Annotated in this window: 58 protein-coding genes (2 of these 58 running past the window's edge); 32 read left to right on the top strand and 26 right to left on the bottom strand. The window is 34.4% G+C overall.

Annotated features, from left to right (window positions below; genetic code table 11):
* Window positions 1-1,064, bottom strand: partial view of an NAD(P)H-hydrate dehydratase gene (locus HM983_RS09440; RefSeq protein ID WP_179345161.1) — the 5' portion only. Its footprint begins 514 nt before the window's first position; the window shows 1,064 of its 1,578 coding nt (coding positions 1-1,064); the start codon lies at window positions 1,062-1,064; its stop codon lies off the left edge, out of view.
* A gap of 103 nt (window positions 1,065-1,167) precedes the next feature.
* Between HM983_RS09440 and HM983_RS09445 the strand changes: the two genes are divergently transcribed.
* The gene (locus HM983_RS09445; protein ID WP_179345162.1) at window positions 1,168-2,256 is read left to right on the top strand and encodes a T9SS type A sorting domain-containing protein; all 1,089 of its coding nucleotides are present in this window, start codon (window positions 1,168-1,170) and stop codon (window positions 2,254-2,256) included.
* Window positions 2,257-2,343: 87 nt separating this feature from the next.
* Here the strand turns inward: HM983_RS09445 and holA are convergent, their stop codons facing one another.
* On the bottom strand, window positions 2,344-3,357 hold the full coding sequence (holA, locus tag HM983_RS09450; RefSeq protein WP_179345163.1) for a DNA polymerase III subunit delta: 1,014 nt from the start codon (window positions 3,355-3,357) through the stop codon (window positions 2,344-2,346).
* Window positions 3,358-3,489: 132 nt separating this feature from the next.
* On the opposite strand from holA, the gene HM983_RS09455 reads away from it, so the two are divergent.
* From HM983_RS09455 to HM983_RS09465, 3 genes are all read left to right on the top strand, one after another.
* Entirely contained in the window at window positions 3,490-3,939 is a 450-nt protein-coding gene (locus tag HM983_RS09455) for a type I restriction enzyme HsdR N-terminal domain-containing protein (protein ID WP_179345164.1), read from the top strand.
* Window positions 3,940-4,932, top strand: coding sequence for a glycosyltransferase family 2 protein (locus tag HM983_RS09460; protein ID WP_179345165.1), 993 nt, complete (start codon window positions 3,940-3,942; stop codon window positions 4,930-4,932).
* Between the two features lie 104 nt (window positions 4,933-5,036).
* Window positions 5,037-5,894, top strand: coding sequence for an OmpA/MotB family protein (locus HM983_RS09465; protein ID WP_179345166.1), 858 nt, complete (start codon window positions 5,037-5,039; stop codon window positions 5,892-5,894).
* Between the two features lie 75 nt (window positions 5,895-5,969).
* Here HM983_RS09465 and HM983_RS09470 read toward each other — a convergent pair whose 3' ends face one another.
* The 5 genes from HM983_RS09470 to HM983_RS09490 form a co-directional block, all read right to left on the bottom strand.
* The gene (locus HM983_RS09470; protein WP_179345167.1) at window positions 5,970-8,024 is read right to left on the bottom strand and encodes a vWA domain-containing protein; all 2,055 of its coding nucleotides are present in this window, start codon (window positions 8,022-8,024) and stop codon (window positions 5,970-5,972) included.
* Window positions 8,025-8,046: 22 nt separating this feature from the next.
* The gene (locus tag HM983_RS09475) at window positions 8,047-8,643 is read right to left on the bottom strand and encodes a vWA domain-containing protein (protein ID WP_179345168.1); all 597 of its coding nucleotides are present in this window, start codon (window positions 8,641-8,643) and stop codon (window positions 8,047-8,049) included.
* 90 nt (window positions 8,644-8,733) lie between these two features.
* Window positions 8,734-9,816, bottom strand: coding sequence for an AMP-binding protein (locus tag HM983_RS09480; protein WP_179345169.1), 1,083 nt, complete (start codon window positions 9,814-9,816; stop codon window positions 8,734-8,736).
* 2 nt (window positions 9,817-9,818) lie between these two features.
* Complete coding sequence (locus HM983_RS09485) at window positions 9,819-10,784, bottom strand: CPBP family intramembrane glutamic endopeptidase (RefSeq protein WP_179345170.1); 966 nt, start codon at window positions 10,782-10,784, stop codon at window positions 9,819-9,821.
* Window positions 10,781-11,815 carry an o-succinylbenzoate synthase gene (locus HM983_RS09490; RefSeq protein ID WP_179345171.1) on the bottom strand — a complete coding sequence of 345 codons (1,035 nt, stop codon included), beginning with the start codon at window positions 11,813-11,815 and terminating at the stop codon, window positions 10,781-10,783. The genes HM983_RS09485 and HM983_RS09490 overlap by 4 nt, the downstream gene beginning before the upstream one ends.
* Before the next feature lie 58 nt (window positions 11,816-11,873).
* On the opposite strand from HM983_RS09490, the gene HM983_RS09495 reads away from it, so the two are divergent.
* Window positions 11,874-12,782, top strand: a complete 909-nt coding sequence (locus HM983_RS09495; protein WP_179345172.1) for a sterol desaturase family protein — start codon at window positions 11,874-11,876, stop codon at window positions 12,780-12,782.
* Window positions 12,783-12,809: 27 nt separating this feature from the next.
* Complete coding sequence (locus tag HM983_RS09500) at window positions 12,810-13,601, top strand: SDR family oxidoreductase (RefSeq protein WP_179345173.1); 792 nt, start codon at window positions 12,810-12,812, stop codon at window positions 13,599-13,601.
* 111 nt (window positions 13,602-13,712) lie between these two features.
* On the opposite strand, the gene HM983_RS09505 is transcribed toward HM983_RS09500, so the two are convergent.
* From HM983_RS09505 to HM983_RS09515, 3 genes are read right to left on the bottom strand one after another with little or no spacing between them, the layout of a single operon-like run.
* Window positions 13,713-14,390, bottom strand: coding sequence for a metal-dependent hydrolase (locus HM983_RS09505; RefSeq protein WP_179345174.1), 678 nt, complete (start codon window positions 14,388-14,390; stop codon window positions 13,713-13,715).
* Between the two features lie 33 nt (window positions 14,391-14,423).
* Window positions 14,424-15,329 carry a 1,4-dihydroxy-2-naphthoate octaprenyltransferase gene (gene menA / locus HM983_RS09510; protein ID WP_179345175.1) on the bottom strand — a complete coding sequence of 302 codons (906 nt, stop codon included), beginning with the start codon at window positions 15,327-15,329 and terminating at the stop codon, window positions 14,424-14,426.
* A 12-nt stretch (window positions 15,330-15,341) separates the two neighbouring features.
* Window positions 15,342-16,181 (bottom strand): 1,4-dihydroxy-2-naphthoyl-CoA synthase, encoded by an 840-nt coding sequence (locus tag HM983_RS09515; RefSeq protein ID WP_179345176.1) that lies wholly within the window; start codon window positions 16,179-16,181, stop codon window positions 15,342-15,344.
* Between the two features lie 256 nt (window positions 16,182-16,437).
* On the opposite strand from HM983_RS09515, the gene HM983_RS09520 reads away from it, so the two are divergent.
* Window positions 16,438-16,866, top strand: a complete 429-nt coding sequence (locus HM983_RS09520) for a hypothetical protein (protein WP_179345177.1) — start codon at window positions 16,438-16,440, stop codon at window positions 16,864-16,866.
* On the opposite strand, the gene HM983_RS09525 is transcribed toward HM983_RS09520, so the two are convergent.
* From HM983_RS09525 to HM983_RS09545, 5 genes are all read right to left on the bottom strand, one after another.
* Window positions 16,858-17,688 carry a CvfB family protein gene (locus HM983_RS09525; RefSeq protein WP_179345178.1) on the bottom strand — a complete coding sequence of 277 codons (831 nt, stop codon included), beginning with the start codon at window positions 17,686-17,688 and terminating at the stop codon, window positions 16,858-16,860. The two genes, HM983_RS09520 and HM983_RS09525, sit on opposite strands and share 9 nt — an antisense overlap.
* 127 nt (window positions 17,689-17,815) lie before the next feature.
* Window positions 17,816-18,157, bottom strand: a complete 342-nt coding sequence (locus tag HM983_RS09530) for a DUF2853 family protein (protein WP_179345179.1) — start codon at window positions 18,155-18,157, stop codon at window positions 17,816-17,818.
* A 92-nt stretch (window positions 18,158-18,249) separates the two neighbouring features.
* Window positions 18,250-19,950, bottom strand: a complete 1,701-nt coding sequence (gene menD / locus HM983_RS09535) for a 2-succinyl-5-enolpyruvyl-6-hydroxy-3-cyclohexene-1-carboxylic-acid synthase (protein ID WP_179345180.1) — start codon at window positions 19,948-19,950, stop codon at window positions 18,250-18,252.
* Between the two features lie 30 nt (window positions 19,951-19,980).
* Entirely contained in the window at window positions 19,981-21,096 is a 1,116-nt protein-coding gene (locus HM983_RS09540) for a chorismate-binding protein (RefSeq protein WP_179345181.1), read from the bottom strand.
* A 3-nt stretch (window positions 21,097-21,099) separates the two neighbouring features.
* Window positions 21,100-21,525 (bottom strand): PaaI family thioesterase, encoded by a 426-nt coding sequence (locus HM983_RS09545; RefSeq protein WP_179345182.1) that lies wholly within the window; start codon window positions 21,523-21,525, stop codon window positions 21,100-21,102.
* 62 nt (window positions 21,526-21,587) lie between these two features.
* On the opposite strand from HM983_RS09545, the gene HM983_RS09550 reads away from it, so the two are divergent.
* Together HM983_RS09550 and HM983_RS09555 are read left to right on the top strand one after the other, a co-directional pair.
* Window positions 21,588-22,226, top strand: a complete 639-nt coding sequence (locus HM983_RS09550; protein ID WP_179345183.1) for an alpha/beta hydrolase — start codon at window positions 21,588-21,590, stop codon at window positions 22,224-22,226.
* A gap of 110 nt (window positions 22,227-22,336) precedes the next feature.
* The gene (locus tag HM983_RS09555) at window positions 22,337-22,921 is read left to right on the top strand and encodes a GNAT family N-acetyltransferase (RefSeq protein ID WP_179345184.1); all 585 of its coding nucleotides are present in this window, start codon (window positions 22,337-22,339) and stop codon (window positions 22,919-22,921) included.
* 100 nt (window positions 22,922-23,021) lie between these two features.
* Here HM983_RS09555 and HM983_RS09560 read toward each other — a convergent pair whose 3' ends face one another.
* The 4 genes from HM983_RS09560 to HM983_RS09575 form a co-directional block, all read right to left on the bottom strand.
* On the bottom strand, window positions 23,022-23,333 hold the full coding sequence (locus HM983_RS09560) for a YtxH domain-containing protein (RefSeq protein ID WP_179345185.1): 312 nt from the start codon (window positions 23,331-23,333) through the stop codon (window positions 23,022-23,024).
* Between the two features lie 97 nt (window positions 23,334-23,430).
* Complete coding sequence (locus HM983_RS09565; protein ID WP_218841847.1) at window positions 23,431-24,705, bottom strand: hypothetical protein; 1,275 nt, start codon at window positions 24,703-24,705, stop codon at window positions 23,431-23,433.
* Between the two features lie 156 nt (window positions 24,706-24,861).
* On the bottom strand, window positions 24,862-25,809 hold the full coding sequence (locus HM983_RS09570; RefSeq protein WP_179345186.1) for an NAD(P)H-dependent flavin oxidoreductase: 948 nt from the start codon (window positions 25,807-25,809) through the stop codon (window positions 24,862-24,864).
* Window positions 25,810-25,875: 66 nt separating this feature from the next.
* Window positions 25,876-27,108, bottom strand: coding sequence for an NAD(P)/FAD-dependent oxidoreductase (locus HM983_RS09575; protein WP_179345187.1), 1,233 nt, complete (start codon window positions 27,106-27,108; stop codon window positions 25,876-25,878).
* Between the two features lie 106 nt (window positions 27,109-27,214).
* Here HM983_RS09575 and HM983_RS09580 point away from each other — a divergent pair, with 106 nt between their 5' ends.
* The 19 genes from HM983_RS09580 (at window position 27,215) to HM983_RS09670 (ending at window position 46,230) form a co-directional block, all read left to right on the top strand.
* A complete protein-coding gene (locus HM983_RS09580; RefSeq protein WP_179345188.1) occupies window positions 27,215-28,750 on the top strand; it encodes an HAL/PAL/TAL family ammonia-lyase in 1,536 nt (511 codons plus the stop codon).
* The gene (gene fabG, locus HM983_RS09585; protein ID WP_179345189.1) at window positions 28,750-29,487 is read left to right on the top strand and encodes a 3-oxoacyl-ACP reductase FabG; all 738 of its coding nucleotides are present in this window, start codon (window positions 28,750-28,752) and stop codon (window positions 29,485-29,487) included. Before HM983_RS09580 ends, fabG begins: the two co-directional genes overlap by 1 nt.
* An 18-nt stretch (window positions 29,488-29,505) precedes the next feature.
* A complete protein-coding gene (locus tag HM983_RS09590) occupies window positions 29,506-30,387 on the top strand; it encodes an LpxL/LpxP family acyltransferase (RefSeq protein ID WP_179345190.1) in 882 nt (293 codons plus the stop codon).
* Window positions 30,384-30,836, top strand: a complete 453-nt coding sequence (locus HM983_RS09595; RefSeq protein WP_179345191.1) for a hypothetical protein — start codon at window positions 30,384-30,386, stop codon at window positions 30,834-30,836. Before HM983_RS09590 ends, HM983_RS09595 begins: the two co-directional genes overlap by 4 nt.
* Before the next feature lie 170 nt (window positions 30,837-31,006).
* Window positions 31,007-31,444 (top strand): acyl-CoA thioesterase, encoded by a 438-nt coding sequence (locus tag HM983_RS09600; protein WP_179345192.1) that lies wholly within the window; start codon window positions 31,007-31,009, stop codon window positions 31,442-31,444.
* Window positions 31,437-32,585, top strand: a complete 1,149-nt coding sequence (locus HM983_RS09605; protein WP_179345193.1) for a beta-ketoacyl synthase N-terminal-like domain-containing protein — start codon at window positions 31,437-31,439, stop codon at window positions 32,583-32,585. Before HM983_RS09600 ends, HM983_RS09605 begins: the two co-directional genes overlap by 8 nt.
* 10 nt (window positions 32,586-32,595) lie before the next feature.
* A complete protein-coding gene (locus HM983_RS09610) occupies window positions 32,596-33,660 on the top strand; it encodes a methyltransferase (RefSeq protein WP_179345194.1) in 1,065 nt (354 codons plus the stop codon).
* A gap of 51 nt (window positions 33,661-33,711) precedes the next feature.
* A complete protein-coding gene (locus tag HM983_RS09615; protein ID WP_246277496.1) occupies window positions 33,712-34,275 on the top strand; it encodes a 3-oxoacyl-ACP synthase in 564 nt (187 codons plus the stop codon).
* Window positions 34,272-34,529: a phosphopantetheine-binding protein gene (locus tag HM983_RS09620; protein WP_179345196.1), complete on the top strand. Its 258-nt coding sequence runs from the start codon at window positions 34,272-34,274 to the stop codon at window positions 34,527-34,529. The genes HM983_RS09615 and HM983_RS09620 overlap by 4 nt, the downstream gene beginning before the upstream one ends.
* Window positions 34,507-35,730, top strand: a complete 1,224-nt coding sequence (locus HM983_RS09625; RefSeq protein WP_262886484.1) for a beta-ketoacyl-[acyl-carrier-protein] synthase family protein — start codon at window positions 34,507-34,509, stop codon at window positions 35,728-35,730. Before HM983_RS09620 ends, HM983_RS09625 begins: the two co-directional genes overlap by 23 nt.
* A complete protein-coding gene (locus HM983_RS09630; protein ID WP_179345197.1) occupies window positions 35,727-36,749 on the top strand; it encodes a beta-ketoacyl synthase chain length factor in 1,023 nt (340 codons plus the stop codon). The genes HM983_RS09625 and HM983_RS09630 overlap by 4 nt, the downstream gene beginning before the upstream one ends.
* Complete coding sequence (locus HM983_RS09635; protein ID WP_179345198.1) at window positions 36,746-37,513, top strand: polysaccharide deacetylase family protein; 768 nt, start codon at window positions 36,746-36,748, stop codon at window positions 37,511-37,513. Before HM983_RS09630 ends, HM983_RS09635 begins: the two co-directional genes overlap by 4 nt.
* Window positions 37,503-38,138: a LolA family protein gene (locus HM983_RS09640; protein WP_179345199.1), complete on the top strand. Its 636-nt coding sequence runs from the start codon at window positions 37,503-37,505 to the stop codon at window positions 38,136-38,138. Before HM983_RS09635 ends, HM983_RS09640 begins: the two co-directional genes overlap by 11 nt.
* 198 nt (window positions 38,139-38,336) lie before the next feature.
* Window positions 38,337-38,711 carry a 3-hydroxyacyl-ACP dehydratase gene (locus tag HM983_RS09645; RefSeq protein ID WP_179345200.1) on the top strand — a complete coding sequence of 125 codons (375 nt, stop codon included), beginning with the start codon at window positions 38,337-38,339 and terminating at the stop codon, window positions 38,709-38,711.
* 19 nt (window positions 38,712-38,730) lie between these two features.
* Entirely contained in the window at window positions 38,731-39,930 is a 1,200-nt protein-coding gene (locus tag HM983_RS09650; protein WP_179345201.1) for a DUF2062 domain-containing protein, read from the top strand.
* Window positions 39,923-42,373 carry an MMPL family transporter gene (locus HM983_RS09655; RefSeq protein WP_179345202.1) on the top strand — a complete coding sequence of 817 codons (2,451 nt, stop codon included), beginning with the start codon at window positions 39,923-39,925 and terminating at the stop codon, window positions 42,371-42,373. Before HM983_RS09650 ends, HM983_RS09655 begins: the two co-directional genes overlap by 8 nt.
* Complete coding sequence (locus tag HM983_RS09660) at window positions 42,360-43,238, top strand: cupin-like domain-containing protein (protein WP_179345203.1); 879 nt, start codon at window positions 42,360-42,362, stop codon at window positions 43,236-43,238. Before HM983_RS09655 ends, HM983_RS09660 begins: the two co-directional genes overlap by 14 nt.
* A gap of 41 nt (window positions 43,239-43,279) precedes the next feature.
* Window positions 43,280-44,947, top strand: a complete 1,668-nt coding sequence (locus tag HM983_RS09665) for a C45 family autoproteolytic acyltransferase/hydolase (RefSeq protein ID WP_179345204.1) — start codon at window positions 43,280-43,282, stop codon at window positions 44,945-44,947.
* On the top strand, window positions 44,944-46,230 hold the full coding sequence (locus HM983_RS09670) for a phenylacetate--CoA ligase family protein (RefSeq protein ID WP_179345205.1): 1,287 nt from the start codon (window positions 44,944-44,946) through the stop codon (window positions 46,228-46,230). The genes HM983_RS09665 and HM983_RS09670 overlap by 4 nt, the downstream gene beginning before the upstream one ends.
* Window positions 46,231-46,237: 7 nt before the next feature.
* Here the strand turns inward: HM983_RS09670 and HM983_RS09675 are convergent, their stop codons facing one another.
* Entirely contained in the window at window positions 46,238-47,476 is a 1,239-nt protein-coding gene (locus HM983_RS09675) for a class I SAM-dependent rRNA methyltransferase (protein ID WP_179345359.1), read from the bottom strand.
* Window positions 47,477-47,691: 215 nt separating this feature from the next.
* Here HM983_RS09675 and HM983_RS09680 point away from each other — a divergent pair, with 215 nt between their 5' ends.
* Complete coding sequence (locus tag HM983_RS09680; RefSeq protein ID WP_179345206.1) at window positions 47,692-49,005, top strand: phenylacetate--CoA ligase family protein; 1,314 nt, start codon at window positions 47,692-47,694, stop codon at window positions 49,003-49,005.
* On the opposite strand, the gene HM983_RS09685 is transcribed toward HM983_RS09680, so the two are convergent.
* The 5 genes from HM983_RS09685 to dnaK all read right to left on the bottom strand — a co-directional run bounded on the left by HM983_RS09685 (window position 49,002) and on the right by dnaK (window position 54,470).
* Window positions 49,002-50,021, bottom strand: a complete 1,020-nt coding sequence (locus HM983_RS09685) for a sugar-transfer associated ATP-grasp domain-containing protein (RefSeq protein WP_179345207.1) — start codon at window positions 50,019-50,021, stop codon at window positions 49,002-49,004. The two genes, HM983_RS09680 and HM983_RS09685, sit on opposite strands and share 4 nt — an antisense overlap.
* 99 nt (window positions 50,022-50,120) lie before the next feature.
* The gene (locus tag HM983_RS09690; protein ID WP_179345208.1) at window positions 50,121-50,762 is read right to left on the bottom strand and encodes a GNAT family N-acetyltransferase; all 642 of its coding nucleotides are present in this window, start codon (window positions 50,760-50,762) and stop codon (window positions 50,121-50,123) included.
* Window positions 50,763-50,786: 24 nt separating this feature from the next.
* Window positions 50,787-51,431 carry a GNAT family N-acetyltransferase gene (locus HM983_RS09695; protein WP_179345209.1) on the bottom strand — a complete coding sequence of 215 codons (645 nt, stop codon included), beginning with the start codon at window positions 51,429-51,431 and terminating at the stop codon, window positions 50,787-50,789.
* Window positions 51,432-51,438: 7 nt separating this feature from the next.
* Window positions 51,439-52,305, bottom strand: a complete 867-nt coding sequence (locus HM983_RS09700; protein WP_179345210.1) for a BKACE family enzyme — start codon at window positions 52,303-52,305, stop codon at window positions 51,439-51,441.
* A 245-nt stretch (window positions 52,306-52,550) separates the two neighbouring features.
* Window positions 52,551-54,470 carry a molecular chaperone DnaK gene (gene dnaK, locus HM983_RS09705; protein WP_179345211.1) on the bottom strand — a complete coding sequence of 640 codons (1,920 nt, stop codon included), beginning with the start codon at window positions 54,468-54,470 and terminating at the stop codon, window positions 52,551-52,553.
* Window positions 54,471-54,706: 236 nt separating this feature from the next.
* Here dnaK and HM983_RS09710 point away from each other — a divergent pair, with 236 nt between their 5' ends.
* Together HM983_RS09710 and HM983_RS09715 are read left to right on the top strand one after the other, a co-directional pair.
* Window positions 54,707-55,213, top strand: a complete 507-nt coding sequence (locus HM983_RS09710; RefSeq protein ID WP_179345212.1) for a hypothetical protein — start codon at window positions 54,707-54,709, stop codon at window positions 55,211-55,213.
* 128 nt (window positions 55,214-55,341) lie between these two features.
* Complete coding sequence (locus HM983_RS09715) at window positions 55,342-56,766, top strand: L-serine ammonia-lyase (protein WP_179345213.1); 1,425 nt, start codon at window positions 55,342-55,344, stop codon at window positions 56,764-56,766.
* Between the two features lie 64 nt (window positions 56,767-56,830).
* Here HM983_RS09715 and HM983_RS09720 read toward each other — a convergent pair whose 3' ends face one another.
* A complete protein-coding gene (locus tag HM983_RS09720) occupies window positions 56,831-57,289 on the bottom strand; it encodes a nuclear transport factor 2 family protein (RefSeq protein WP_179345214.1) in 459 nt (152 codons plus the stop codon).
* Window positions 57,290-57,394: 105 nt separating this feature from the next.
* Here HM983_RS09720 and panB point away from each other — a divergent pair, with 105 nt between their 5' ends.
* A protein-coding gene (panB, locus tag HM983_RS09725) for a 3-methyl-2-oxobutanoate hydroxymethyltransferase (protein ID WP_179345215.1) crosses the window boundary here: on the top strand, window positions 57,395-57,671 show its 5' end (the start). 542 nt of this gene lie beyond the right edge of the window; 277 of the gene's 819 nt are visible here — the first part of the coding sequence; it begins with the start codon at window positions 57,395-57,397; the stop codon falls past the right edge of the window.

Genomic DNA, 57,671 nt, shown 5'->3' on the forward strand with positions numbered 1-57,671 from the left:
TCTGCATCAACCACCAGAGGTGTTTTGTTAGATTTTAGAAACTCTTGAAATGCATTTGCTGTAGCATCGGAAGTGCCCATGCCCATACCTACTCCAATTACGGTTGGCTCAATATCATAATTAATATTTGTAATTTCTTTTTCATTTTCATCTGTTAACACCATAAGTTCTGGCGTGGACGTTTGCAGAATTTGATAACCACATTTTGGTACGAAAGCGGTTACCAGACCAGAACCAGCACTCAATGCTGCTCTACTTGCCAAAGTTACGGCACCTATTTTGCCGTAGCTTCCACCTGCAATCATGGTATGACCGTACATACCTTTATGTGAGAATTTTTCTCTCGACTTGTAAAATGGCAAGACTTCCATTTTTCCAATTAGTTCAACTTCAGTTTCTGTTTCAATCAAATAGTCACGGTCAATTCCTATATCCAAAACTTCCCATTGAGTCGTGAATTTTGCCGTAGTCGGTAAAAAGAAAACCAATTTTGGCGACTGGAAACTCAATGTATAGTTGGCATGCACCACATGATTATCATTTTCAACCGGTTGGTCCGTGTACAATCCTGACGGAATGTCAATGGCCAAAGTAAATGCTTTGGATTTTCTAAACCATTGAAACAATTTCTGAACCCACTCGTTTGGTGGTCGGTTAAGACCTATACCAAAAACAGCATCGACGATTATATCCTTTTCGTCAATTACAATTTCAGAAAAATCCTCTTTGCAGCTCAACATAATGGGCCACTCTTTAGATGCATTTTTTATGCGGTCATAATTCACCAAAAAGTCCTTTGTTCGCTTGTCACTGCAATTCACAATATAAGTTACCACGTTATAACCATGATTAATTAAATGTCTGGCCAGCACCAATCCATCGCCACCATTGTTACCAATACCACAAAATACATGAATAGGTACTTGGGCACCTTGCATGCGCAAATGCATCCAGTTAAAAATCTGAGTCGCTGCACGCTCCATCAATTCTGTTGAGGATATATTTTGTCTTTCGACCGTTAATTTGTCACCTTCGTAAATCTGTTCTTTGGAAAATACTTTCATGTATTGTAGTTGTAGTTTCTAGTTGAATTTAAATTAAGTAAAAATAATATATTTAAAATATTACGATTAGAATACATAACTTTAAGGTAATAATTAATTTGAGATGAAAACAAAATACACAATTCTTATATTCTTGATGATGTTTGGTACATTGTCAGCTCAACAATATACCCTGCATACAGATCTCGACGCAACTGTGAGCGAAACTTCTGGGTTATTAATAATAGACAACACCATTATTACCCATAACGACTCAGGAAATAGTGCACAACTTTTTGAAATTGATACTTCAACGGGAAACATCACACGAACTGTAACGGTAAGTAATGCCACCAACATAGACTGGGAAGACATTACCAAAGACGATACTTATATTTACATCGGTGATTTTGGAAATAACAGTGGCAACAGAACAGACCTGAAAATTTATCGCATTTTGATTTCAGATTATCTCAATAATACAAGCGTCAACGCAGATATTATTGAATTTAGCTACGAAGATCAAACGGATTTTACATCAAATCCGATGAATACAAATTTTGATGCCGAAGCCCTTATTCATTACAATAACCAACTGTATATTTTCACTAAGAATTGGGAAAATTTTGAAACTCACGTTTATCAATTGCCAAAGAGCATCGGTACACAAAATGCTCTAAGAATTGATGAATTTAATAGTGATGGTCTAGTCACAGGTGCTACTACTAATTCTGCCGACAATAGTATTGTGCTTTGTGGATACGGTGAAAATGGACCTTTTTTAATTAAGCTAGAGGGTTTTAACGGTGGTCTTTTTTCCAATGGAACCATAAATATAATTTCTATGACTGCTCCATCCGGCTATTCGTCTCAAACAGAGGGAATCGTAGCCCTTACTGTTTCAGAATACTACGTGTCTACTGAGGCGCTTTTTTCTAATTTACAGGGTTTATATCAATTTGATTTTAACACCTTGAATATTGAAGATGAAACCAATCAAGGATTAACCTTTTATCCAAATCCAGCAAAGACTGAAATCACTGTGGAGTGTGATAATTGCACAACGACAATCTATTCAAATTCTGGCCAACTGATACTAAGTTCTAATAAAAAGAAAATTGACATTTCTAATTTGGCTAGTGGGATTTATCAAGTTGAAATGAAAAACAAATCGACTAAAAAATCATCGGTTAAAAAGTTGATTATAAAGTGATGATCGACCAATAGCTTTTAGCCTGTAAAAGTTCTCGATACATTACTTCAAAAACGTCGGTACACTCAAACTGACGCTCCTCAAGAATCAATTCAAAATTCTAACCATTAATTCTTTAAGTAAATCGCCTTGAGGTACTGCATTTGAGCCAACACCTTTTCCTTTTACATCAAATTCTCTTAAAAGACTAATTACAGCACTAACTTTTTTCATTGGGTAATTCCGAGCCGCAGTTAAATATTCGTTCACAAAATAGGGATTTACTCTAAGTGCAGATGCTACACTGCGTGGTGTTTTGTCGGACATACCATGAAGGTGCAACAACTGCGAAAAGAAACTAAACAATAACGAAATGGTTACCACCATTGGGTTGTCCTTTGGATTATCGGCAAAATATTTCACGATACGCTGTGCTTTTAATATATCTCGATCACCAATGGCTTTCCGTAATTCAAAATTATTAAAATCCTTACTTATTCCAATGTTTTCCTCAATATGCTCTGGTGTGATTTGTGTACCCTTTGGTAGTACAATCTGAAGTTTATTGAGTTCGTTATTTACCTTGCCCAAATCCGTTCCTAAAAATTCAACCAGCATTTGCGCAGCTTTTGGAGAAATATCGTAACCTTGATTTTTCAGTTCTCGTCTAATCCAATCTGGCACTTGGTTATCATATAGTTTTTTGCTTTCAAAAACAACTCCTGATTTTTTGATGGCTTTATAAACAGCTTTTCTTTTATCCAGTTTTTTGTATTTATAATTTAGTACTAAAACTGTGGAAGGTTGAGGACTTTCAGCATAGGAAAGTAGTTTGTCGATGTGTCTGCTCAAATCTTGTGCCTCTTTGACAATTACCACTTGCCGTTCTGCCATCATAGGATAGCGTTTGGCTTGGCTTACAATATCATCGATGGAAACATCACGACCGTAAAACGTCATTTGATTGAAACCTTTTTCAGATTCATCCAAAACATTGTCTTCAATAAAATCGGAGATTTTATCTATGTAATATGCCTCTTCACCCATTAGTAAATAAATGGGTTTCAGTTGGCCTTTTTTAATGTCTGTGGCTATTTGTTTTGCTTCGTCTAAAACTTTCAAAATTCAAAATACAAGGTTTGCAATTACCAATTGGATGAAACATTTTTCAGAAATGGTATCTGAAGTTTCTATTTAAAAATTGTGATTTGCGGTATTCTGCTTTAACTTTGGCGAAATTACAGTTTAACATTAGTGCAAGAGCTCAACTTTCCTCAGTTTGAATACCGATTCAAAAGTACAGAAAATAAAGTTTCTATTTTTGATGTGATTCGGAAAAAATTCGTCATTCTTCAACCCGAAGAATGGGTGCGACAGCATTGTATCCATTACCTTCTACATGAAAAAAAATTCCCTATTTCGTTAATAAATATTGAAAAAGAGCTCACTATTAACGGACTTAAAAAACGTTATGACATTGTAATTTTTAACCCAGACGGAAGCATTCACTTAATGGTAGAATGTAAGTCTCACCACATACCAATTAACCAAACTACTTTTGACCAAATTGCGCGTTATAATTTAGTGCTAAATGCTACATATTTAATGGTTACCAACGGTTTAAATCATTATTATTGCCAAATGGATACGGAAGCGCAGCGCTATACTTTCTTAAGGGATATTCCAAATTACAAATCAAAATAAATGTTGGAAACCAAAGACATAGCAATTGTAATTTTAAATTGGAATGGAAAAAACTTGCTCAAACAGTTTTTGCCATCGGTGATTTCGTATTCCCAAAATGCAATGATATATGTGGCAGATAATGCTTCTACTGATGATTCCGTTGCTTTTGTATCAGCTACTTATCCTTCTATTAAAATCATTAAAAATTCTGAAAATGGTGGTTATGCGAAAGGATATAATGATGCTTTAAAATATGTTGCAGAGCCTATTTTTTGTTTATTGAATAGCGATGTGGAAGTCACTGAAAATTGGCTTCAACCAATTGTAAATCAATTTAATGAAGATTCCGGAACAGCTATAATTCAGCCGAAGATATTAGATTATAACAACAAAGATTATTTTGAATATGCTGGTGCTGCTGGTGGTTTCGTTGATCATTACGGCTATCCATATTGTCGTGGTCGTATTTTTAACACCATTGAAAAGGATGAAGGACAATACAATGATATTTCACCAATTTTTTGGGCTTCCGGTGCTTGCTTATTTACTCGCAAATCTATTTTTGAGGAGTTAAAAGGGTTTGATGAATCCTTTTTTGCCCATATGGAAGAAATAGATTTATGTTGGCGTGCCTATAATAAAAATTACAAAACGGTATATGTTGGTACCACATCCATTTATCATGTTGGCGGAGCTACGTTAAAAAACACCAACCCAAGAAAGACGTTTCTCAATTTTAGGAACAGCCTCAGCACATTGGTAAAAAATGCTCACGGCTCTATCTATTGGAAAGCCTTGGCAAGAATGATTCTGGATGCTGTGGCATTCTTTATGTTTCTATTTCAATTAAAACCTATGCACGCTTTTTCGATTTTAAAAGCACACATTTCATTTTACGCACAACTACCTATAATTTTAAAAAAGCGTAATAATTCGTCTCAACGCGCTCATTACTCCGATTCTAAATCTATTGTTTGGTCATATTTTATTAGTAAAAGACGTAGATTCTAATTGTTTATAAAACTGTTAAAATTTATGTTAATCCATGTGTTAAGCGCTATTCTTTTCTATAATTTTGGTACGTTATAATTAACTATTAAAACTAAAATTCGATTATGAAAAAAATAATGTTGTTGAGTATTTGCTCAATGTTTGTTTTATCTTCTTGTGTATCTAAAAAAGAATATGCCGCACTTGAAGCCAAACATCAAGAAACCCAAGATTTATTGAACAGCGCAACTGTAAAGCTTAACAAATGTCTTTCTGATGCTTCTGCTGCCAATGCTAGAGTGGAAACCATGAAAGAACAGTTGGCTGATATGCGAAAGAGTAACGAAGCACTTATTAAGAGTTCACAAGATTTAACAGAACTTACAAGTAAAGGAGCTTCTAATTTAGAAAAGTCGTTAGAAAGTTTACAAGAGCGCGATTTAAAAATCACAAGATTACAAGATGCTTTGTCTAGAAAAGATAGTGTAACCTTAGCAATCGTAACAAGCCTTAAAAAGGAAGTAGGTATCAACGATCCAGATATTGAAATTAATGTTGAAAAAGGTGTGGTTTTTATCTCTATTGCTGATAAATTATTATTCCAGAGTGGTAGTTATACCGTTACAAATCGTGCAAAGGAAATTTTAGGAAAAGTTGCTAAAGTTATCAATAGCAAGCCTAATTTTGAAGCGATGGTAGAAGCGCATACTGATAATGTACCTTACAACAAACCACCATTACAAGATAACTGGGATTTGAGTGTGAAGCGTGCAACTTCGGTTGTAAGAGTTTTGGAGGATCTTAAAGTTAATCCACAACAACTTATTGCTGCTGGACGTAGTTATCACGTACCTTTAGTAGAAAATGACACTGCTGAAAATAGAGCTAAAAACAGACGTACAAGAATTGTTGTACTTCCAAAAATTGATCAGTTCTATGAAATGGTAGAAGAAGAAATGAAAAACCTTTCTGAGGGTAATTAATTCTTAGTTATTTTATATAAAATTTAAAAACCCAATGTTTTTGCATTGGGTTTTTTGTTTTACAATTAATAGATCTTAATTCAAATTTCCATAAGATTTTACCAGTCTTACAAATTCTGCTCTATATCCATCATTGTCCTCACCTCTTCCATTTTCGGCAAGTTCAATCACTTTTGATACTTCGGCTTGGTTAAAATATTTTGAATTACGTAATTGCATCCCGAATAAAGCTACTGCCGATGCAAAATTCATATCCTCAGAAACCTTAACTGTTTCTGTGTTTTGGACTTTCACCATTTCAATACTTTTAGAACCGTCTGGTAGTTTATATCTTAATTTAACTGTAAAAAATTCATCTTCAAAATTCTTTTTGTCTGGATACTGCGTATATTTTAATTCTGGAACTTCTTTAATGTAGTCACTTGTTATTCCAACCGGAATAATTTCATATAAGGCCGTCACAGTATGTCCGCTACCCAATTCGCCTGCGTCCTTCGTATCATCCACAAAATCCTCATCTGCAAGCAATCTATTTTCATAACCAATTAAACGATAAGCTCGAACTTTCTCTGGATTAAATTCCACTTGAATCTTAACATCCTTTGCAATAGTAAACAATGTACCACCAAACTCTTTACCGAATACTTTTTGTGCTTCCTGCATGTTATCGATATAAGCATGATTTCCATTGCCTTTATCTGCCAAAGTTTCTAATTTTGAATCTTTGTAATTACCATAGCCAAATCCTAAAACAGATAAAAAGACTCCTGTTTTACGCTTTTCTTCAATCAGTTTTTTCATTGCGTTATCGCTGGACGACCCAACGTTAAAATCGCCATCAGTAGCCAAAATGACTCTATTATTTCCTTTTATCTTGAAATTCTCTTCTGCCAATTTATAAGCCAATTCAATTCCTGCACCACCTGCAGTTGAACCACCAGAATTCAGGTTATCCAAAGCTGCCAATATTTTTTCTTTGTTGTTTCCTGAAGTCGGTTTCAATACTACACCTGCTGCACCAGCATAAACTACGATGGATACTTTGTCTTTAGCACGCAATTGATTCACTAATAACCTGAAAGCAGATTTTAACAATGGTAATTTATTCTGACTGCCCATAGAACCAGAGACATCTATCAAAAAGGTTAAGTTAGATGCTGGCAGTTCATCATTTTCATAAGTTTTTCCCTGAAGACCAATTCTAACTAATTGCGTATCATTATGCCATGGTGTTTGTACTACTTCTGTATTAATAGAAAACGGATGCTCATCGGTTGGTTGCGGATAGTTATAATTAAAATAATTAACCATTTCTTCAATTTTAACCGCATCAAAAGGGATGTTTTCGCCGTTGTTAATCATGCGTCTTATGTTGCTGTAACCTGCTTTATCGACATCTATTGAGAATGTTGAGAGTGGTGATAATGTGGTACGTTCAAAATTGTTCTCATTGATATTGGCATAGTTTTCATCGTTTTGAATGCGATAGTTTCCAGATTTGGTTGTAATTACTATACAACCGTGTTTTGCTGAAATACCGAAAAGCTGAACAGCTTTTACACCTTTATGAACATTGACATGCTCAATCTCCTCAGGTTTGATATTTTTAATTAAAGTGTTATGGCCCTTTTGAACAGGAATACCGTCAACAATATAAAGAACCTGATTGGCTTGGGTTTCTCTAGTACCTTTTATCATAACATCCGAAACTTGTCTTTGAAGCTGTTTTGAAATGCTATTATGATAGTTTTTTTGTTTTTGCCATTTTAATTGAGCTTTTGATGGACTTCTAAAATCTGAACTTGCACCATAACCGACAATAATTACTTCTTCTAATGCTTCCGATTCTTTTAAAGCAACATTGTAAATGTTTGAACTTTCAACTTTTATCACCTTTGTATCAAATCCAATATAGCTAAAGACTAATTTTTTTCCCTCTTTAACTTTGATTACGTAATTACCGTTAAAATCAGTTTGTACACCATTTGATGTGTCTTCGATTTGGATATTAACACCTGGTAACGGTAATCCATCTGATGCAGAAGTCACCATTCCCGTAACTGTCTTTTCCTGTGCGCCGATTTGTATTGATATTAACATCACAAAAATTAGTTGTAATAAATTCTTCATAATACTTAATTTTAGATAATTATTAATTTTTAATAACTGCAATGATTTCTGGGAGCAAAGCGATGGCAGTCAATACAACACTATTGCTCTTCTTTTTTGTTTTGGTGTTTTGTACATTGGTTGTAGTGACAGGTTCTGAACTGCGATTGGGAATGCGTACCATAACAACAGAATTTTCGGCCTCTTCCACAAAATTCTCTTTGGTAAATTCATAGGCCAACTCAATACCATCTTTTTCAATGGTTTTTATGCTTTGTTTTGGATGCTCAATTACATAAAGCATTTTTTTAATATCAATTCCTTCAGCTTGTTTTAGGGCAATACCATTCATGTTAGAATAACTCACAATACTCACTCGGTCATTTTCTGAAACCCGCTTTGAGAATAGCTTAAAAGCTTGCTTTAAAATTACTTTGTCTTCTGTGTTAAATTGCTCACCGTAAGTTTCTATTAAAAACGTGATATTTTTTGTGGCTGTGGTATCGTCATCAACAGAATAATTTTCGACGATAAACGTGATGAGATTGTCTAAAGTAACCGATTCGGTTTCAATGTTTTTTTCTTGGCTCTGGCCTTTTACTGACAACAGTAAAAAGCTGAATATTAATAACGTCTTCATTGGTTTGGCTTTTAAAGTTTACATAAAACTATAAGCTAAACAACTGAAATAAAACCAGGAATGAGTAAAGTATATGTTTGGGTGAGTTAACTACCTTTTGGCAGTTTTAATAGATTTTGTGCGCTGAATTTTACCACTAGCAGTTTCTTCAAATTTATTAATAGAGTAAATGGCTTTAGGGATTTCAAACTTATCCAATTCCTCTAGATTATCGATTTGACTTTTGATTTCTGCTATAGATTTTGAAGGATTTTCAACAATAAGGATGAGTCGTTCGCCAAGTTCTGAATCTTCTTCACCAGCAACAATAAAACGTTGGTTGAGGATGGATTGTAGCTTTTTTTCAATCTGCTCAGGATACAATTTGACTCCACCAGAATTTACCACATTGTCATGACGACCCAATAATTCAAATTTCTGATCTGAAAATAGCTCTACTACATCGTTAGTTACCAAATTTTCAACCTTCAATTTCGGAGCGTCTATGATGAGGCAATTTCTATTGTCTATTTGAAATTTTACATTAGGTAATGCACTAAAATATGGTTCGCCATTTGAAGCTTTTGATTCTAACTGTTTAACAGCTACATGCGTTATTGTTTCGGTCATACCATAGGTTTCGTAGTATTTGGACTTACCGGATTCTAACCGTTCCAACACCTTCATAGGAATTCGAGAACCTCCTATGATTATGGTTTTTATGTTTTCAGTCTTGTCTAAAATATTTCCGACTTGAAGAGGCACCATAGCACAAAAATCGTATGGCTTATCTTCATCAAATACAGGTTGAGATGTTGGTTTAACCATATCGATTTCAAGACCTAAAACAATGGCTCTAACCAACATCATTTTTCCAGCAATGTATTTAATTGGCAAACAGCCTAGCGCAGTATCTCCAGATACTAGATTAAAATAATCACCTGTAGCTATGGCAGAATTTACCATGCTCTGTTTTTGAAGTTTGATGGTTTTAGGAAAACCTGTAGAACCCGAAGTTTTTACAGAAATATGACTTTTTTTATTGAGCCAATCTGTCAGGAAATTGCCAATCTCTTTCTCATAAGACTCTCCTTCTTTGATTAAACTATAAGCAAGATCCTTGAGTTCGTTGTATTTATAATGAATTCCGTTATATTTAAACTTATTATGAACCTTATTGAATTTTGGCGCCATGGTTATTCAATAATCTTGTAGTCTTCTTTTGGCGGTTCTTCTACCCTACCGAATAAACGCTCTTTCCAGTTATTCCAGCCATAAACTTTCGAAAGAATTAAAAGTATAATTGGAAACATTACAAAAACAGGAATAATAATATCCATCATCGTTGCACTAGTTGGGTCTGAGGTGTCCTTCAAAATAGAATGTGTCTGAAATGCTGTCCAGTCGGCAGTAACCAATAATGCTGTAAATAGATTGTTGGCTGCGTGAAAGCCTAAAGCTAGCTCTAAACCATCGTCCATTAGGGTCATAATGCCTAAGAATAACCCAGTTCCTATATAATATATCATGATGATATTGCCCAATTTATCAACTTCAGGATTTGCAATGTGCAACATCCCAAATACAACAGATGTTAACAATAATGGCACCCATCTGTTTTTGACAACCACACCAATGCCCTGCATTAAATAACCTCTAAATAAATATTCTTCACAACTCGTTTGTAATGGCACAAGGGCAATAGCAATTATAGCCAAAATCAGAAATTTTTCCAGATTAAAATTCAAAACATAATTTTCTGGTGTCATAAAATAATCTACTAATACAAGTCCAGAAGATAGAATTCCCCAACTAATAAATATGACCCAAAAACGTTTCCAGTCAATTTTTTTTCGTGCTGTAGTCAATTGCGTAATGGTCATATTATGCAACCATTTGTTCACTAGAAAAATTCCCAATAGACCTACAGCAAAGGATAAGAGCATTAAAAACAAATTTAAATTTGGCTCAAGAACGGTCATAATGGCTGTCTCATCTAAAGCGAATAAACTCATGCCTTGCTGCTGCGCTTCAAAAATTGCGGCGATTGTGAATGGTACTTGACCAATTACCACAAAAATGACTATTATAACAAATCCCACTATATATCTCCAACCATCGTGAAGTCCTTTATATGCCTGTTGTATGTAATCTAATTTCATAAGTTAAATTTCCAATCTTTATTAATATCGTATTGCAAAGTACCATTTTTTACAGTTAATGGCGAAGAAAAATTATTGGTAAACAAACTACCAGTGCCAAGGCCTTGTGGCATCGAATTATTGAGTGTATAAGTCCATTGTGCAATGGCATTTAAACCAACATTACTCTCCAGCGCACTTGTAATCCACCATTTTATATTTAGTTTTTCCGCTAAATCAATCCATTGTTCGCTGCCTCGAAAACCACCTACCAAGCTTGGTTTTAAAATGATGTAATGAGGTTGAATTAATTCTAAAACCTTCATTTTATCTTGAACTGAAAACACACCAATCAACTCTTCGTCTAATGCAATCGGTATTGGTGTAGTTTCGCACAACTTACCCATTGCCTCATATTGACCTGCCTTAATGGGCTGTTCTATGGAGTGTATATCGTATTCCGATAATCGTTTTAATTTTTCCAGCGCATCTTCTGGGCTAAATGCCCCATTGGCATCCACTCTTAATTCTATATCGGATTTTGAAAATTGGTTTCTAATGGATTTAAGAATGTCCAGTTCCGTCTGAAAATCAATGGCACCTATTTTTAATTTTATACAATCAAATCCAGCTTCAATTTTTTCATTGATTTGCTCTCTCATATAGTTGGCGTCGCCCATCCATACCAAACCATTAATCGGTATATTATCAAACCCTTTTGTAAAAGCTGAAGGAAATAACAAAAATCTATCGTCACTATCTAATGATTTATGTGCAGTTTCCAATCCAATTTGGATGCTTGGGAATTTAATAAGCTCAATTAATAACTCGTCTAATTTAAGATGGATATTGTCGCAAGCCCATTTGAGCTTTTCTTCAAAATCAGGTCGATCATCTACTGATAAACCTCTCAGAATTCCACATTCACCGATTCCCTTTTTACCATTTTTTTCAATAATAATGAACCAAGTTTCCTTTGTGTTCATAACGCCACGGGATGTGCCGCTTGGACGTTTAAAATTCAGGATATATTTGTGATAAGAGGCTTTCATAAGTGGGATCAAAAATACTTAAATAATTTCGTAATTTAGAAGCTGAAATTTTATCAAAATGCCTGATTTCCCAAATATCATCCTTTATGCAATTCCCTTTTTTATATTGGCAATGCTCTTAGAGTTATATGTAACAACAAAACATCAAATTAAAAGCTACGAGGGCAAGGATGCATTTTCATCTATTGCTATGGGATTAGGCAATGTAGTTTTGGGTTTTGCCAGTAAAGCCTTGGTGCTGTTGCTATTTTTTTTGGTTTACGATAATTTTAGGTTGTTTACGCTGCCAATAACTTGGTGGTCTTTTGCCTTACTCTTTTTTGCTGATGATTTCTCATACTATTGGTTTCACAGAATTTCTCACGAGTGTAGAATATTCTGGGCCTCTCACGTTGTACATCATTCTTCACAACATTACAATTTAAGTACGGCATTGAGACAAACATGGTCTGGTGGGTTTTACACATTTATATTTTGGTTGTGGTTGCCGTTGCTAGGCTTTCATCCTGCGATGATTTTATTGCAAATGTCAATTAGTTTATTGTATCAATTCTGGATTCATACGGAAGCGATTGATAAAATGCCCAAATGGTTTGAAGCCATTTTCAACACACCTTCTCACCATCGTGTTCACCATGGAAGTAACCCTATTTATTTAGATCGTAACCACGCAGGAATTCTGATTATTTGGGATAAGCTCTTTGGCACTTTTCAGCCTGAATTAAAAGAGGAAAAAGTGAAATATGGTTTGGTAAAAAATATTGAAACTTACAATCCAGTAAAAATTGCTTTTTTGGAATGGTGGAATATGGGAAAAGATGCTTTAGGTGGAAAAAAATCCTTTAAACATAGAATAAATTATTTCTTTAAACCTCCTGGTTGGAAACATGATGGCAGTGGTAAAATCAGTGATGATTTACGTAAGGAATGGATGAATTCAGTTAGCGATGAACGATCGCAGTCTTAGCAAAAAGTTTAAAGAATAGAACTAAATATGGTTTTCAAAAATAAAGTTATTTGGATTACAGGAGCTTCTAGTGGGATCGGCAAATCTCTTGCACTGCATCTATCCAATCTAGATTGCAAACTCATTTTATCATCAAGACGGGAAGCCGCTCTAAATGAGGTAAGGGATTTATGCGCTAGGCCAGAACATATAGCAGTTTTGCCTCTTGATTTAGCGGAATACCACAGTATGAAGCCTATAGCGGAACGAGCGATTTCGTTATTTGGCACAATTGATATGTTGATTAATAACGGTGGTATCAGTCAACGGTCTTTAATAATCGATACTGATATTTCGGTAGATAAAAAATTAATGGAAGTGGATTATCTCGGTACAGTGGCTTTAACTAAAGCCTTATTACCTCATTTTATTTCCAATCAATCTGGACATTTTGTAACCGTTACCAGTTTAATGGGAAAATTTGGTTCACCCTATCGCTCTGGTTATTGTGGCGCCAAACATGCTTTGCACGGGTTTTTTGATGTGCTGCGTATGGAACATGAAAAAGACCAAATTAAAGTGACCATGATTTGCCCTGGATTTGTAAACACAAACATTGCTCGGAATGCTTTAACAGGTGAAGGGAATGCTCAAAATCAACAAGATGAAGCAACTGAAAAAGGCTTAGACGTAAATGTTTTTACAAAACACATGATTACGGCCATTAAAAAGGAAAAGTTAGAAGCATATATTGGTCAAGGGGAAACAAAAGGTGTTTATTTAAAAAGGTTCTTTCCTCGTTTATTGCATAAGGTGGTGATGCGAAGTCGAGTTCGCTGATCCTTTACAAGGATTGAACTTGGCGTATCTTGGTTGGACTATATAATATCCAATTTTCAATTTTCAATTTAAATTGGTACTATTATTTTTAATGTTGAAGATAAAACACAATCAAATCTCTACACTCTCTCCAATTTCTAACAACATTAAGTCTTTATCTTTTTCAAAGAATTTGCGTTTGGCAACTTCGTGATCTATCTCTATATAACCAAAAGTATCGTAGTGACAACCTAACACTTTATCGCATTGTATAAAATCACTGGCTATAATGGCATCATCGATTCCCATTGTAAAATTATCTCCAATTGGTAGTATGGCTAAATCCAATTTTGTTTGCATCGGGATTAATTTCATATCCATAGTCAACGCTGTATCACCTGCTATGTAAATATTCTTATGTTCACCCTCAATAATAAATCCTCCTGGTTGGCCACCATATTTACCATCTGGAAATGAGGATGTATGTATGGCATTGACATATTTAACCATCCCAAACTCAAAATCCCACGAACCACCATGATTCATTGGGTGTGTTTCCAAATCCATTTCTTGATAATGATTGGAGATTTCGTAATTTGTAATTATGACGGCTCCAGTTCGTTTTGCAATAGCTTCTACATCTAAAATATGGTCCTCATGAGCATGCGTAACTAAAATATAATCTGCCTTAAGACTGTTTATATCAATGTCTTTGGCGTTGTCATTCCCAGTAATAAAAGGATCGACCAAAATATGGGCATTGTTTACTTCAATACCAAAAGCGGCATGGCCATAAAATGTAATTTTCATATTAAAAAATTTAAAAGTTTAACACTTATAAAATTAATATAAAATATAACCAATACCTAAAAGGAGAGAAAACAGAAATGTACTCAAAGCTAAAACCTTTAGTTGACTGTCAAAATCAGAGGCAGTCTTGGCATTTCTTATTTTTTTTATATGAATGATTAACGGAATAAAAGATATTATGTATAGGAAATTATATGGCTCCACGTAATATAAGATTGAAAACACCACGGTAATAATCATGGCTCCTACAATTAGAAATAGATGATATTGTTTTGCTTTTGTTAATCCTAATTTTACCGCAAGTGTTATTTTACCTACGTTGGCATCAGATTGTATATCACGCATGTTATTGAGATTAAGGACACCGACACTTAATAAACCTAATGCAATGGCTGGTAGAACCACTACGTGGTCTAGCGTATGCACATACAATAGATAACTACCCAAAGAACTAACTAAACCGAAAAATATAAAAACAAAAACATCTCCTAAAGCCCTATAACCGTATGGAGAATCACCCATCGTATAATTTAAGGCGGCATATATTGAAATGCCTCCAAGAAACAGAAAAAGCAACAAAAACAAAAAATTAGTTGGGCCAAAAGCTACCCAAATTAAACCCAGCGTGAGAAATATAACAATAAGAATATTAATTTTAATTGCCTCAAACATCTCATCAGGAGTAATGATCCCACTTTGTACTGCTCGTTGTGGACCTACTCTTTCATCGTTGTCCGCACCACTAACACTATCACCGTAATCATTGGCCAAATTTGAAAGCACTTGTAAACTGATGGTAGTTAAAATGGCAAAAATCAATACCAAAATATCAAATTTACCATTATAAAAGGCAAAGCAAGTACCGAGTACAATTCCTGAAACAGAAAGAGGTAACGTTCTTAAGCGCATGGCAGATAGCCACGGTTTAATTTTGTTCATGTGTAGGTTAAATTATGGAATCCATTTTTTAGGGAAGTCAGGTTTTCTCTTTTCTAAAAATGCATCCCTTCCCTCTTTTGCTTCGTCTGTCATATATGCCAATCTAGTTGCTTCACCTGCAAACACTTGTTGCCCTACCATACCGTCGTCAGTTAAATTCATGGCAAATTTTAGCATTTTAATGGATGTAGGTGATTTAGCCAATATTTCCTGAGCCCATTCAAAGGCCGTGACTTCTAGGTCTGCATGAGGAATTACGGCATTTACCATACCCATTTCATAAGCTTCCTGAGCAGAATAATTTCGTCCTAAAAAGAAAATTTCGCGCGCTCTTTTTTGTCCTACCATTTTCGCTAAATAAGCAGAACCATAACCTCCATCAAAACTGGTGACGTCGGCATCTGTTTGTTTAAAAATCGCATGTTCTTTACTAGCTAGTGTCAAATCACAAACCACGTGCAAACTGTGACCGCCACCAACAGCCCAACCAGGAACTACAGCAATTACAGCTTTTGGCATAAACCTAATTAAACGTTGTACCTCCAATATGTTAAGACGATGGTAGCCATCTTCTCCGACATAGCCTTGATGTCCTCTAGCTTTTTGATCACCGCCAGAACAAAAGCTCCAAATACCATCTTTGCTCGATGGACCTTCCGCACTTAATAATACAACACCAATATCTACATCTTCATTGGCATCGTAAAATGCATCGTAAAGTTCTGAGGTAGTTTTTGGTCTAAATGCATTTCTCACATCCGGTCTGTTAAAGGCAATCCTTGCAACACCTTTACTTTTATGATAAGTGATATCTTCATAATCCTTCACCTTGACCCATTCGGCTTTAATCATATCTGTTTTTGTTTGAGAACAAAAGTAAAGATTTCAGTCCTTTTAAGGGTGTCTATACAATGTATTTTTTTTATGAGAATTATCATGAACAAAATTTTAAAATATGTGACTTATTCAAAAATCAAATCACAGTTTTTATACTAAATGTTCATTTTCAATATTTTGTGACCTATATTAAATATTTGTGTCTCAAAAATAGTATCTAAATAGAATACCCATCAAAATAATCATCAGCTTAACAAATTTCACAATAAAAATGAGTATTACAGAGTCTAATGTTGCACCAATAGTTATTAAACAAACTTCAACTAAAGTTGGTAACCTTTATTTTCTCAATCACCTTGTTGTAGCAGAATTTAACGAGGGTGCCCATTTGGATCTTGAATCTTTTAGAGCACCTCTAAAAGATATAATTAGACATTTTGGAAGTTTACAACCTTTTGGACTTATAGCCAATAGGGTGAATTCGTATTCAATTTCTCTTTTGGATATGCCAGAAGTTACAGCTAGTCTACCTAATTTAGCCGCTTATGGAATTGTTACTCATAATGAAGCTGGAAGAATGAATGCTATTATTGAAACCAAATTCTGTGAATCTACAGACTTCTGTTTTGATAATTTATATGAGGGCCTAGATACTGTATATAGAAGAGTTAAAAACAAAATCCAGATAGCCCTAAACTAATCTGATGCCCTCATCTTCAATGGTTATTTGACGCTCTTTATAGAGTGAACCAATGGCTTTTTTAAAGCTTTTTTTGCTCATTTGAAGTATTTCCTTTATATCTTCTGGACTCGATTTATCGTGAAGTGGTAAAAATCCACCATTGTCGTGAAGTTCATTGAGAATATGCTCGGCATTAGGTTCTATATTTCTATAACCTATTTGATTAAGTGAAATGTCTAACTTATTATCCTGACGAACTTTTTTTACAATTCCTTTTAATCGATCACCAACACTTATGTCTTTATAAATATCGTCCTGAAATACTAATCCTAAATGAGTTTTATTTACGATAACATTCATACCCAATTCCGAAGGATGAGAAACAATTATATCTACCTCTTCAAACTGTTCTACTGTTAATTCTTTATTATCTAAAAAACTATTAGTCTTGCTCGATGCGACAAGTCTTTCGGTTTCATCGTCCAAATAACAATGGACTAAATACCAACCTCCAGCTTTCATTTTAAAGGCTTGCTCTTTAAACGGGCAAAATAATTCCTTTACTAATCCCCAATCCAAAAAAGCACCAAAACTGGTCACTTGGTTACAGCGCAACATAGCAAAATCACCTTTTTTAATATAAGGTTCATCTGTGGTGGCAACTGGTCGTTCCTCATTATCTAAATAGACAAATACTTTTATTTTATCACCAATCTCAAATTCCTTTGGAACGTAACGGTTGGGTAGCAGTACTTCATTTTCGTCTCCATCTCCCAAAAAAAGACCTGGTTCAGTATCTCTTAGTATTTCGAGTGTATTATATTCACCTAAATGTATCATGTGGCAAAGGTATTGATATTTTAATGAGAAGTTAAATAAATTACTAGTCAGGTTTTATAGTATATCGCAAAAAAAAAGCGCTATCATTCCAACGGAATTATAACGCTTTAACATAATCGATCAAATTTTATTTATAAACTGATTCTTTTTTAAAATGCTTCGTAAGCAAATAATACACTACCACTCTGTATTTATTTCGGTTAGACCTACCGTATTTCTCCATAACTGCATCAATTGCCTTGTCTAATTCTGCACCTTCTTTTAATCCCAATTTTTTAATTAAAAAATTATTCTTTACTGTCGCCAATTCCTTTTCGTCTGAACCAGAAACCGTAGATGAATCTGCATTATATATGGATGGTCCAAGACCAACAGTTACTTTTGTCAATAAATCCATTTCTGGATTTACACCACATTTATCTTTTAAATCTGCCGCATACTTTGCGATTAGGTCGTCTCTTTTACTCATTTTTAATTTAGTTTTAGTTTTAATAATTTGCTTCCTTAAATATAAGAATTTTTCAACATATCGAAAATGAAGCGCAATTCTTAACGTTAGCTTTACTTTAGAAATTTAAAATAATTGAGAAGTACCTCATCATTTAATGTTGACGGTGTAAAAACTTCCAGTAATTTAGGCTGTTCTGAAGTGTTGTAAAAGGATTGAAACTCGACATCTAAGTCTGATGCATTCTCAGCTTTTGAATAGTCAAAACTGTACATTTTGCATAGTTCTCTTGCAGTTAAATGATGTTTAGTTTCAAAATATGTATCAAAATTATCGGTGTTTTTATGTCCAGGCAAAATCCTGAATATGCCACCACCACCATTATTCACTACAATTATCCTAAAGTCATTTGGTATATAGTTATTCCACATTGCATTACTGTCATAAAAGAAACTTAAATCCCCTGTAATAAAAGTAATTCTCATACGTGATGCAACTGCTGCACCAATAGCAGTACTAGTAGAGCCGTCAATACCACTTGTGCCTCTATTGCAAAAAACACTAATGCTTCTAGGAAACTGAAAAAGTTGGGTGTATCTAATAGCAGAACTGTTCCCTACTTGTAATTGACTGTTTTTTGGTAAATGCTTCAAAATAATATCAAAAGCCTTAAAATCTGAAAAGGGAATTGTTTCTAAATATTCTGAATGCTTTTTTCTTCTGTTAGAGCGTAGCTTTAGCCATGATGACTTATAATTACTTTCGGAAAAGTTTGAATTTTCGGGCAAAAAAGCACTTAAAAATGTATTTGGCAATAGTTTTATATGCTTTTCCAAACAGAAAAAAGTATCATTAGCTTTTTGCAAACCTACATGCCAATGGTGTTTGGGTTGGTATTTGCGTAAAAATGCTTTTATCTTTTTTGACACTATCAGGCCACCAAATGTTAAAAGAATAGTTGGTTGCAAGTCCTGAAATTCTTCATCGTTTAACGGTGCGATAATTTTATCTATTCCTGAGAGAAAATCTGGATGGTGTAAATTTGATGTCGTTTCTGTAAAAACTAAAACACTATTATCATCTGCAATTTTTTGAAGCCATTCTACTTCGATTGAATTTGGTTGTAGTACACCAACAAGAATCATTTTTCTTTTGGCTTCCTGCCATTTGTCGGATAAGGCTTTTATTTCTGTCTGATTAACTTCTTCAATTATTGTTTTATATTGAAATGGTTTCGGATTAATAGATAATTCGTCTACCGTTTCATATAATGGCTCATCAAATGGAACGTTGATATGAACAGGTCCTGATTTTAAAACAGCAGTTGTCAAAGCTTCATTAATTTCAGTTTCATTAAAGGATTGGACATCGTTATTAAAAGAAAATTTTGCTTCTTTTTTTTCATCCAATTTAAGGTTAGCGCTATAATACACGTGTTCTCCATAAATATTTTTTTGTTTTATGGTTTGTCCATCACCAATACCTATTAAATGTGGAGGTCGATCTGCAGAAAGAACTACTAATGGAATTTGGCTGTAAAATGCTTCAGCTATGGCAGGATAATAATTAAGTAAAGCACTACCAGAAGTGCATACTATGGCAACACACTCTTGAGTTTGTTGTGCGATACCTAATGCAAAAAATGCTGCACAGCGCTCATCTACAATACTATAACATTCAAAAAACTCATCATTGGTAAAACTAATAGTCAAGGGTGCGTTGCGACTTCCTGGTGAGATGACAATATGCTTGATATTATGTGCCTTACATAATGTCACTGTGGTTTGGGCTAAAGGAATTTTAGAGTAAATCATCAAATAACAAAAATAAGAAAATCCCTTAGCTCAATACAGTACTTTTAATATTGTTTTGGTCTTATTTACGGTTTCTTCCCATTCGTTTTCAGGATTGGAATCTTTGGTAATGCCGCCACCAACATAAATGAAAGCTTTATTGTCTTTTATCTCAGCACATCGCAGATTAACGTAGAAATTAGATTGGATTTTTACGGACGAGTAGGCATTATTCTCAACATTACGCCTGTTTGTATTTCGGGATTTTGACTCCTTAAGATTTAACTCTCCCAAAAAACCCGTGTAATAATTTCTATCGTAATTTTCATTTTCAATAATAAACTGTTTTGCTTTTTCCTTGGGAAATCCACAAACAGCTGGTGTTGGGTGCAGTACATCAATTATTGATTTCAAATCCGTATCATCCTTAATAGTACTAATGACACGTGTCTTAAGGTGAATTAAATTGCCTGCCCTGACTGTTTCAAGTTCAGAAATTGAAACTGAGTGGGTATAAGGTTCAATTTGTTTTGTTATATAATCCGTAACAATCTGCTGTTCTACGGTTTCCTTTGATGCCCAATTTGGAGCTTTATTTTCAATAAATGGTTTTGTTCCTGCCAATGATATTGTAGTCAATCTTTTGCCCTCTACTTTGAATAATAATTCTGGTGTTGCACCAATCCAAAGTCCTACCTTAGGATGGTACCAACAATACACCATAGCATTCTTATATGTATTGAATAATCTTTTGAATAATTTAACAGGATTAGCATTTTCTAAATCTTTTGTTTCAAATCTTGACAAAACGACTTTATCGAGATTACCAGACTCAATAATATCAATACCTTTAGAAACCAGATGAATGTGCTCAGATTTTTTTCCGTTAGAAGTTTGAACAGCTTGATTTTTGTTTTCAGTTTTAAGATTAGATACTTCCAATGTATGATGCTCACATTTCTCCTGTGGCAATAAAATGGTGTCATTGTTTAAATCGAAAGGCGCGAATACGAATCCACTTTCTGAGAAATTCTCTGTAGTGTACAAAGCATCATCTTTTTGCAACCAGCACTTTATGATAGAGTTGATAGGTCTGCTGTACACTACCAACGGCAACTTCTTTGCGTATTGAATTTCAAGTTGATTAAAAAATGAATTGCTATCCATTCTTTATTTGGCTTTTGGGAGTGATATGGTAGACAATCTACATATAGAAATCAAATTTTCTGATTCATCTGTAACCCTAATATCCAGCAACTGCGTAGTTCTACCTTTGTGCAAAAATGTAGCTTTCGCATACACATAACCTTCTTTTACGCTTTTGAGATGGTTAGCGGTAATTTCTATGCCACGTACAAAAAACTTATCGGTATCTATAAAAATATGCGAAGCAAAACTGCCAACACTTTCAGCCAAAGCTGCTGTCGCTCCACCATGCAGTACTCCATCGGGTTGATGTACTTTTGAGGTCACAGGCATTCTTGCTATCAAAAAATCATCGCCAAAATCCACAATCTCAATGCTTAGCGTTTCCATCAATGTATTTTTGCTGGCAGCATTGGCTTTGGCCAATAATTCTTCTTTAAATTGTTGCATAGAAAAGTGTATTTTTAAGTTTTATTGCATCCGAAACAAAAATACTGAAACTACCTATAATAATGAATTCACAAGAGAAAGAAATAAGCTATAAAACTACCACCACCTACTCGACTTTAAATAATCTATCATCCAAAACCAAAAATGTTTGGTTTGTGTGCCATGGTATGGGTTATTTAAGTCGCTATTTTCTAAAATATTTTAAAAGTTTAAATGTTGAAGAAAACTACATTATTGCACCACAGGCTCCGAGCAAGTATTATATTCAGCCAAAAATGCATGTCGGTGCTAATTGGCTCACCCGTGATAACACAATGGCTGATACAGAAAATATCATGAATTATTTTGATGCAATTCTTGAAGCTGAAAAAATACCAGGTGATATTAACTTTATAGTTCTAGGCTATTCACAAGGTGTCAGTGTCGCTATGCGCTACTTGGCAAAACGTCAATTGTCTTGCGAACAGTTGGTCCTACATTCTGGTGGCATACCAAAAGAATTAATGAGTGAGGATTTTAAATATTTACCACATAGTACTCAAGTGAAATTGATTTATGGGACTGAGGATGAATATTTGGACAAACATAGGATTGAAGCAGAAACAAAACGTGCTAAAGAATTGTTTGGGGATAGGGCTAAAATTATAGCGTTTGATGGGAAGCATGTTGTGAATGTGGATTTGATAAACGATTTGGTTTAGAATTATAATACCAATATCAGCAGCAATTCACAATAAAAAATTCAAGGATAAATAATAGATTCCTAATGAAAACAAAATTGAACTAATTTGAAAGGTAAGAATGAAAAAATATGGAAATACCAACACTAGAAAACATACGAGCGAAACTCATTCCTTTAAGCCTTGATAACTATCAGCAGTTGGAAAAAATTGCTTTAGAAAAAGACCTTATATACTATTCACCTTCAGATATTTCCACTTCAGAGAAACTAAAGGATTATATACAAACTGCTATTGACGGTCTTGAGAATAAAACCACCATTCCATTTATAATTTATGATAAAGAAAAACAAGCGTATGCTGGCTCAACACGTTTTGGACTTATAAATTGGAAAAATAAAGTACTGCACATCGGTTGGACATGGCTTGGTCATAAATTTCAAAGTACAGGATTAAATATCAATATTAAATTCTTAATGCTGCAGTATGTTTTTGAATCTATTGAATTTGACAAAGTGGAATTCCGCATAGATGAACGCAATAAAAAATCTCGCAAAGCTGTTGAAAAACTTGGTGCAACCTTAGAAGGTATTCTACGAAAAGATACGCTCATGCAAGATGGTTTTAGGCGAAACACCTGTTGTTACGGCATTTTGAAAACCGAATGGCCACAAATTAAAAAAAGACTTTTAGCTGTTTTGGATGCAACTAAATAATATGTTATTGAACTGAAACATGGCATCTATTAAATTCATAATTACATTATGAAAGTAATTCGTTCACAATCCTCACAGTGACATGATTTAATCAGCTCGATTATTGAAAAGATTTATTCTTTTCTTTTAAAGAGGCTAATTGCTTTTCTAAAAATGTAATAGTGTCCTCTGTCTTATAACTAGCTTTAGATGTAAAATCATTAAATTCCTCTGTAAATTTTTCTCTACCAGATGTTGCTGCTTTAGACAAGTCTTCTTTGACCTCAGCAAAGTCCTTCGTTATTTGGTCTTTAATATTTTGACCTTCTCTTTTAAGTTTTTCTCTAGTCACACTACCTTTTTCTGGTGCCAACAGAACGCCTGCTGCCGCTCCCAATAATAAGCCTAATGCTATTGCTCCTTTGTGTATCATGATTTCTATCTTTTAACGTTAAACTTGTTTACTTATTAGTATTACAATTTGAGAATTTGTTACGGTTAATCGTCTTAATTCTAATTATTTAAAATGATTACTCACACTCAAAACAATTCAGAAGTTCATTTTTTAAAGTCAAATCCTCTGAGCCTTTTAAGGGCTCATCAACTTTTCCGCGACTTTTAATAATGTTATTGAATTTTATTGCATAATCCCTTAAATCTTTGCGGCGTTGTTTCATTGTATTGATAATCATTTCGCCATCTAGTTGCGTTATGTTATTAGGCCATACCTTAACAGCATTTTCTAAAACTTCATCGGTGATACTTCTTTGCAAAAACTCAGCTTCTTCAACAAAAATTTGTTCAGATGTATGTAATAAAAAATAACGGTCAAACGGATACACCAAGCCTTCCATATAATTAATCTCTTTAGTAAACGGTCTTAACTCTGGTACAACATGTTTATTGGAAAGTATGGATGGAATTATTCCTTCTAAATTAAAAAAAGCATTGTCTCTGTCTGCAGCAATAGGTGTAGCCTTGTATCCGGTATCTAATTTTTGAACTGCCCAACCCCATTGTTTAGTATGCCTATCCCAATCGCCAATTAACAAATCGAATAGACGACTGCGTACCAAAGCACGTTCGTCTATATGTAAACTATCTTTGAGTTCTTGTTTCCATTCCTGCAAGTCTTCTGTATCAAGTATTTCTTGTACACTATCTAATTTGGTCCAATTGACCTCGCCTTCAGATTCATATTCAAACATATACAATCTGTTTCCAAATTTTTGATTGTACGATCCAAGCAGATCTTGTTCTGGAAGAAAGTAGATTTTTGGCTCAGTGCTAATTACATTTGCACTATTCGCTAATTCTGCCACTAAAACCGCACCGTATGGGTGTTGAGCCGAGATGCCATCGACCACAATATTCTCTAAACCAAGTGTTCTTAGAAATTCCGGAATCAATGGTTTGGCATCTTTATTTATACTTCTTAGCGTGTAAACAATACCATCAACGCTTTTTAATTTTAAAGAATGTGTCTGATTGCCTCCTCCTTCCTTAATAATCGTCATGCCTCCGTACAATGTATCTAAAAACAGAATCGGCACTTTTACTTTTGCTGACCACGCCTTTCTGTATTGTTCTCCCTGAAAAAGTTTTTTTATAGCATCTGCCTTATATAAATCACTTGCTGCTATAATCACAGAATCGTAGTCCCTGAAATTAACCGTTTCAGTATTTTCTATGCTAATTAATTTTGATTTGCTAAAAGTTTTACTAGTGCTATTTACAGACCAATATAAAAAGCCTAGAAACAGCAATAATAATATTACAATGGTAATTAAAACCTTTTTGAGCATTGATGTTGTCGTTGTAAATTTACAGCAGAATAACGCCAGATTATAAAGCTACGTGATAATTATCGAATAGCTAAATGAATTCTCTGATTTTACAACAAATTTAATCTTAAAGTAAAAATAATTAAGGTGGAAGTGCTTAGCAAAATTTTACCAATATTAATTAACCAATTTGGCTACAATTTCTTTTACAGGCAAAATAGCCTTAGTATGCTCAATACTTGGACCAGCAACCCAAACGGTTTTATACGTTGCTTTTTTAGCAGCTTTTTCGGTGGCTTTCATTCCAATGGAAAACCGAATCATCTTCACCCATTTCTTGAGTGTTCTGTTTTTATTCAAAAGGTTTTCTATCCATGTAGCTTTTGTACCAATTTTTTGAACGTAAGGTGTGTTAATAACTGTACAAGGTGTACCAGAAATACGTTCGGTCATAATAATATCCTCAGCACCATAATCTACACAAGCCTGCTTATATTCATCAGTGACACCAGCTTCAACCGAAGCAATAAACGGACTTCCAACCGAAACTCCAGCTGCTCCATAGCTTAACATTTTATCAATATCTTCTTTGCAACCTACTCCACCTGCGGAAATCACAGGAATTGATAATTCTTTGTCTAATAAACTAGTGAGTTCTTCTGGCGAGAGATTGCCACGGTGACCACCCGCTTCACTATTTACGGCAATGGCAGCATCGGCTCCCAACTGTTCCACTTTTTTAGCAAACCGTAAATCCGTTACATCGCAAAACACTTTAATACCTACTGCATGTGCCTGACGGATAGTTTCTTCCGGACTACCTAATGACGTGATGATAAAGTCGCAGCCTTCTTCGCATAACACTTCAAGCTGACCTTTATATTTTATATTGGATTTATTGACAATAAGATTAAAACCGAAAGAACCTCCTTCAACTTTATTTGCTTTTAATTCTTTTATTGCAACTCTTAATTCGTCTAGCGTTCTGTAATTTAGTGCAGGAATACAACCTGCAATTCCAGCTTTCATGGCCTCAGTAACCATGGCTACGTTAGACACCAAAAACATTGGTGCTTGAATTATTGGATATTTAATGTTGAGTAGTTCGGTTAGTTTGGTTTGCATAAGATTTGCATTATTTTGAAGACAAATATAACAAATTATTATGCACGCATAGTAGTTTGTTCAAATCTAAGCTTCCAACTTAATCACATGGGCTAAAGTAGAAATTATCCTATCGTGTTTTTTTACAAAAGGATTGGTCTTATCCCAAACGTAGCCTGCCAAAACCGCACAAATTTGCTTTTTGATTTCAGGATTTGTATCTCCTTCAAAAAAAACGGTTTGTAAATTTCCAGTGTACCATTCTTTAACATACGAACCGAAAACTGCTACACCTTCTTTCATGTAATCTGAGAAATCTTTCTCCCAGTCTACAGATTTTCCTTTTAGCTCTTGCGTCACCAATTTGGCTGCCCGTAAAGCAGATTCCGTAGCAAACGTAACACCAGATGAAAAAATAGGGTCCAAAAATTCGGCACTATTTCCAGTAAGTGCGTAACCCTTTCCGTATAATTTAGTAACCGACTTCGAAAAGTTTTTTATTGAGATAGGTTCAAATAGAAAATCTACATCTTGGAAACGTTCACGATAATGTTCTGAAAGCTGAAACATGTCCCGCAATCTCTCTGAAGCATCGCCTTTAAAGGTCTCCATATATTCTGAATTGCCAACAAAACCAATGCTAGTATTTCCATCTGAAAAAGGAATGACCCAAAGCCAACAATTATGATCAAAAACATCAAATGTTATAATGGTACCTTCTCTACCTTCTGGCCTGTTTACATCTTTTACGTGTGTGAATATAGATGAGTTTTTAGGTATTTCAGAAGGCTTTTCCAAATTCAATAAACGTGGTAGCACACGACCGTAACCACTGGAATCAATTATAAATTTTGCTTCAATTGTGTATTCAATGCCATTTAATGCTTTGACTACCGTTTTTGAAGAACCATCAGCATTGAATTTCACATCCACAACTTCTTCCTCAAATGAAATGTCCACACCTCTTTTCTCGATTTCATCAGTGAGAATTTTATCGAATTCCGCTCTTGGCAATTGCCAAGTCCAATCGTAACCTTCAGTATGCTTTTTACTGAAATCAAATTCGCAAACTATCTCATTTCTTAAAAAACGTGCCCCTTTTTTAATTTCGAATCCAGCGTAAGAAATACAGTCTATAAAACCTACTTCTTCAAAATGATGCATGCATCTTGGTAAAAGACTTTCACCTATGACAAAGCGAGGAAATTTATTTTTTTCAACCACCTTAACATCGATACCTTGCTTATGCAGATAAGCGGCAGCAACAGCGCCTGAAGGACCTGCACCTATTATTAAAACATCTGTTTTTACATTAACCATAGTGCAAATCGCTTAAAATGATTTATTATTATAAATTTGCTTACCAAAGAAACTACTTTACTTTTATTTACTAAAGAATTTAATTGAATATTGCAATCTTCCATCAATGCTAAAACTTAAAGAACCGCTTAATCTTCAAGCTTTTTACCGAATTATTTTTGATAATGAATCTTTGGAAATAGATGGTTCTACATTGGAGAGAGTTGAAAAGAGCTTCGAATTTTTAAAAGCCTTTTCTGAAAAGAAAATTATATATGGTGTCAACACAGGTTTTGGACCTATGGCGCAATATAAAATTGAGGACTCGCAACGTATTCAACTTCAGTATAATCTAATTCGAAGTCATGCTTCGGGTACGGGAAATGAAATTCCGCCAAAGTACGTTAAAGCTGCTATGTTAGCTCGATTGAACACATTATCACTTGGGAATTCTGGTGTTCATAAGTCGGTTATAGAAGTGATGACGACGCTCATTAATAAGAATATCACTCCAATTATTTACGAACACGGAGGTGTTGGTGCCAGTGGAGACTTGGTCCAATTGGCACATTTGGCACTCGTGTTAATCGGTGAAGGTGAAGTAAATTATAATGGTGAAAGACAGCTAACCCAAAACATATTTAAAAGAGAAAACATAAAGCCTATAAATGTTGAATTAAGAGAAGGTTTAGCATTAATGAATGGCACGTCTGTAATGACAGGCATTGGCATTGTCAACACGATTTATACAAGACGATTGTTGAATTGGATGATTTCCGCATCTTCAGCTATAAATGAAATAGTAAAGGCTTATGACGACCATTTGTCTTATGAACTCAATCATTCAAAAAAGCACAAAGGTCAACAAGAAATTGCAAAGTTGATGCGTGAACAACTGAAAGATAGTGAGTTGGTTAGAAAGCGTGAGCATCATCTATATACAGATACAAAGGATATCTCGGTTTTTGAAGATAAAGTACAAGAATACTATTCGCTACGTTGTGTTCCACAGATTTTAGGACCAGTTCTGGATACGCTGAATACGGTTGAAACAATTCTTTTTGAAGAGGTAAATTCTGCAAATGATAATCCAATCGTAGATGTTGAAAGTGAACATGTGTATCACGGTGGAAATTTTCACGGAGATTATGTGTCCTTAGAAATGGACAAATTAAAATTAGTGGTCACCAAAATGAGCATGCTTGCAGAACGACAATTAAATTATTTGTTAAACCCAAGGCTTAACGATATTTTACCACCATTTGTAAATCTCGGAACTTTAGGATTAAACTTTGGTATGCAAGGCACTCAATTTACTGCAACGTCCACAACTGCTGAAAACCAGATGTTATCCAACCCAATGTACGTACATAGCATACCCAACAATAATGATAATCAGGATATTGTGAGTATGGGAACCAATGCAGCTTTGATTACAAAAAAGGTTGTTGAAAATGCTTTTGAAGTGCTTGCAATTGAACTTATCACCATTGTTCAAGCCATTGAATATCTCGAGGTTAAAGATGAAGTATCCACTACTACTAGAAAAATGTTCAATGAAATTCGAGAAATAGTCCCTGTTTTTAAACAAGACGTTGCTATGTATCCTTATGTAAAAAAGGTAAAGGATTTTATTTTCAATAACGAAATTTCAAGTAAATAATGCAACAAAAATATGCTTTAGTAACAGGTGGTTCGCGAGGAATAGGCAAAGCTATCGCCATTCAACTTGCCAAGGACTTAGATTATATAATTCTTATTAATTATAACAAAAATGAAACTGCTGCGCTCGAGACGCTTTCAGAAATCGAATCGTTTGGTGGCTCAGGTGAGATTATTCAATTTGATGTTTCGGATTTAAATGATGTAAAGTCGAATCTAGATGCTTGGCAAGAAAAGAACGAAAATTCTATTATCGAAGTCCTCGTAAACAATGCAGGCATTACCAAAGACGGTCTCTTTTTATGGATGAAACCAAAAGAATGGCATAATGTAATTAACACATCTTTAAATGGTTTTTATAACGTAACCAACCATCTATTAAAGGATATGCTGCTCAATAAATATGGACGCATTATTAACATGGTTTCTGTGTCTGGACTTAAAGGCACATCTGGCCAGACCAATTATGCCGCAGCAAAAGGTGCTGTAATCGCTGCTACAAAATCACTTTCACAAGAAATTGCCAAAAAGAATGTAACCGTAAATGCCGTTGCTCCTGGGTTTATAAAATCTGACATGACTAAAGATTTGGACGAAAAAGAACTAAAAAAATTGATACCAGTTAATCGTTTTGGAGAAGCAGAAGAAGTTGCGCATTTGGTATCATTTTTGGCTTCTAAAAAATCATCTTATATTACTGGGGAAGTTATTAATATCAATGGCGGAATTTACTCATAATAAAGATTAGACATAAGAATGGCAGCAGAATGGGATGGAAAATCTAGAGGTACCGTTTTTGGATTTAAGGTTTTTATATTTTTTATAAAGAATTTTGGCATTAACGCGGCCTATACCTTAATGCACTTGCCTGTTCCGTATTTCTGTTTATTTGCACGTAAAAATGTACGTGGATTGAGTTATTATTTCAGAAAACGTCTTAATTATTCTTGGTTAAAAAGTTCCATTAGCATCTATAAGACCTATTATCTTTTTGGACAAACCTTAATCGACAAGGTTGCTATATCCGCTGGCCTCAGGAAAGATTACACATTCGAATTTGATGGTGAACAATTACTTCAAGAAGCACTAAAATTAAAAAAAGGCGGTATATTAATTAGCGCACACGTTGGCAACTTTGAACTGGCGCAATATTTCTTTAAAGAACGACTTTTGGGTGCATCAATAAGCATAGTGATTACAGATCAAGACCATCAAGATATCAAAGAATATTTGGACCAATTTTTGAAAAGAGACCAAATGCATTTTATTATCGTGAAAGACGATTTTTCGCATATTTTTGAAATCTACAAAGCGTTATCCGAAAACAGAATTATCTGTATTGCAGGCGACCGATATTTGCCAAACACAAAATGCATGGAGGAAGAATTGCTGGGAAAAACGGCTAAATTTCCACTTGGACCATTTTATCTAGGAAGCCGACTCGATGTGCCAGTACTATTTGTTTACGTGATGCGCGAACCTAAAAAACATTACCATCTCTATGCTCGTCGTGTAGTTTTCAAGAAAAGGGACGCACAGGATTTACTTAAAAAATATACAGAAAATGTAGAGCGTGTTTTATCAAAATACCCGTTACAATGGTTTAATTTTTACGACTTTTGGGAAGACAGAAAATGATAAATAACGACAATAAATTAGATCAACCTATTACCGACTTAGCAGTAATCAAACAATTTCTGCCACATCGCGAACCAATGATTATGGTTGATGGATTACTTTTTTATAATGAAAAAAAAGCAATTTCAACATTTACAATTCTGAAAGAAAATTTATTTATAGAAAATGGTTATTTTGCTGAAACTGGGCTGATAGAGCACATGGCTCAAACAGCCGCGTTGCATGTGGGTTATAAAAACTATTCTGAAAAAAAACCAGTAAAAGAAGGGTTTATAGGAGCCATTAAATCTTGTGAAATTGTCGAATTACCACAACTAAATATAACCATTAAAACAGAAGTTGAAATCACATATGAGATTGCAGCAATGACCATGGTCAAATTAAAATCTATGATAGATGAAAAAATAATTGCTACGGCAGAAATGAGTACGGTTTTAAAAGAAGAATAATGGATAGTTGGCATAGTCTTAATATTGATATACTGAAAAACTTAAAATTAATTCATACTGTCAGGTTGAGCGCAGTCGAAACCTATCTAAAATCTATGTCGCAAAGACCTTTCGACTGCGCTCAAGGTGACAATAATTACTGTCTTTAATAAAAGTATATAAAACCTGAAATGACTCAAAAAAACGAAAGCTTGACCATAGAACATACCATTAGAGTACGGTTTAATGAAACCGATGCTTTGGGTATTGTCTGGCACGGAAATTACCTCAAATATTTTGAAGATGGTAGAGAAGCTTTTGGAAGACACTTTGGGATTTCATATTTAGAAGCTAAGAAAAACGGTTATGCCACACCAATTGTAAAAACCACAACAGACCACAAATTACCACTAAAGTATGGAGACGTAGCTACGGTTGAAACAACTTTCGTTAATTCTAGAGCCGCGAAAATGACATTTCAATATAAAATCAAAAATGAAGCTGGTGATGTGGTTTGCACTGGAGAGACCATTCAAGTTTTTACAGATTTAAAAACAGAAACGATGCTATTTGTCATTCCAGAATTTTTTGAAAATTGGAAAAAACAACACGGTATATTGAATGAGTAAAGTGTTTGTTACATATAATTCAATAATATCGCCATTGGGTTTCGACAGTGAAATGGTAGCAAGAAACATTAAAAATAAAGTTTCCGGAATCTCATTGGTTGAAGATAAAAATCGCTTTCATAAACCATTTTATGGCTCAGTTATCAATCAAGACTTACTTAATTCACATTTTAGAAAACTCAACAATTCTGAAGATTACACCACTTTAGAGAAGATGATGCTCTTATGTTTGAATGATGTAATTACAAATTCAGGAATAAAAATCGACGAATCTGTTGGTCTAATCATTTCAACCACAAAAGGAAATATTGATGCACTTGACGATGAAAATCCATTCCCAAAATCCCACGCTTACCTTTCGAGATTAGGGCAAGTTTTAAAAGACTATTTTTCATTTCAATCGCAACCTACAATCTTATCAAACGCATGTGTATCTGGACTTTTGGCAGTCGCAACAGCAAAAAAATTCATTGAGGAAGGTCTTTACAAAAGCGTATTGATTGTTAGCGGAGATTTAGTTTCAAAATTTGTACTATCGGGTTTCAATGCCTTTCAAGCCATGAGCAATGCACCATGCAAGCCGTACAGCAAAGACCGAAATGGGATTAATTTGGGTGAAGCCATCGCATCGGTTTTGGTCACTTCAAATGAAAAATTTTTGAATGAAACTACTGTTGAAATTCTCGGAGAAGCCACTTGCAACGATGCCAATCATATTTCTGGACCATCAAGAACTGGTGAAGGTTTGTATCGAAGTGTAAAAACAGCTATACAGGAAGCAGAAATTGAAGCAAACAATATCAATTATATTTCAGCACATGGTACAGCAACGATTTTTAATGACGAAATGGAAGCCATTGCCTTTCACAGATTAGGCTTAACACATACACCGCTCAATAGTTTAAAAGGTTATTTTGGTCATACATTGGGCTCATCTGCACTGGTTGAAACTATTGTAGGAATGCATTCCTTAAACCAAAATATATTATTTACATCCAAGGGTTTTACTACTTTAGGTGTATCCAAACCGTTACAGATTATAGAACAAATCGAAAAAAAGGATTTAAACATTTTTCTGAAAACCGCATCAGGATTTGGTGGCTGCAATACCGCAATGTTGTTTAAAAAAGTGGCTAATTAATAGAAAATATATGTCGAAAAAAGAAATGAGAGCAATCGATGCTTTAGAGGAAGCCCAGAAAATAGCTTTTGCGCCATTTGTGTTTCAGGCTACGGTTTGTTTGAGGCAAATGGGAATATTGGATTTTATATTTGAAAGTCGAGATAATGGCGAAACCACAATCGATAACATAGCCAAAGCACTGAAAATAGATGCTTACGGCATTGGCGTTTTATTGGAGATTGCCGAAAGTTCAAATATTGTTAGGAAATATTCAAACAATAATTATGAATTGACAAAAACAGGCTATTTTCTTAATTATAATCAAACCGTTGATGTAAACATAAATTTTACCAACGATGTCTGTTACGAAGGCTTATTTTATCTCAATGAAGCGATTAAAAACAAAAAGCCATCAGGTTTAAAAGTATTTGGCGAATGGGAAACCATTTACGAAGGGCTATCTCAATTAGCGCCAAACGTACAAAAATCGTGGTTTGAGTTTGACCACCATTATTCAGATGGCATATTTGAAGATGCTCTAAAACGCGTTTTCAAAAATAACCCGAAAACCATTTTTGATATTGGAGGCAATACCGGAAAGTTCGCATTACAATGTTTAAATTATGATGAAAATGTAAAAATTGAAATCTTTGATTTGCCTGGTCAACTTAAAAAAGCTTTAGAAAACATTGAAGTAAAAAGATTTAAAGAAAGAGTTTCTGGACACGAAATTAATTGGCTCAAACCCAATCCTTCCCTTCCAACTGGTGCCGACCTAATTTGGATGTCTCAATTTTTGGATTGTTTTTCAGAGGATGAAATAGCAACTATTTTAAAAACTTGTGTTTCAGCAATGGATAATGAAACCGAAATGATTATCATCGAAACATTTACGGATAGACAAAAACACGATAATGCGCGCTTTTCCTTAGAAGCAACATCATTATATTTTACAGCGCTAGCAAATGGAAATAGCAAGATGTACTCAGCTTCGGTTTTTGAAAAATTGATTTTGGAAGCTGGACTTTCAATTACTGAAGACAACAAACTTGGTGATTACCATACGATGTTGGTTTGCAAGAAAAACAGTTAATATTTGACTTCAAAATTTCACATATCATCCTATTGCCATTTTAAAAACGGAATGATTTCACTAAATGGAAATACTCTTTTTGAAAATAAATCTGAAGAGTTTTCAACTTTAATTAAATCGGCTTACAAAGATCTGGACATCAACTATCCGAAGTTTTTTAAAATGGATAATCTAAGCAAATTGGCTTTTATTTGTGCAGATATTTTGATCAATAATTCAGCTAAAAATGAATCGAATATCGCCATTGTTTTGTCTAATAGAGCATCGAGTTTAGATACAGACAGAACGTTTCAAAAATCCATTTCAGATATTGAAAATCACTACCCAAGTCCGTCCATTTTTGTGTACACACTTCCCAACATTTGTATTGGCGAAATAAGTATCAAACATCAACTTTATTCTGAGAATAGTTTTTTTATCTTTGACGCGTTTAGTCCTAAGGAATTATGGGTTTATGCAGAAAACCTACTGAAAACAAATAAGGCTGAAAAAGTATTATGCGGATGGGTAGATTTTGATGAAAACGATTACGAAGCTTTTTTGTACATCGTTGAAAATGAAGGACAAATCCACCACACCATTAATGAAATTGATAGATTATACCACACCCAATGAACGAACTAAAACTAGAACTCAAAGAAAAAATAATAGAACAGCTTAACCTCGAAGAATTTACTGTAACTGATATCGATGATGACGATGCGCTTTTTGGAGATGGTTTGGGCTTGGATTCTATTGATGCGCTTGAGCTTATCGTTATGCTGGATAAAGATTACGGCATTCAACTTACTGATCCTAAAGAAGGTAAAGAGGTTTTTCAATCCATTACGGTTTTAGCAAATTACATTGCAGAACACAGAACAAAATAACAGTACATCTTGTCGCGTTGCCATTACAGGAATGGGAATCATTTCGGCAATTGGCAATTCTGTTGAAGAAAATTTAGCATCACTTTTAAAAGCTGAAACTGGAATTGGTTCCATTTCTCAAATTGAAACCATCCATTCTGAAAATATTAAAGTTGGAGAGGTCAAATTATTGAATGTCGAATTGCAATCCCATTTAAATCTTCCCAAAGACAACAATTTTACCAGAACATCACTATTGGGATTATACGCTGCAAAAGAAGCTGTAAAGAATGCTGAAATTGAAGATATAAAATCTCATAAAACAGGCTTAATTTCCGCAACAACTATTGGTGGAATGGATAAAACCGAGCAGCACCTCAAACAGTTTGAAACTGATGCAGCCGTCCAGAAATATATTAACAGTCATCACGCAGGAGACAGCACCCAAAAAATAGCAGATGCGTTAGGCATTACCGATTTTGTAACTACGATAAGTACGGCTTGCTCCTCGGCAACCAACGCTATTATGCTTGGTACAAGATTGATAAAAGCTGGTCAGTTAGAACGTGTAATTGTTGGTGGTACAGATTCGCTTTCAAAATTTACCATCAACGGATTTAAAACTTTGATGTTACAGTCCGAAGAACTTTGCAAACCCTTTGATGCCAATAGAAACGGATTGAATTTAGGAGAGGCTGCAGCATATCTCGTTTTGGAAGCTGAGCCTATCGCTAAAAAAGAAAATAAAAGCATTCTAGGCTACGTATCAGGTTATGGCAATGCTAACGATGCCTTTCATCAAACCGCATCTTCGGATGATGGCGAAGGCGCTTATTTAGCGATGCAAAAAGCTTTAAAAATTTCAAATTTGGAAACTTCTAAAATTGATTATATCAACGCACACGGAACAGCAACACCAAACAATGATTTATCCGAAAGTGTTGCCATTAAAAGAGTTTTCGACAACAACATTCCTGATTTTAGTTCCACAAAAGCGTTTACAGGTCATACGTTGGCTGCAGCAGGAGCGGTTGAAGCGGTCTTTTCGGTTTTGGCGCTTCAAGAGCAAAAGGTATTTCCAAACTTGAATTTTAAAACTGAAATTTCTGAGACCGGATTGATTCCTACAACTAAGTTGAAACCTAAAAACATCAATCACGTTTTATCAAATTCCTTTGGTTTTGGAGGTAATTGTTCCACCATAATTCTTTCAAAAGAATGAAAGGTTGTTACATCCATAGTGCAGTTTCAATTTCGGCACAAGATTCGTTTGATGCTAAAAGTTTTGATTTTAAAATTTTAGAGAATACTGTTGAAAAAGCTACTGCCATTCATCCAAATTACCGTGATTTTATTCCACCAGCAGCGTCTAGGCGAATGGCTACAGGCGTTAAAATGGGAGTTACTGCAGCGAAAAGAGCTTTGCAACTCGCTAATTTAGAACAGCCAGATGCAATTATTACTGGCTCAGGAATGGGCTGTATCGAGGACACTGAAAAATTTCTAAACAGCATTATTGCGAACAACGAAGAGTTTTTGACACCAACACCATTCATACAATCTACTCACAACACCGTTGGTGCACAAATCGCATTGGGCTTAAAATGCAAAGCTTATAATAATACCTTTGTTCACGGAAGTTTGTCGTTTGAGTCCGCATTGATAGATGCAAAACAATTGTTTCAAGAAAATGAAGCACAAAACATTTTAGTTGGAGGTGTTGAGGAATTGGGAAAAGAATTTGTGGATTATGTCCTAATGATGGAAACCAGCAGTAACCAAGGTATAAAAGTGCCTTTTGGCGAAGGAGCGTCATTTTTCGTATTGTCTTCAGAACCAAAACTTGGTGCTGTAAACATTCATGATATTGAGACCATCAGCTTGGCATCAGAAAATGATATCATTGAAAGAATGAAAGTCTTTTTGAGTAACAACAATTTGACATCAGAAAAAGTCGATGCAATCATATTCGGCAATAATGGTGATTCCTTTGATTCTTATTATAACAACCTTGCCTCTACACTATTTGAAGAAAATACTCAATTGCAATACAAGAATATAAGTGGCGAATTCTATACCGTTTCGGCATTTGGGCTTTTTATGGCGACCAAAATCCTTGAGGAACAAAAAATTCCATCTGCAATGCTCATAAAAAATTCGTTCAAAAAACCTTTAAAAAATATTTTACTTTATAATCAATTTAAAGGAAGAAATCATAGCTTTATGTTGATTTCAAAATGATGAATTTTAAAACCCTAACAATTCTAACTTTAGCACTTCTAATTGGGCTATTTGCTTTCAGCTTTTATGCTGAAGTTTCAGGATTATGGTACATTTTGATTATCCAGATTTGGCTTACTATTACTGCAATTGGCTCATTTAATATGAGTTTTGATTTTCACTTAAAAGCTTTCACTTCAAACAAAAAAATCAAATCAAAAAAAATAGCAATTACTTTTGATGATGGTCCACATCCTGAATTCACTAAAAAAGTATTAGAAATTTTAAAACGTTTTAATGCCAAGGCAACCTTTTTCTGTATTGGTAAAAATGTTGAATCACATCCTGAAATTGCAAATAAAATAGTGGATTTCGGTCACGAGGTTGGCAACCATTCTTATTCTCATAGCATTTTTATCGATTTTAATTCTACTAAAAAATGGTTGAAAGAAATTAATAACACAGATGATGCTATTGAAAAAGTAACTGGCAAAAAACCAACACTTTTTAGACCACCGTTTGGTGTTACCACACCACATTTGTCAAAAGCCATAAATAAAACTGGGCACTTGGTCGTCGGGTGGAATAATAGACCTTATGATACTGCAATAAAAAACAAGGATATAATTCTAAATCGCATTGTCAAAAAAGTAAAGCCTGGCAACATCATTCTGCTTCACGATACACAACCGCATATTTTATATGTTTTGGAACATTTATTGCTTTACCTTGAGCAACACAATTACCAAACGGTGACAGTAAATGAACTTTACAATGAAAATTAATAGGCTTTTACTTGCCATAACATTACTTTTTTGTGCTAGTTTCTTTGGAAATGCACAAACGGAATTAGATAATAATCAGCAGAAAGCACTCAAAGCCAAAGTCATTGAAAATGCCAATAAAACCGAAAGCATTTTAAGCGATTTCATACAAGAAAAGTATTTGAGCATTATGGAAAATCCCATTGTCTCAAAAGGCAAATTGGTATTTAAAGCACCTAATTTGGTTAAATGGGAATACATCATACCTTATAAAAATGTTGTGATTTTTAAGAATGACAAACTCTATGTGAATAATGAAGGCAAAACGGATGAGATGGATTTAAGTTCCAATAAAATATTCCGTAGTTTAAATACTTTAATTGTGAATAGCATCAAAGGCGATATGTTTGACAATTCGCAATTTGAGATTTCATATTTTAAAAATGATGCTGGTTATCTAGTGAAATTTATTCCAAAAGACAGACGTCTAAAGAAATTTATTTCCCGCTTTGAATTACATTTTTCAGAAGTCACAGTAGATGTTGAGCAAGTAAAATTGATTGAGCCAAACGACGATTATACGTTGATTTTATTCAGCAATAAACACTTAAATGTTTCAATTTCTGATGAAGCTTTCAAACTTTAAGCTATGCTTTTAATCAGTTATATATTTAAATTACTTTTATCCGTCAGTTCGAGTGATTTTAATTCCAAAAGCTTTTGGGATTAAAATCGTATCGAGAACCACTTAACAACAAAATTCTTCTTCTCGATACAAATTTTTCTCATTTTTAATCGAAAAATTCACTCGAAGTGACGAATTTTATCAAAATCCAAAATGGATATGCTTTTAGAAAATTTTTATGAAGTTTTAGAGTTAAAAGAAATTGAGGATACAAAACTTTTAGCTTCAGTTAAAATTAATGACAATCATCAAATGTTTAAAGGTCATTTCCCAAATCAGCCTATCACACCTGGTGTGGCCATGCTGCAAATTTTAAAGAACTGTTTGGAACTTCATTTTAAAAACAAACTGTTTATGAAATCCTCTTCCAATGTCAAGTTTTTGGCTTTGGTTGAACCAAGTATAAATTCAGAATTGAACTTCAACATTCAATTCGAAGAAAATCAAAACCAAATAAAGGTAAAAAACCTGACTTCTTTCAATGACCATACGGCTGTTTTAAAATGTAATGCTACATTTGTAAAACTCACATAATTTAAGTCGAATCCTCTGCATGGCAAACCTTACCACAACGCAAAAACTAAAGCAATACAAGTGCTGTGTGGTCATCCCAACCTATAATAATCATAAGACTTTGAAGCGGGTTTTGGATGGCGTTTTGGCTTTTACTGAAGATATTATCGTAGTCAATGATGGTTCTACGGATGCCACAACTGAAATTCTTGATTCCTATTCACAAATTATACATCTCAAAAAACCAAAGAACACAGGAAAAGGTACAGCGCTCAAAATGGGCTTTAAATACTCGGTTTCATTAGGATTTGATTATGCCATAACCTTGGATAGCGACGGACAACATTTTCCAAAGGACATTCCAAATTTCATTGATGCACTAGACCACTCAAAAAACAAAAACATTCTCATTATTGGCGATAGAAATATGAATGAAGCTGATGTTTTTGCACAGAGTGCCAAAGGTAATCGGGTTTCATCATTTTGGATGTACGCGGCAACTGGATTACGCTTAAATGATTCACAATCAGGATTTAGACTTTACCCAATTAAATCTATGGACTTCATTAAATTCATGAAATCCACCAAAAAATTTGAGTTTGAAATTGAAGCCATCGTAAAATCGTTTTGGGCTGGTGTGGAAGTGTTTCACGTACCCATAGATATTCTTTACGACCCGGAAGAACGTGTGTCACACTTTAGACCATTTATGGATATTGCCCGTATGGTAGTGGTTTATACATGGTTTTTGTTGGTGCGATTATTCTATATCACGCCTAGAAATTTTTTCAGGAAATTAAAAAAAAAAGGAATTAAACGCTTTTTTGTAGAAGACGTTTTAAGACATCAGGATTCGCCGAAGAAGAAAGGGCTGTCTATAGCTTTAGGTGTATTTCTGGGATTGTCGCCACTTTGGGGATTTCATACGGTCATCGTGATTTTTCTGGCTATTTTGTTTCGGTTGAATAAGATTATAGCTCTAGTGTTTTCAAACATAAGCCTGCCACCTTTTATACCATTTGTATTGCTGTTAAGCTTGCAGGTTGGCGATTGGGTTTTGGGACAGGAAACACATTATTCAATTGAGGATATTCGTGAAAATTTTGACATGTTTCAGCACTTAAAAACTTATCTCATTGGAAGTATTACGCTTTCTACAGTTTCTGCCGTAGTCTTTGGGATTTTGGGTTATTTTATATTTTCAGTATTAGACCGAAAAAAAATTCCCGTCAATGGATAGATTATTCCATAGCATTTACAACTTCATAAACCAACGACATTCAGTTTTTGCACTAGTACTTTTTGTTGTTTTTGGATTATTGATTTGGTCAGCCTCAAAAATTAAGTTTGAAGAAGATATTTCAAAATTAATTCCATTAAACAGTGAAAATACCGAATTACAAAAAGTACTGAACACCACAAAATTTGCAGATAAGATTATTGTAAATGTCAATTTAAAAGCAGAAGGGAATTTCTCTGATTTAACCAATTATGCTACCGATTTAACCGATAGTTTATCGCAAAACTTTTCAGAATATATATCTAAAATCCAGGGTAAGGTTGAGGATGATGATGCTTTGAGCACCATTGATTTTGTTTACAATAACATACCGTTATTCCTTGATGTTGAAGATTACAAAACCATTGTCAGAAAACTGAACAAAGACTCAATTGAAGCCATTACCCAAGCCAATTACAAAACATTGATTTCGCCAACTGGCATCATCGCAAAATCAACTATTGTAAAAGACCCTTTGGGAATCACGTTTTTGGGTTTAAAAAAACTGAACCAAACTGGTTTGGCAGATAATCTAGTTTTGAAAAACGGCTTTTTAGTTAGTAAGGACGAGAAGAACATCCTGCTTTTTATCACACCAAAATTTCCTTCGAGCGATACAGAAGTGAATACACTTTTTTCAGAAAAACTATATGAGCTTCAAGATGATTTGAATGAAAAGTATGAGAACCAAGTTTCAAGTAGTTATTTTGGTGGATCGCTGATTGCTGTTGCTAATGCAAAACAAATAAAAACAGATATTCAATTTACGGTTGGAATTGCTTTGACGGTTTTATTATTGCTATTTATTTTCTTTTACCGAAAAGTAACTATTCCAATAATTCTATTTATTCCGACATTATTTGGTGGACTTATAGCAATTTCAGTTTTAGCGATTGTTCGCTCTGAAATTTCAGCAATTTCATTGGGAATCGGTGCGGTTTTGTTGGGCGTTACTTTAGATTACTCATTACACATTTTAACACATATCAGAAATAAGGAAAGCATAGAATCGATTTACAAAAACGTATCCAAGCCTATTTTAATGAGCAGTATTACTACGGCATTAGCGTTTTTATGTTTGCTATTTATTGAGTCTCAAGCCTTACAGGATTTGGGGATTTTTGCTGCTGTGAGTGTGGTTTGCGCTTCGGTTTTTGCTTTGGTTTTTATTCCTCAAGCTTATAAAGTTAAAAGTTCGACTAAAAAAGAAAGAAAGACATTTATAGATGCTATTGCGAGCTATAAATTCAATGAGAATAAGATTTTGATTGGCTGTATTATTGCCCTATCCTTGATAAGTATTTTTACGTTTTCTTCGGTAAATTTCGATAAAGATTTATCACATCTCAATTTTGTTCCAGCCCATTTAGAGCAAGCTGAAAAAGAATTGGATGCCATTACAAATACGTCGTCAAAATCTTTGTACGTAGTGACTTATGGCAACTCAAAGGAAGAAGTTTTAAAAACTAATGACTCAATTTTAAGTAAACTAAAAGCACTAAAATCTAATCAAGACATTTTAGGATTTAATTCCGTAAGTGCATTGGTAAAATCAGAAGCAAATCAGCAGGATAAAATTGAAAAATGGCGACAATTTTGGAATCAAGACAAAATTGATTCCACCAAAGCAAACCTTATTGAAAGTGGTACAAAACTTGGCTTTAAACAAAATACATTCAACAAATTTTATAATCACTTAGAAACCGATTTTCAACCTTTAAAGATTGAAAATTATAAAACTTTAAACACCATTCCAATTGAAGATTTTATTTCTGAAAATTCAGGTTTTACATCCATTTCTTCAATTGTAAAAGTTGACGACGACAAAATAATTTCAGTCAAAGAAACCTTTGAGGTTTTTTTAAACACCGTCGTTATTGACCGACAAGCCATAAGCGAAGGGCTTCTGGGTAATTTACAAAAGGATTTCAATTCGCTAATCTTATGTAGTTTTGCTTTCGTTTTTCTACTGTTATTATTGTTTTACAGAAACCTAAAGTTAACGCTCGTTACTATTCTTCCGATTATATTGACCTGGTTTTTAACGCTTGGAATTATGGGATTGTTCGGTTTAAAATTCAATATTTTCAACATTATAATTACCACGTTTATTTTCGGTTTGGGTGTGGATTATTGCATTTTTATAACAAACGGATTAAAGCATCAAGCCAAATATAGCTTAGCATTAGCAACACATAAAACGTCCGTGATTTTATCGGTTATAACTACGCTTTTGGGTGTTGGTGTTCTGATTTTCGCAAAACATCCTGCGTTGCATTCCATAGCGCTGATTTCCATAATTGGAATATTTTGTGCTATGATTATTGCATTTACAATTCAGCCGTTGTTATATAATATTCTTATTTTTAAAACTGTAAAAAAGATCAAAAATGGGAAAGATTAAAACCGTGCCTATTCCTCGAATAAAATCCATATCCAAAGAAGATTTTATTGAGAACTACTTTAAAAAGCAAAAGCCTGTTTTAATAGAAGATTTAGCTAAAGATTGGCCTGCTTATAAAAAATGGAATCTGGACTACATTCAAAGTTTGGCAGGCGACCAAATCGTGCCACTTTACAATAACGAGCCTACAAAAGGACGTCAGAATTCTGTTGTGCCAGCAAAAAAAATGAAGCTCTACGATTACATCGAAATCTTAAAAACAAAGCCAACGGATTTGAGAATGTTTTTTTACAACGTCCTTCAAAAAATGCCTGAATTGACCAAGGATTTCAGCTATCCAGACTTGGGTTTAAAATTCTTTAAAAAATTGCCTGTAATGTTTTTTGGTGGTAAAGGCTCAAAGGTTTTGGCACATTACGATATGGATTTGGCGGACTTGGTTCATTTTCATTTTCACGGTACAAAAAACGTTACTTTGTTTGCACCAGACCAATCAAAATACCTTTACAAGGTTCCATTTACCGTCCATAATCTTGAAATCATTGATATGGACAATCCCGATTTTGATAAATATCCAGCTCTTCAACTTGCAGAAGGTATGCACGTAGAAATGAATCACGGTGAAGCACTCTATATGCCAAGCGGTTATTGGCATTATATAACTTATGAAAATGGCGGATTCTCAATAACCTTACGTGCCTTCCCAAGAAAAGCTAAACAATTTACCGAATTTGTGACCAATATTGTTTTTATGCGAACGTTTGAAAATGTAATGCGACGCATCGTTGGGCAAAGTTGGGTGGACAATAAAGAAACTCGTATGGTTAAGCGTGTGAATGAGAAGTTTGCTAACAACAGTTTATAAAATTAGGGATTAGAAAAGATTATTGCAAATTCGCGGAATTAGTGTCAAAAAATGTTTATTTCATATCGATTTTAATAGTACTGCTCAACTCATGCGGTATAAAAAAATCTATAAATGACCGACCAGATCTTTCAAGTTACAACTCTAATATTCCTGAAAAAATTACTGTTAACGATTCTACATTTTACGCTGGAAACAACTTTTTAGTCAAAAACAAACAAGGCCTTTGGGAACTTTATGTTGAAGGAGACCCCTTAGAACGTGGCTTAATCACAGGAAGTCTTACCAAAGATTTAATGTACAAACAGGAAAATGTTTTTTTTGAAAAGATAAACGAAATGGTTCCTTCTGAAGGTCAACAGAAATTCTTGAGAAAATTTTTATCGTGGTACAATCGTAAAATGTACAAACACATTCCTGAAGAATTTAAAGCCGAAATTTATGGTGTGTCTCGTTATGCTTCAGATGATTTTAATAGCATTGCACTACCCTATTTACGCTCATTGTATTTGCACGGAGCACACGATATTGGTCACGCTTTACAAGATTTAGCGTTGGTGGGCTGCACGTCTTTTGCAGCTTGGGATGAGAAAACTGAAGACGGTAAATTACTCATCGGTAGAAATTTTGATTTTTATGCTGGAGACGATTTTGCCGAAGAAAAAATTATTGCTTTCGTAAATCCAGATCAGGGAAATAGCTTTATGTCCGTAACTTGGGGCGGATTTATTGGCGTAGTTTCAGGTATGAATAACAAAGGTTTAACGGTAACAATAAACGCTGGAAAATCCAAAATTCCGTTGGTGGCAAAAACACCTATTTCTATTTTAACACGAGAGATTTTACAATATGCTTCCAACATTGATGAAGCCATTGCGATTGCCAAAAATCGTGAAGTTTTTGTATCCGAATCCATAATGGTTGGCAGTGCTACAGATAAAAAAGCAATTTTGATTGAAGTATCGCCAAATGATCTTGGGGTTTATGAGGTTGAAAATTCCAATGAGCTGATTTGTTCCAACCACTTTCAAAGTGAAGTTTATAAAAAAGACCGAAGAAATAATAAAACCATTGATAAAAGCCACTCGCAATATCGTTTTGAACGCATGCAAGAACTTCTGAATGAAGAAGAAAAAATAAACCCAACTGAAGCTGTTGAAATCTTGAGAAATAAAAGAGGGTTGGATGATAAAAACATTGGGTTGGGTAATGAGAAAGCGTTGAACCAATTATTAGCGCATCACGGTATTGTGTTTCAACCTGAAGATTTAAAAGTTTGGGTGTCTTCAAACCCTTACCAACTGGGCGAGTTTGTAGCTTATGATTTGAATGAAATTTTCAATGCAAAAAAGGAAAAGCCTTCACAGGTTTCCATATCGAATTCTGCATTAAATATTGCTGAAGATGGCTTTCTAAATACTGAAATTTTTAGCAATTATGAAACTTATCGTATTTTGGAACGAAAGGTGGAAGCTGCTTTAGAAAATGAAATAGACGTTTCGGCACAAGATTTAAATCAACTGACACTATTAAATCCTGAATACTGGAAAGCGCATAAACTAACGGCTGATTATTATTACCAAAACAAAGAATTTTCAAAAGCTTTGGGCTACTATAAAAAAGCGATGACGAAAGAAGTTACAACGCAACCAGATGTTGAATATATCGAAAAACGTATAAAGAAGTCCCAACGAAAATCCAATAGATGATTCCAGATATAGAAACACAATCCGCTTCAAAAATAAAAGCATTTCAAAACGAAAAATTGAATGTACAATTGAAGTATGTTTCAGAAAATTCCCTTTTTTATAAACGCCTTTTCAAGACACATAATATTTCAATATCTGATATCAATTCAATAGAAGATTTAATCAAGGTTCCAACAACTTCAAAATCAGATTTACAAAACTATAATTCAGACTTTCTTTGTGTAGAAAAGCAAAGTGTTGTCGATTATGTTACGACTTCCGGAACTTTAGGTGATCCAGTGACCGTTGCCTTATCCGATAAGGATTTGGACAGATTGGCTTATAATGAGGCTATTTCATTTGCATGTGCAGGTGTAACTAAAGGAGATATCATTCAACTTATGACTACCATGGACCGTTCTTTTATGGCTGGGCTGGCTTATTTTTTGGGTGCTAGAAAATTAGGGGCAGGAATTATACGCGTTGGTGCTGGAGTACCAGAATTGCAATGGGATTCGATTTTAAAACACCAACCGACTTATATTATAGCAGTACCTTCTTTTCTTTTGAAGTTGATTGACCATGCAAAATCAAATAATATTAATGTGAATACCTCTGGAATTAAAGGAGCTATTTGTATTGGAGAACCAATTAGAGACGAGAACTTTGCTCTAAATACTCTTGGAAAGAAAATAATAAACAATTGGAATTTAGAGTTGTATTCAACTTACGCTTCCACCGAAATGCAGACAGCATTTACTGAATGTGGATTTCAAAATGGTGGTCATCTGCATCCTGAATTGATTATTACAGAAATTTTGGATGATAATGACCAACCCGTAAAACCCGGAGAGGTTGGTGAACTTACCATAACCAACTTAGGAGTTGAAGCTATGCCTTTAATTCGATTTAAAACTGGTGACATGCTCGCTGCGCATTACGACGCATGTGATTGTGGTAGAAACACTATGCGTTTAGGACCTGTAACTGGAAGGAAACAGCAGATGGTAAAATACAAAGGCACGACATTATATCCGCCAACAATGATTAATGTTTTAGAAGAATTTGAAGCTGTTAATAGTTTTGTGATTGAATTGTTTCACAATAAAATTGGCACAGATGAAATTCTAATAAAAATCGCTTCAGATACGGAATCTGAAGTTTTATTGCAAAACATTAAAGACCACTTTAGGGCTAAACTGCGTGTAACACCTCAAATTGAATTTTGTGATGCTTCTGAAATTAAAGCTTTGAGATTTCCAAAATTGAGCCGTAAACCCATTTTGGTTATTGATAAGAGATAATCCAGAACTATTCCAAAAACCGATAATAACCACATTTTAAATATGCTCCTTCAGGGAATGCAATCGGATGGTCACTATCATGTTGTGTTTTTAAAACAGTCTCAAACAGTCTTGTTTGCTCATTAAGTACACGCTGATTTAAATCAAAAAATGATTGCGCTGTAACTCTAGATGAGCAAGAAGCCAATACCAACAATCCTTTTTTTGCTGTGAGTTTTGCACCTAAATCAGCCAATTGAGCGTATTTCTTTTTCGCCAATTCAATATCTGATTGTTGTTTCGCAAAACTTGGTGGGTCTATAACTACGACATGAAACACTTTGTTTTCTTGGATCATTTTTTTCATCTCAACAAAAGCATCTCCTGCAATTGTGTTGTGCGTGCCGGAATAATCATTCAGTTTTCCGTTTTCAATCGCTAAATCCAATGCTTGTTTACTAATGTCCAAACTTGTAACTTCTTTTGCACCATTGGCCAATGCATGTACTGAAAATCCTCCAGCATAAGAAAATACATCTAATACAGTTTTGTCTTTACTAAATTCACCAACGCGTTTTCTATTGGCACGATGGTCTAAAAAGTAGCCTGTTTTATGACCTTTAATGACGTTGGCCGAAAACTTTACACTGTGCTCGACAAATTCTACAACCTCATCTTGTAGTTCGCCAAAAACTACTTGTCCATCGATAAGATTATGATCTTTACTATTCTGAAGCCCACGACTCAATCTCAATATAATTGTTTTAGCCTTTGAGATTTTTTGTAAACTTTGCAAAATTGTATCAAGATATGGCAACCATATTTCTGAATATAATTTGACTACCAAAACGTTAGCATAAACATCTGCAATTAACCCCGGAAAACCATCATTTTCGCCAAAAATTAAGCGATAGCTGTTTGTATTGGTTTTTAATAGTTCAGTACGTTTGGTTTTGGCTAATTCAATCTTGTTTCTGAAAAACTCTGAGTTGATTTCCGCCTTATATTGTGCGTGATGTATAATTTTAATACGAATTGGCGAATCGGCATCGTAGAGACCAAGAGCAATTACTTTATTTTTATTTTTGCTAAATATTATTGCAACATCTCCTGTTGTAGCGTCGTCATTGATTTTTACAATACTATTTGAAAACACCCAAGGATGCCCTTTGACTACGGAATGCTCACCCTTGGCATTAAGTTTTACAGCCAAGCGTTTTTGAGACATATAATTATTACTGGTGATCTTAAAAGACTCATTATCCATAAGAATAAAATATGCCGTCAAAGGTAAAATTATTAACCTATTTGATTCAATTATACTGATATTAAGTTTATATTAATATTTTCGTATTTGCTTTAAAAACTTATAAAATGTGGGAAAATATCATATATTGGCAGACAGAACCCCTAATTTTTAGCAATTTCTGAGGGTTATAAATATAATATTAAATTCTTAGTTATTGATTAATAGCACGTTAAATGAACCTAAGTCAAACACGTAATCAAATATACTGGTTACTTGATAGCATCAAGGGCTCCAAGATCAAAGAGCATTATCAAGAAATTGAATTTTGCTCTAGTGATCCAAATTCTGATGAAGCTAAAAAAATAAGGGAACGAAATTTAAAGCGTTTGTTGAAACATGCCAATAAGACTACTCCATATTATTCCAAATTAAAATATTCAAAGAATATTTCAGATTATCCTGTCATACGAAAAACCGTGATTCAGGAAAATTTTGAAGCATTCCAATCTTCAAATTATTTAGATAAAGATAATTATAAAGTTTCGACGAGTGGATCTACCGGAGTCCCTTTCTTTCTTTTTCAGAATGATAAAAAAAGAAATAGAAACCATGCTGATGTCATTTTCTTCTGTAATGCATGTAACTATAATATAGGTGATAGGCTCTACGAGTTAGAGGTTTGGAGAGAATATAATCAAAAAGGAAAATTAAAGGCCATGTTGCAAAATGTGGTACAGTTTGATATTTCACGTTTAACAGATGAGAGAATTGAGGAATTATTAGGCCTTCTCAAAAACGATTCGCAACCTAATAAAATTTTATTGGGATTTGTTTCCGCTTTTGAACTTATAGCTAAATATTTGGAAAATCATGATATCTACCTTCAAGATCTTAATATTAATTCTGTAATAGCCAACTCGGAGTATCTCAATCCATATACTAAGGAGACCTTAGGCAAACATTTAAACACAGTGGTACTGTCAAGATATTCTAGTGAAGAAATTGGTATAATAGCACATCAAACTCTTAACTCACCAAATAATTTTGTGATCAATCATGCTAGTTATCATGTAGAACTGTTGAATTTTAATAATAACGAACCTGTAAAGCCGGGTCAATTTGGTAGAATAGTTGTAACCGACTTATTTAATTATGCCATGCCGATTATTAGATATGATACCGGAGACATTGCGCAATTGGGTTTTGATGATAGAGGAGCTATGAGGTTTGAGCAAATTGAAGGTCGAAAAATGGATGTAATTTATGATTCTAAAGGTAATTTAGTTTCATCTTTTGTTGTCTACACTAAGTTCTATAAATACTATAAACTTCTTAAACAATACCAGTTTATCCAGCAGAGCGAAAAAGAATATGAGGTGAAATTAAACATACAAGGTGATCAATTTGATTTTGAAGAAGAGTTAATAGCTGATATTAAATCTGATTTTGGAAATGACGCTAATGTTATAATCACATATGTAGACGAAATACCTGCCTTGGCTTCTGGAAAAAGACGAAAGGTAGTTAATAATATGGATGAAGGTTAATGAGATTGCCTACCAAGTGCCAAAATTTCATCTGCAAATTCACCAAACAGAGGGCCATTTGGGATTTGAATTTCTACTCCTTGATAATAGGTGTTGTATTCAATAAAAATTGGCAAATCATCACTATCAATGCCAATATCCCAAGACACGATTCTGAAATAAGGTACTTTAACATGTAATGATTTAACCATTTTGACCACAAGGTCATAATTTGGGATTTTTTGTTCACCAAAAAATATTCCAGAAACCGTTTTTTCTATTATGTCTCCTGATTTTGTGTGTGCTTTTGCTTTAAGCTTCCCAGATTCATTAACTCCACAAAAAATCCCACCACCTGAAAAATTATCGGTTTTGCTACCAGGCTCACCAATTCTCACAGCTGAAGATAATATATGAACGTCATCCTCTCGGAGATAAGTCATAATTCTCAAGGTGTTGAGTGATGAAGGATTAAGTGATTTTAAGATTTTACTTTGTTCAACGAATTCTTGGACTATAAAGTTCTTTTTGTATAATTTGAATAATTCTAACGTACTTAGTCCATCTAAGGTGGTTTGATTGTTATTTATCTCAAAAATTTCAACCATCTTACCTTTTCCTGATTCTAAGGTAGGCTTTATTATAAGTGGTTTATCTGCTGCATTGCATGCTTCCAACGCTATTGATTCGCTCACAAGTTTATCCTCAAAATAATAAAACCCATTAATGTTTTGAACCACTCTGACAGGTTGGTTGAACTCCTTAAACAAATTATAGGTCAGGTTTTTATCTAATAATGCGGGCCATTGTTGTTTTTCATTCAGTTTATAACCAATGTATGGTCTAAAAATATCCAAGGGGACATAATCCTCATGAAAAACCCCAGTAACTCCTGTATAATATCTATGCCAATATGTGTTTCTGAGCTTATACCCTCTTGCCTCGTAGTATGCCTTGGCCGCTTTAATTTGATCTTGTTTTAACTTTGGTATTTTTCTTTTTTTTAAAGACTCTCTTACTTGTTTTCTAGTATTCATTTTTAAGTTGAATACTTGAAAATCTGATTGGAGCTTCAGAATACGCTTGGTAACAAGTTGCTTTAATTTATGATACATAAATATAAATTGAAATTAAATTCAATAGTTTTTTAGTGTGAAGTTCATGGTCCATTTGTTGAAAAGTATAACACTAAGGTACAATGCAACAGTTTGAGCGTTTGTTTTTTTTTGAAACTTAATAGCTGATTTATTAAAATACTCACTAATAGAATAATGATATAAAACTCCTTGTTTCTCCAGAAGGTTGAAACGCTGATATCTCAAATACGGCGCTATATTTTTACCCCTATAATTTTCAAATACATAAGTACTATGGAAATAACTATCGTTTTCACCTAAATGAAAATAGCGCTTTCTAAAATAAAAAGGCTGTCGTCGCATAAATGAATAAGCAACAATCTCATCATTATGCTTTATGCCTATACAGGTTTCTCCGTTTTTTAAATTTTGTAATAAATCTTTTCCTTCAATGCCAATTATTGCATTCTTTACATAATTTACTTCTGGTTCCCCAAAAACAGAAAGCTTTAAGTCTAATTTATCACCTTTTATGTATTGTGGTGTGGTTGTGTCCAATGATGACTTAAATAAATAATAAGGCATAAAATCTAACCCAATTTTCGCCAGGTTATTACGTACACCATGTAGAAAAAGTCCATTTTTAATAATGTTCTTTAACCATATAACCCTTTCAGATAATCCTTTTTCTCCTACTTCCATCGATATTAAAAAAAATATAAAAGATTATTTATAAGATTTAAGAGTAAAATTCATAGTCCATTTTTTAAACAAAAGCATACTGAGATAAAGTTTTACAGGTTTGGAGTTCAATTTATTCTTAAATCTAATGGTAGATTTATTAAAATATTCACTTACACTGTAATACTTTGTAACACCCTCTTTTTCTAATAATTTGTAACTATGAAAGCGAAGATATGGAGCTATATTTTTACCCCTGAACGCTTCAAAAGTGTACATGCTGTGTAAATAACTTTCTTCTGACCGTAAATTGAAATGACGTTTTCTAAAAACAAACGGCTTTCTTTTAATAAACATATAGGCAGCAATGGTACCTTTATTTTTAAGACCTACGCAGAGCTCACCGCTTTTTAGATCTGCCATAAGATCTTTATCTTCAATACCAATTATCGTACGCTTAACGTAATTAATTTCCTCCTTACCAAAAATTGAAATTTGAAATTCTTTGTCTTCTCCTCTAATTTCTGGAGGTGTTATAGTACTGGTTGCTTCCCGTACCCAATAATATGGCATAAAGTCCAATCCTATCTTGGCTAGGTTGTTCCTGACACCATGTAAAAACAATCCGTGTTTTATGATATTGGATATCCATTTTACTTTATTGGATAATCCCTTTTTGTCCGCTTCCATTTAAATCTTATTTGTAGATTCTACCGTAGCGTCCGTGACCAGGTTCCATATCCATTTGTTTGCGAAACTCTGTCGGAGTCATAACGGCTCTACCGTTGGCTTCTGCGATAATGTGAATTCTTTCTACAAGCTCTGTATTAGTTGCTTTTTTAGTACGTTTAGAATCAAACCAAATGTTATCTTCTAGTCCTACTCGAACTCCACCTCCAATAGCAATGGAAAGTGAATTCATCATCAATTGATTATCACCAATACCTGCAATACTATACAAGGTGTTTTCTGGCAAATCATTTAACATTACTCCGGAATGTAACATATTGGTCTGCGCACATGCAATATTTCCAAAAAGTAAATTATAATATAGTGGTGGTCTTATGATGTCTTTCTTAACTAAATATTTACCGAAGTTTATCATACCCACATCAAAGACTTCCAATTCTGGCACAATACCTCTGGATTTCATGGTATTTGCCAAATCCTCAATCATGCTTGGAGCATTCATGCTTGCTACTTTATTAAAGTTCAAAGAACTTAGAGTCAAGCTTCCCATATCGGGTTTAAGATCTCCTTCTAATGACAATACATCTGCTCTTTTGTCTAGTGTGTTGAAATTACGACCGCTTAAAGAAGTACAAATAACTAGGTCTGGTGCATATTTGCGTATGCCAGAGATCATACCTGCATAGACTTCTTTTTTATAGGTAGGCACACCTGTTTTTTCATCTCTTGCATGAATGTGCGCCATTGTTATGCCCAATTCATAGGCACGATGCACATCTTCTACAATTTCATTGACGGTTACAGGTACATGAGGAGTCATGTCCTTAGTTGGAATCATTCCTGTAGGTGTGAAGTTGATAATCAGTTTCTCCATGAAAAATTCGGGTTTTAATTGTTTGAAAGCTAAATTAAAAATTTCATACTTAATGATATGCTCGATTAAATGATATATTGCTCTATAAGAGGTACGAAAACAAAAAACGCAATCAACTTAATGATTGCGTTTTTATGAAAAATATTATTAAGCTTAAGTTTTTGTATCTAACGATAATTTGACTTAGCTTAGAATATCTGTTTCAATCGAGTTTCATTTTTTTTTTACAAAACTCGATTCTATGTTTACTTTACTTCTTCAAAATCTACATCTTCAACATCACTACCGTCACCAGCAGCTTGTCCTTTTGCTCCTGCCCCTGCATCTGTTGGACCACCTTCTGGTGCTCCGCCTCCTGCTTCGGCTTGGGCTTTGTACATTTCTTCACTAGCTGTTTTCCAAGCTTCGTTTATTTTCTCTAAAGCTGGGTCAATGACCGCTATATCTTTAGTCTCATAAGCTTTTTTCAACTCTTCAAGTGCTTCTTCAATTGGCTTTTTCTTATCATCGGATAATTTATCACCAAATTCTTTTAGCTGACTTTCAGTTTGGAAAATCATAGCATCAGCTGCATTCAACTTATCAGCTGTTTCTTTAGCTTTTGCATCTGCTTCTGCATTTGCTTCAGCCTCTTGCTTCATCTTTTGGATTTCCTCTTCTGTCAACCCAGATGATGCCTCAATTCTGATATCCTGAGATTTGCCAGTAGCTTTATCTGTTGCAGATACTTTAATAATACCGTTTGCATCAATATCAAAAGTTACTTCAATCTGAGGTGTTCCTCTTTTGGCTGGTGGAATACCATCTAAATGGAAACGACCGATCGTTTTGTTATCTGCCGCCATTGGACGCTCACCTTGTAATACGTGAATTTCCACTGATGGCTGATTATCTGCCGCTGTTGAGAACACCTGTGATTTCTTCGTCGGAATCGTAGTGTTGGCCTCAATTAGCTTAGTCATTACATTACCCATGGTTTCAATACCTAGAGACAATGGTGTAACATCCAATAAAAGCACATCTTTTACATCACCTGTAAGTACACCACCCTGTATCGCAGCTCCTAAAGCAACAACTTCATCAGGGTTTACACCTTTACTTGGTGCTTTCCCAAAGAACTTTTCTACAGCTGTTTGTACTGCTGGAATTCTTGTAGAACCACCAACTAAGATAATCTCATCAATATCTGACTTTGACAATCCCGCTGCTTTTAAAGCTGTTTCACAAGGCTCAATAGTACGTCTTACTAAATCGTCAATTAACTGTTCAAATTTAGAACGTGTTAATGTACGCACCAAGTGCTTTGGTCCACTTGCCGTAGCCGTTACATAAGGTAAGTTGATTTCAGTTTGAGCTGAAGATGATAATTCAATCTTCGCTTTTTCGGCAGCCTCCTTCAATCTTTGTAAAGCCATTGGGTCTTTACGCAAATCAATATCTTCATCTTTTTTAAACTCATCTGCCAACCAATCGATGATTCTCTCATCGATATCGTCACCACCTAAGTGTGTATCACCATCTGTTGATAATACTTCAAATACTCCATCACCTAATTCAAGAATAGAGACATCATGTGTACCACCACCAAAATCAAATACTACGATTTTCTGGTCTGTACCTTTTTTGTCCATACCATAAGCCAATGCCGCTGCGGTAGGCTCATTAATAATTCGCTCTACTTTTAATCCTGCAATTTCACCAGCTTCTTTTGTGGCTTGACGTTGCGAATCATTGAAATAAGCAGGTACTGTAATTACAGCTCTGTTTACATCTGTACCCAAATAATCTTCGGCAGTCTTCTTCATTTTTTGAAGAATCATTGCAGAAAGTTCCTGTGGTGTGTATAAACGACCATCTACATCCACACGTGGAGTATCATTGTCACCTTTTACCACTTTATATGGCACACGTTCTGCTTCTTTTTTAGATTCAGAATATTTGTTACCCATAAAACGTTTAATAGAATAAACTGTTTTTGTTGGGTTGGTTACCGCCTGCCTTTTTGCGGGATCACCAACTTTAATTTCACCACCTTCTACAAAGGCAATGACAGAAGGAGTCGTTCGCTTACCTTCTGCGTTTGGGATTACAACTGGCTCATTACCTTCCATTACAGAAACGCAAGAGTTGGTTGTACCTAAATCAATTCCAATAATCTTACTCATAATTATATTGTGTTATTAGTTTCCGCTGTTGCGGAAATATCGTGTTATAAATTGTTTTAATTTTCGATTAGAATGAGTCAATGATTATGCCATGACAAAAAATATGACATCATGTCAGAAATTTATTTTAAACAAAATATAATGCACCCGAAGGTTTGGTATGGCGTTTGCTACTAAAAACACTAATGATCATATGGATGCACCATTTGAAATAATAAACCATTAAATATTTATCCATGAAACGTATATTATCTTTTATTACCGTATTTACTTTGTTACTAACTGCCTGTGAAGGACCTCAAGGCCCTCCTGGTTTTGACGGTTTTGATGGTGAAGATGGCGGTATTTTAGTATCAAATGCTTTTGAAATTGAATTAGATTTTAATGAGAGTAATGATTATTCTTTTACTGAACCATACGGTTTTGAGGTATTCCCTACCGATGTTACCTTAGTATATATTCTTTGGGAAACTTTAGACGATGGTACTCAAATATGGCGCCCTCTTCCACAATTTGTTCAGTTTAATGATGGAAACCTTATCTACAATTACGACTTTACACAAACTGATGTTCGATTTTTTCTTGAAGGAACAACCAACTTTGCTACATTAGATTCAAGTTTTACAGACGCTCAGACTTTTAGAGTTGTTGTGGTGCCTGCTGATAATGTTGGCAGATTAGACTTGTCTGACCTTAATGCTGTAATGCAAGCCTACAATATTACAGAATTCCAGAAACGTTAGACATAAAGGGAAATTTATAAATTTTACAATTCAGTTTTGGATTCTTTTTTCAATAGAATCCAAAACTGTTTTTTTATAACTTCATTCCAAACATAATGTATATTTGTATGTACTAAAAATGCCTTAATATGGAATGTATTTCTGTCTTCGATATGCTTAAAATAGGTGTAGGTCCTTCTAGTTCACATACACTTGGACCATGGCGTGCGGCGGAACGTTGGATAAAAGAGTTAAAATCCCAGAATCGTTTTGAAAAAGTAGAACATATTACTGTAGATTTATTTGGGTCGCTCTCGTTAACAGGAAAAGGGCATGCTACGGATTATGCAGTAATGCTAGGGTTAAGCGGTGCGGATCCTGAGCGAATTCCTGTGGAAGATATCGATGGAATTATCTCTAATATCAAAAATACAGAGGAACTCAGTTTCAATAATGAACTTACACTAAATTTCAATCCGAAAACAGATATTATTTTCAACAGAAAATTTTTACCGTTCCATTCTAACGGCATGACTTTTACCGCCTTAATCAAAGGCAGAATATATAAATCTACCTACTACTCTATTGGTGGTGGTTTTGTAGTGCAAGAAGAGCGAAAAAATTCTAAAGCCAATAAGCTCATTTTTTATTGCACTTTTCCTTATCCAATTGAAAACGGTGCAGAATTATTAAAAGTCTGTAACCAGCTTCAACTTCCAATTTCTGGAGTTGTTTTGGAAAATGAAAAGTCAATCAGATCAAATGAAACAATTGATTTTGAACTTAATCGAATTTGGGAAACCATGCTAGAATGCATGTATGTTGGTTGCCATACCGAAGGTAATCTGCCTGGTGGATTAAATGTGAGACGTCGTGCTTTTGATATGCATCAAAAACTAATAGGCGATACTACTTATAATAATCCTGTAGAATGGCTAGATACGATCAGGAACACTGAAGTAAAGTTCAGGCAAATTCTTAAATGGGTGAGCTGTTTTGCACTAGCTGTAAACGAAGTTAACGCATCCTTAGGTCGCGTTGTCACGGCTCCGACAAATGGCAGTGCAGGTGTAATTCCTGCAGTATTAATGTATTATTTAGTAATTGAGAACCATGATGCCAATTTTGATGATATCAAAAAATTCTTGCTAGTCGCTGGTGAAATTGGCAGTATCTTTAAAAAAGGAGCTACCATAAGTGCCGCGATGGGAGGATGCCAGGCAGAAATTGGTGTGTCTTCTGCAATGGCAGCAGCAGCATTATGTGAGGTAATGGGTGGCACTCCAGAACAATCTGTTGTAGCTGCGGAAATCGCAATGGAACATCATTTGGGCCTCACCTGTGACCCAATTGGCGGGTTGGTGCAAATTCCATGCATAGAGCGCAACGCGATGGGTGCAATTAAAGCAATTAATGCTGCCGAACTTGCTCTAGATACGGACCCTAACAACGTTAAAGTGCCTTTGGATAAAGTAGTTGCCACCATGTGGGAAACCGCAAAGGATATGAATACAAAGTATAAAGAAACATCAGAAGGCGGTTTGGCTGTTGGTGTTAATATGTCAGATTGTTAAACTTTTAGAAAATGACTAACGCAATCTCATTTAAGAATTCTTACTGGTCTAAAAATTTAATACTCTAACCTTTACATCCTTCTCTCCTTCTCGTATCTACCAAATAAATAATCTTCCATTCTTCATTTTCTTTTACTAATTGAAAAGAATTGACTCCACAATGACTAAAGTTACCATTAAACCAAAACTCATAAGGTGTCCAGGCATTGGCCATATTACCATCTATTTTTATATTGAAGTCCAATAGTTTCTCTTCAAAAGTGTTCTCTTTTGGAATACTCGAAATACTATTCACAAATTGATCATAGGTGCTTTCACTTAAAACAGTTTCACCTTGTTGATTTATTGAAACGGATTGCATATTAATATTTCCTTTCGCAAAAGTTCTTAACGCTACAGAATCTTGCCTGTGGAAAGCCTCAAAAAACTCAATTATGGTGGTTTTTACTTTGTCAGTTTCAGAGTTTTGAGCATTTAAACCAAAACTTAAAATCAGAGCTACGGCGATAAATGTATTTTTCATTTATTAATTTTTAATGGAAATAGCTTTCATTTCCTTATTTATAGAAGGTATTATTTAATAATATAACAAATCTCGCTATTTTTACAGCACACTAATTTAATCAATATGTCAGTAGCAAAGAAAGAATATAAAAGAATTACAGTAAAAACTTTGGTGGATATGAAATCCAAGGGAGAAAAGATATCCATGCTTACTGCCTATGATTACACTATGGCAAAAATTGTTGACGGTGCTGGTATAGATGTTATACTTGTTGGCGATTCTGCCAGTAATGTCATGGCAGGCCATGAGACTACCTTGCCTATTACACTCGATCATATGATATACCACGCCTCTGCCGTGGTAAGAGCAATTGATCGCTCATTAGTTGTTGTAGATTTAC

This window comes from Winogradskyella ursingii (assembly GCF_013403975.1).
GTDB classification, from domain to species: Bacteria; Bacteroidota; Bacteroidia; order Flavobacteriales; family Flavobacteriaceae; genus Winogradskyella; species Winogradskyella ursingii.

What these genes read in the sequence shown, in the direction of transcription:
- HM983_RS09445 (WP_179345162.1), top strand. Translation starts at nt 1,168, where the DNA reads ATGAAAACAAAATACACAATTCTTATATTCTTGATGATGTTTGGTACA.
- HM983_RS09460 (WP_179345165.1), top strand. Translation starts at nt 3,940, where the DNA reads ATGTTGGAAACCAAAGACATAGCAATTGTAATTTTAAATTGGAATGGA.
- HM983_RS09465 (WP_179345166.1), top strand. Translation starts at nt 5,037, where the DNA reads ATGAAAAAAATAATGTTGTTGAGTATTTGCTCAATGTTTGTTTTATCT.
- HM983_RS09470 (WP_179345167.1), bottom strand. Translation starts at nt 8,024, where the DNA reads ATGAAGAATTTATTACAACTAATTTTTGTGATGTTAATATCAATACAA.
- HM983_RS09475 (WP_179345168.1), bottom strand. Translation starts at nt 8,643, where the DNA reads ATGAAGACGTTATTAATATTCAGCTTTTTACTGTTGTCAGTAAAAGGC.
- HM983_RS09480 (WP_179345169.1), bottom strand. Translation starts at nt 9,816, where the DNA reads ATGGCGCCAAAATTCAATAAGGTTCATAATAAGTTTAAATATAACGGA.
- HM983_RS09485 (WP_179345170.1), bottom strand. Translation starts at nt 10,784, where the DNA reads ATGAAATTAGATTACATACAACAGGCATATAAAGGACTTCACGATGGT.
- HM983_RS09490 (WP_179345171.1), bottom strand. Translation starts at nt 11,815, where the DNA reads ATGAAAGCCTCTTATCACAAATATATCCTGAATTTTAAACGTCCAAGC.
- HM983_RS09495 (WP_179345172.1), top strand. Translation starts at nt 11,874, where the DNA reads ATGCCTGATTTCCCAAATATCATCCTTTATGCAATTCCCTTTTTTATA.
- HM983_RS09500 (WP_179345173.1), top strand. Translation starts at nt 12,810, where the DNA reads ATGGTTTTCAAAAATAAAGTTATTTGGATTACAGGAGCTTCTAGTGGG.
- HM983_RS09505 (WP_179345174.1), bottom strand. Translation starts at nt 14,390, where the DNA reads ATGAAAATTACATTTTATGGCCATGCCGCTTTTGGTATTGAAGTAAAC.
- menA (WP_179345175.1), bottom strand. Translation starts at nt 15,329, where the DNA reads ATGAACAAAATTAAACCGTGGCTATCTGCCATGCGCTTAAGAACGTTA.
- HM983_RS09515 (WP_179345176.1), bottom strand. Translation starts at nt 16,181, where the DNA reads ATGATTAAAGCCGAATGGGTCAAGGTGAAGGATTATGAAGATATCACT.
- HM983_RS09520 (WP_179345177.1), top strand. Translation starts at nt 16,438, where the DNA reads ATGAGTATTACAGAGTCTAATGTTGCACCAATAGTTATTAAACAAACT.
- HM983_RS09525 (WP_179345178.1), bottom strand. Translation starts at nt 17,688, where the DNA reads ATGATACATTTAGGTGAATATAATACACTCGAAATACTAAGAGATACT.
- HM983_RS09530 (WP_179345179.1), bottom strand. Translation starts at nt 18,157, where the DNA reads ATGAGTAAAAGAGACGACCTAATCGCAAAGTATGCGGCAGATTTAAAA.
- menD (WP_179345180.1), bottom strand. Translation starts at nt 19,950, where the DNA reads ATGATTTACTCTAAAATTCCTTTAGCCCAAACCACAGTGACATTATGT.
- HM983_RS09540 (WP_179345181.1), bottom strand. Translation starts at nt 21,096, where the DNA reads ATGGATAGCAATTCATTTTTTAATCAACTTGAAATTCAATACGCAAAG.
- HM983_RS09545 (WP_179345182.1), bottom strand. Translation starts at nt 21,525, where the DNA reads ATGCAACAATTTAAAGAAGAATTATTGGCCAAAGCCAATGCTGCCAGC.
- HM983_RS09550 (WP_179345183.1), top strand. Translation starts at nt 21,588, where the DNA reads ATGAATTCACAAGAGAAAGAAATAAGCTATAAAACTACCACCACCTAC.
- HM983_RS09555 (WP_179345184.1), top strand. Translation starts at nt 22,337, where the DNA reads ATGGAAATACCAACACTAGAAAACATACGAGCGAAACTCATTCCTTTA.
- HM983_RS09560 (WP_179345185.1), bottom strand. Translation starts at nt 23,333, where the DNA reads ATGATACACAAAGGAGCAATAGCATTAGGCTTATTATTGGGAGCGGCA.
- HM983_RS09565 (WP_218841847.1), bottom strand. Translation starts at nt 24,705, where the DNA reads ATGCTCAAAAAGGTTTTAATTACCATTGTAATATTATTATTGCTGTTT.
- HM983_RS09570 (WP_179345186.1), bottom strand. Translation starts at nt 25,809, where the DNA reads ATGCAAACCAAACTAACCGAACTACTCAACATTAAATATCCAATAATT.
- HM983_RS09575 (WP_179345187.1), bottom strand. Translation starts at nt 27,108, where the DNA reads ATGGTTAATGTAAAAACAGATGTTTTAATAATAGGTGCAGGTCCTTCA.
- HM983_RS09580 (WP_179345188.1), top strand. Translation starts at nt 27,215, where the DNA reads ATGCTAAAACTTAAAGAACCGCTTAATCTTCAAGCTTTTTACCGAATT.
- fabG (WP_179345189.1), top strand. Translation starts at nt 28,750, where the DNA reads ATGCAACAAAAATATGCTTTAGTAACAGGTGGTTCGCGAGGAATAGGC.
- HM983_RS09590 (WP_179345190.1), top strand. Translation starts at nt 29,506, where the DNA reads ATGGCAGCAGAATGGGATGGAAAATCTAGAGGTACCGTTTTTGGATTT.
- HM983_RS09595 (WP_179345191.1), top strand. Translation starts at nt 30,384, where the DNA reads ATGATAAATAACGACAATAAATTAGATCAACCTATTACCGACTTAGCA.
- HM983_RS09600 (WP_179345192.1), top strand. Translation starts at nt 31,007, where the DNA reads ATGACTCAAAAAAACGAAAGCTTGACCATAGAACATACCATTAGAGTA.
- HM983_RS09605 (WP_179345193.1), top strand. Translation starts at nt 31,437, where the DNA reads ATGAGTAAAGTGTTTGTTACATATAATTCAATAATATCGCCATTGGGT.
- HM983_RS09610 (WP_179345194.1), top strand. Translation starts at nt 32,596, where the DNA reads ATGTCGAAAAAAGAAATGAGAGCAATCGATGCTTTAGAGGAAGCCCAG.
- HM983_RS09615 (WP_246277496.1), top strand. Translation starts at nt 33,712, where the DNA reads ATGATTTCACTAAATGGAAATACTCTTTTTGAAAATAAATCTGAAGAG.
- HM983_RS09620 (WP_179345196.1), top strand. Translation starts at nt 34,272, where the DNA reads ATGAACGAACTAAAACTAGAACTCAAAGAAAAAATAATAGAACAGCTT.
- HM983_RS09630 (WP_179345197.1), top strand. Translation starts at nt 35,727, where the DNA reads ATGAAAGGTTGTTACATCCATAGTGCAGTTTCAATTTCGGCACAAGAT.
- HM983_RS09635 (WP_179345198.1), top strand. Translation starts at nt 36,746, where the DNA reads ATGATGAATTTTAAAACCCTAACAATTCTAACTTTAGCACTTCTAATT.
- HM983_RS09640 (WP_179345199.1), top strand. Translation starts at nt 37,503, where the DNA reads ATGAAAATTAATAGGCTTTTACTTGCCATAACATTACTTTTTTGTGCT.
- HM983_RS09645 (WP_179345200.1), top strand. Translation starts at nt 38,337, where the DNA reads ATGCTTTTAGAAAATTTTTATGAAGTTTTAGAGTTAAAAGAAATTGAG.
- HM983_RS09650 (WP_179345201.1), top strand. Translation starts at nt 38,731, where the DNA reads ATGGCAAACCTTACCACAACGCAAAAACTAAAGCAATACAAGTGCTGT.
- HM983_RS09655 (WP_179345202.1), top strand. Translation starts at nt 39,923, where the DNA reads ATGGATAGATTATTCCATAGCATTTACAACTTCATAAACCAACGACAT.
- HM983_RS09660 (WP_179345203.1), top strand. Translation starts at nt 42,360, where the DNA reads ATGGGAAAGATTAAAACCGTGCCTATTCCTCGAATAAAATCCATATCC.
- HM983_RS09670 (WP_179345205.1), top strand. Translation starts at nt 44,944, where the DNA reads ATGATTCCAGATATAGAAACACAATCCGCTTCAAAAATAAAAGCATTT.
- HM983_RS09675 (WP_179345359.1), bottom strand. Translation starts at nt 47,476, where the DNA reads ATGGATAATGAGTCTTTTAAGATCACCAGTAATAATTATATGTCTCAA.
- HM983_RS09680 (WP_179345206.1), top strand. Translation starts at nt 47,692, where the DNA reads ATGAACCTAAGTCAAACACGTAATCAAATATACTGGTTACTTGATAGC.
- HM983_RS09685 (WP_179345207.1), bottom strand. Translation starts at nt 50,021, where the DNA reads ATGAATACTAGAAAACAAGTAAGAGAGTCTTTAAAAAAAAGAAAAATA.
- HM983_RS09690 (WP_179345208.1), bottom strand. Translation starts at nt 50,762, where the DNA reads ATGGAAGTAGGAGAAAAAGGATTATCTGAAAGGGTTATATGGTTAAAG.
- HM983_RS09695 (WP_179345209.1), bottom strand. Translation starts at nt 51,431, where the DNA reads ATGGAAGCGGACAAAAAGGGATTATCCAATAAAGTAAAATGGATATCC.
- HM983_RS09700 (WP_179345210.1), bottom strand. Translation starts at nt 52,305, where the DNA reads ATGGAGAAACTGATTATCAACTTCACACCTACAGGAATGATTCCAACT.
- dnaK (WP_179345211.1), bottom strand. Translation starts at nt 54,470, where the DNA reads ATGAGTAAGATTATTGGAATTGATTTAGGTACAACCAACTCTTGCGTT.
- HM983_RS09710 (WP_179345212.1), top strand. Translation starts at nt 54,707, where the DNA reads ATGAAACGTATATTATCTTTTATTACCGTATTTACTTTGTTACTAACT.
- HM983_RS09715 (WP_179345213.1), top strand. Translation starts at nt 55,342, where the DNA reads ATGGAATGTATTTCTGTCTTCGATATGCTTAAAATAGGTGTAGGTCCT.
- HM983_RS09720 (WP_179345214.1), bottom strand. Translation starts at nt 57,289, where the DNA reads ATGAAAAATACATTTATCGCCGTAGCTCTGATTTTAAGTTTTGGTTTA.